Origin of the sequence: Streptomyces sp. NBC_00316, from assembly GCF_036158715.1 — a bacterium.
Classification (GTDB): Bacteria; Actinomycetota; Actinomycetes; order Streptomycetales; family Streptomycetaceae; genus Streptomyces.
The window spans coordinates 1,664,512-1,722,182 of the sequence record NZ_CP108023.1; the positions used below are offsets into that span (position 1 = coordinate 1,664,512).

Genomic DNA, 57,671 nt, shown 5'->3' on the forward strand with positions numbered 1-57,671 from the left:
TGCACGCCCTGGACTTCCCCGACGCGTCCTTCGACGTCGTCCACGCCCACCAGGTGCTCCAGCACGTAGGCGACCCGGTGCAGGCACTGCGCGAGATGCGGCGGGTCTGCCGCCCCGGCGGCATCGTCGCCGCCCGCGACAGCGACTATGCGGCGATGACCTGGTACCCCGAAGTGCCCGGCCTTGACGCGTGGCTGGAGCTGTACGGCCGGGTGGCCCGGGCCAACGGCGGCGAGCCGGACGCGGGCCGCCGGCTGCTCTCCTGGGCCCGGCAGGCCGGCTTCACCGACATCACTCCGTCGGCCGCCGCCTGGTGTTACGCCACCCCCGAGAACCGGGTCTGGTGGAGCGCCCTGTGGGCGGACCGCACGGTCGGCTCGGCGTACGCGAAGCTGGCCGTGGGCGGCGGCCATGCGACCGCCGGACAGCTGGCCGAGATCGCGGCGGCCTGGCACGGTTGGGGCGAGCAGGACGACGCATGGTTCATGGTCCCGCACGGCGAGGTGCTCTGCCGCGCCTGACGCGCACGGAGGCCGGGCCGGAATCGATCACAGGGAGCCGGCCCGCCAACTACCCTGATCTGTATGGAGATTCTGGGCACCACGCTGCGTATATGCGTCGACGACCTGGAGGCCGCGGTGGCCTTCTACGAGGATCTGACGGCCGGCCGGGCGCTGCGCTTCGAGCGCGGCGGTGTCTCGGTCGCCGCGATCAGCTGCTTCCTGCTGATGAGCGGGCCCGAGTCGGAGCTGGAGATCCTGCGCAGGGTGACGGCGACGATCGCGGTGAAGAATGTCGACGACGCACATGAGTCACTGACCCGGGTCGGTGCCCGGATCGTCGCGGGCCCGGTGCCGACCCCGGTCGGGCGGAACCTGATCGCCGTCCACCCGGACGGGTCGGTCTTCGAGTACGTCGACCGGAACCCGCCGGCCTGAGCCGGCGGGTTCCGGTCGAGGCGGCCGTCACCGCCGCCCCACGCCCACGTGCGCCGGCACCGCGTCCGCCGGTTCGCGCGTGGGCCGCCGGCCGTCCGGGGCGGCACCTCCACGATGTCGCGCAGGACCTGGCCGATCCGCTCGGGGTCGTGGGCGAGGGCGACGGGTCACCGCCGGTGCGGTTCGGCAACTGGCATGACCCTGCCGCTGCCGAACGCCCCGTTCCCCCACACGATCACATCTCGCTCAGCACCTGCCCGTACGCGGTCAACTCTGCGGCTTCATACGATAGTTGTACGCGTCCGGCAGCGGATCGTCGCTGACCGCGGTCCAGACCTCGTCCAGGATCTCCGCCCCTTCCCGCAGGTCCGCGACCTCGAAGCCCTCGTCGAATACGGCGCGCGCCGCCGCACGGTCGCCCTCGGCCAGCAGGAGACGGGCCTCCAGCAGGCGGAACCGGCCGCGCCGCCGGATCGCCGGCCGCAGCCCCGCCCAGACGGCGCGGGCCTTCTCGGGCCGCCCCGCGGTCAGCAGCGCCTCGATCGCCTCGCGGCCGAGGGCGGTGGTCGCGGCCGTCCACGCATCGCCGTCGTCACGGCGCTCCGCACAGAGGTCCTCGAACGCCTCGGCGTAGTGGTCGGCAGCCCTGTCACACTGGCCGCCCTCCTGGGCGGCGACGGCCAGGCAGCGCAGCAGCGGCCAGCGGGACGGGGCGAGGGCCAGACCTCGCTCCCAGCTGCGGACCGCCTGCGCACGGTCGCCCGCGTGCCACTGCGCGACGCCGAGGTGGTACTCGGTGAGGGGTGCGGCGGGGGCCGTCTCCAGCATGTCGCGCCAGTGGGCGGAGACCAGCGACGGTCCGGGCGGCACCACCCGGCGCGGCTCGGGGAAGGTGCCCTGGTCGAGCAGGTCCAGCCAGGGCGCCTGCTGCTCACCGAGCGTGGACTCGGCGAACGGCGTGCCCGGGAGCTCGTACTTGCCGCGCCGGACCTCGAGCGCGCCCCAGCCGGAGCCGGTGGCGAGGGACTCGCCGGGCTCCGTGTCGGCGTGCGGGCGCCAGGCCGCGTACGCGGCGTCGACGTCGGCGCGCGGCAGCGCCTCGGCGAGCCGCTGCTCCGTCTCGGCGCGGGCCGCGGCCCAGTCGTCGCCGTGCACGGCAGCGGGGTCGGCGCTCAGCGGTCCGTACGACTCCAGCCAGCTGAACTCGGCGCCGGGTTCGAGCGGGATGTGCTCCAGCTGGGTGCGGGCGAGTCCGGCCTGGATCTCCGCGTAGCCGACGGTGCCGGGTTCGGTGAGCCACTGCTGCCACCGGCGGCCGCCGGTCCCGCTGCCCCAGAGGAAGAGCTTGCGGCCGCGCAGCAGGTCGGTGGAGGTCTGGACGAGTCCGTGCCCGTCCTCGTCGAGGGAGGCGATCCAGCGGCGCGCGCCGTCGGGTACCTCGTAGAAATAGTCGGCGGGGAAGTCGCTGCGCAGCGGGTACGTGCGGTCGACGGAACCGGTCTCCGGCACCGGCACCCGGGTCAGGGTCCGCGCGTATCCGAAGTGCCAGGCCTCGTCGGCAGGGGCCAGGACCCTGGTCCGCGCGCCCTCGGGGACCGCGATGTTGGACCACCAGTAGACGGGTGCGGTGCGCTCGTGCGGATTCCGTATCCGTACCCCCACGTGGAGGAAGTCGGAGTCCTCCGGCAGCCACAGGTCCACCTGGAACGGCAGGTCACGCAGCCGCTCCCACTCCCAGAGGCGAACCATCTCACCGCCGTCGGGGGCAGGGACACGGGCAGCGTGCACCGGAGCGCAGGACAGTGTGGTGTGGCCGGTCGCGCCGATGTTCCACTCGATGCCGCCGGAGAACCATGCACCGTTGAGCGCGAAGTCGGCGGGCTGCAGGACGGGGTTGGTGTAGAGCAGCTCGCGGCCGGTCGGCTTGTGGTGGAGGGAGTGGATGCGGCCACCGAGACCGGGCAGCACGGTGGCCCGGATCCGGTCGTTCTCGATGACGATCGCGTCCAGCTCGGTGGGGGTGCGCTCGCGCCCGTACCCATCGAGAATGCGCACCGGCAGGACGGTGGCCAGCGGCTCGTAACCGATCTGCCGTGCCATGTCGCGCGGCAGGCCGGCCCGGTCGCGGTCGTCGACGACGTGCATCTCGTCGAGCGGCCGCAACGCCGGCAGTGGGTTCTCCGCCCCCAGCGGTGCGGCGGGCAGAGTCAGTACGGCACGTCGTACGGTCGTGGCCAAGGCAACCTCGCTCCCTCGCGCGGGCCGCCGCAGGTCCGGGCGCCCCCGATGACCATCGAACACGCTCAAAGCCACGCCGACCAGGGGCGAAGCCGTCACTCTTCGGCAAAAGCCGCCATGACCGGACCGGTGGGCGGCGCACCGGTCGTGCCGGGACGGGGACCCCGTAAATGCCGGGCACCGCGCCGCGTCGCCGTCGTAGCCTTGATCCTCGAAGACTCGAGCCAGGGAAGCGAAGAACACGATGAGCACCCAGCACACCTACCGAGTGATCGTGCGCGGCACCTGGGAAGGCCTCACCGACGAGGCCCGCGCCCGCCTGCTGGCCGAGGTGGAGCAGCACGGCCTGGCGGCGATGCAGTTCACCGAGGAGGGCTCGCTCACCTACGACGCGGTGCTCAAGCATTTCAGCTTCCGGTACGTGGTCGTCTCGGATGCCGGGGACGGCGAGGAGATGGCCTCCGCGATCGCCGAGGACAGGGCGGAGACGACGCTGAAGGAGTACGGATACGGCTATGGCCGGCTTCGCTCCACAGCGACGGACATGGACACCATGAAGATCAACTACAAGGGGCGGTGAACGTCGGGGGTGGCGTGACGGCGGGCCAATGGCTGCTACAGGAGCGCTGACCAGCGCGACCCAGGGACCGCTTGTCACCTGAAGTCTCGCCATTCCACAGGAGCACGAGTGTCGAGATCCGGAGTCAAGGCCCGACCGATTTACCGGCACCCACGAGTCGCCTCAAGGTATCGGCGGCAGCGCCTGATAGACCTCGGCGAGGGCCCCGTCGGACGACGCGTTCCGTCGTCGTCGACGGCCGTGTGGACGTCGTGCACGATCACGCGGGTGATGCCGTCGAACACGGTCGGACCGGTCGGCCGGGAGGGCAGTCCGGAGCAGTCGACTTCCTCCAGCGCGACGCGGAGTTCGGCAAGATCGCCCGGCTTCATCCTGCCGGACCGGTGCTCCCGCTTGGGGGGGTGACGACAAGGTATCCGCCGTCGCCGTAGACGACGAGGGAGTTGTGCCGTCCGTCGATGCCGCCGCTTTCGGTGAAGGTGACGAGGACGGTGTCCGGGTCCGGTGCGCTCGTGGAGGTACTCGGTGCGGGTTGCAGTGGGGTTCCCGTCACGCCTGCCCTCGGGCGTGTCCCCGTGCCCGGCGCAGCCCGTCACGCACAGGGTCACGATCACCAGCCCTGCCACGCCCGTCTTGCGCTTCATAACCGTCCCCCGACCGCCTCGGCGCGTGCGGTGTCGCACAGGGAGTATCCAGTGCCTGCGTCGAGCCGGAAGACAGTGCGGACACACACCGGCACCAGGCCGTCGTCCACCACACCCCGGCCCCTGGGTTCGCCGGGGGCTCTCCCGCCACATCCCGCTTCCTGCCCGGGCCGTCCAGGTCACTTCTCATGTCGGCACTACGATGGACGCAGCAAGGCGCCGGTACGGGCGAGGAATGAGGAGTACTCCTGAACAAGGTCACCATTCGGGACGTTGCCGAGTTCGCCCAGGTATCCCAAGCCACCGTTTCGAACTACTTCCACAAACCGCGCAAGCTCTCCGACACCACTCGGGAGCGGATTCGGCAAGCGGTAGAAGCGCTGGGGTTCGTGCCCAACGATGCGGCACGCATGCTCCGCACCGGAGTGAGCCCGGTGATCGGCTACCTCGCGTTCGAGCTGGCGAGCGCGACGACACCCGAAATTGCGGCTGCCATCGAGCGACGCGTGTCGGCTCACGACATGTATCTGCTGATGGCCAACGACATAGGTTCGCGGGACCGGGAGCGCGACTACCTACAGCTGTTCGAGCAGCAGCGCGTGGCCGGCATCATCGTCTCGCCCGTGGGTGACGTCGAGGCCGAGCTGGCTCGGCTGCGGCAGCGCGGTATCGCCAGCGTCCTCAGCGCCCGGCGCGCAAACTCCCCCACTCAGGCCGCGGTCTCGACGGACCATGTCGCGGGCAGCCGCCTGGCAGTCCAACACCTGATCGAGCTGGGCCGCCGAAAGATCGGATTCGTCGCGTCCTCACTGGACCTGCAGCAAGTAGCCGACCGACAGCGGGGAGCCATGTCGGTGATCGAGCTGGTGCCTGATGCCACCCTGGAAATCATCTCCGTGGCCGAGCGGACGGTGGAAGCTGGTATCGCCTGCGCCGACAGCCTCGCCCGTCGCGCCCCCGCCGACCGGCCTGACGCGCTCTTCTGTGCCAACGACCTGCTGGCCATCGGCATGATCCAGTCCTTCACCGCAGGCCGGCGCATCCGCGTACCGGACGACATCGCGGTGATGGGCTACGACGACATCGAGTTCGCCCAGTCGACCATCGTGCCGTTGAGCACTGTGCGGACACCTCATGCCCAGTTGGGCACGGCCGCGGCTGATCTCCTGTTCGACGAGATCGACCTTCTACGTGACCCTGAACGTGCGGACGAGGAGCGCAGAGCCCCCCACATCGAGTTTTCACCCGAGCTCGTGGTGCGTGCCTCCACCGTCGGGACCTGAACCTGCCGCAAGCCTATGGCGACTGATGGCCGAGGTAAATCGTTTCACCTTTTTCGCTTCAACCCCTTGACTGGACCGAGTTGCAACGTGTTTTCATGTGCAGAACGAAGGTAAAACGTATTACCACCCGCTGGGGCACCGTCGGGTGAAGGATGGAGTGCCTCATGGCGGAGATGAACGCGGCGCCGCCGCAGCTTGACCGCAGACACTGGATGCTGGCCGTAGCAGCCGGCATGGCGTCATTCCTCGACTCCGGCGCAATCATCTCGGTCGGTCTAGGACTGGCCTTGTGGAAGAAGAGCTTCGGTCTCGATGTCTGGACGGTCGGCGTACTGGGATCAACACTCACGCTGTTCATCGCCATCGGTGCACTGACCGGAGGGCGCGTCGCCGACCTCATCGGCCGTGGGCGGGTGTTCTCCCTGACCATCTTGCTGTACGCCGCAGCCGCCCTGGCAGTGTCGTTCGCCCCCAACGCGGGTGTCCTGGTCGCTGGCGTCATCGTGATCGGTGTTGCCGCCGGAGCCGACCTGCCCACCTCGATCGCCGTACTTTCAGAACGAGCCCCGGCCGGTGCTCAGGGAAGGCTCGTGGCATTCACCCACGTGATGTGGACGGCCGGCGTGGTCTTCACGACGTCCCTGGGCTTCGCCGTATCCACGCTCGACACGTTCGGCATCAGGCTGATTTTCGCAACACTCGCAGTGCTCGCCGTCGCCACCTTCGTCTTCCGCGCGTTCTACCCGCCATTTCGGCAGCTGGAGGCCGAAGCCGACACCCGGCACGCTGCCGAAGGGGTCGACCCTTCCCACGCGCTGCCGCTACGCACGCTGCTCCGCGACCGAAACTTTGCAGTCATGATCCTCCTGACCGCGCTCTTCTATCTCTTCTTCACCCTGGTCGCCAACACCTTCGGCTCCTTCAAGACCTACTTCCTTGTCACTGTCGGCGACACCACTCAGAGCTTCGCGACGGCCCTCTCCTTCGTCACCACCCTCATCGGCCTGGCAGGCACGATCGTCTTCACCCGGATCGCCGACACAAAGTGGCGCAGCCGCTTCTTCGTCGCCGGTGTCATGGTGTTCACGACATGCCAACTGCTCATCGCCATCACAGGCGGCGTCGTCCTGCCCGTGATGATCGTCGCGCTCGTCCTCTACAACATCGGCTTCCCCTTCGTCGGCGAGGCTCTCTACAAGATCTGGACCCAGGAGTCGTTCCCGGTCAATACCCGGGCAACGGTGCAAGGGGCCACCATGGCCGTCGCCCGCTTCATCGCATCAGCGTTCGCACTCGTCACCCCGGCGCTCATCGACTGGAGCCCTTCCGGCCTCTACTACCTGCTGACCTCCTTCGCGCTGGTCTCCGGTTTCATCGGAATGCTCATCATTCGCCGTGTCCAGAAGGACCCCGTCCGAGCAACTGCAGCACCACGCGACCTGTCCACCCTTGTTGCCGGAGACGCCCGATGACCGCCGAGGACCGCTTGGTGCACGTCCACGCCCCGCGCATCGGATGGACCGACGACCCCTTCGTCACAGACCCCTGCCCCCCACTGTCCTGGAAGACGGCCACCACGCGGCCCTCCTGGATGCAGGCTGGAGCCGACCTTGCCATCACCCGGGACGGCGTCACCGCCACGGTCCGCATCGACGGATCCGAATCCGTGCTCGTCACCTGGCCCTTCGCACCGCTGAAGCCGCGTGAGTCAGCCCGCATCCGTGTCAGGGTCCACGGCAAGGACGGATCGGCATCCCCCTGGAGCCCAGAGACAGAGGTCACGGCCGGCTTCCTTCCTCCCGATGACTGGCAGGCCCGCTTCATCGGTTCCGGATCCGACGCACCCCACCTGATGCGCGGCAACTTCGACGTCCACGGCACGGTGCGCCGCGCCCTGCTGCACTCCACCGCCTTCGGCGCCTATGACATCCACGTCAACGACGTCCCCGCCGACGACGCCGAGCTCAAGCCTGGCTGGACCAGCTATCAGTGGCGTGTGAACCTCGAAGTATCCGATGTAACCGCGCACATCCGCCCAGGCCGCAACACACTCGGAATCACCCTGGCGGGCGGCTGGTATACCGAACGGTTCGGCTTTCGTGACGCCGCCTGCCGCTTTTACGAGGGAGCGCCGGCCGCGGCTGCCCAGCTCACGCTCGAGTATGAAGACGGCACCGTGGAGACCGTCATCACCGATGAACGGTGGCGCTGGACACGGGCCCCCGTCGTGTCCGCGAGTCTCTATCAGGGCGAGATCTACGACGCCCGGCTGCAAACGCCGGGATGGTCCATCCCTTCGTTCGACGACTCGGACTGGGACCCCATCCGGATCGTCGCCGTACCCGTGGTCACGCCCACCATGCGCTCTCTGCCGCCGGTCCGCGTGACCGAACATCGCGCTGTCGAGCGCGTTCTCACCACACCCAGCGGTAGGACCGTCCTCGACTTCGGCCAGAACCTCGTCGGCCGCATCCGCATCCGGGTCGCGGGAGAACGGGGGCACACCATAACCCTGCGGCACGCCGAGGTCCTGGAGCACGGAGAACTCGGCACACGCCCACTCCGCAATGCTGCTGCGACCGACCGCTACACCCTCAGCGGAGACGGCGAGGAATACTGGGAGCCCAAGTGGACCTTCCACGGCTTCCGCTACGTCGAAGTCGACAACTGGCCAGGTCCGTTCAGACCGGAAGACGTGTCGGCCGCCGTGATTCACACCGACATGGCCAGGACCGGCGACTTCACCACCTCCCACGCCCTCCTGCAGCGATTCCACGAAAACGTCGTGTGGGGCATGCGCGGCAACTTCCTTTCCGTCCCCACGGACTGCCCGCAGCGCGATGAGCGCCTGGGGTGGACGGGAGACCTCCAGGTCTTCGCCCCGACCGCCGCGTTCCTGTACGACTGCGATGCATTCCTCCGCTCGTGGCTGGAGGACGTGATGCACGAACAGAGCGCCGGGGGTGGTGTTGTCCCCATGGTCGTGCCGGCCGTGATCCCGCAGGTGCCGGGACTGTCCGAACCGGTCGCCGCCTGGGGAGACGCCATCACGGTCGTGCCGTCGGTCATGTGGGAGCGCTTCGCCGACCAGGACATGCTTCGGCGATCCTTTGACGCAATGGCCGCATGGGTCGACGTCGTGCACGCACGAGCCGGTGAGTCTCTGCTGTGGGAGGAAGGGATTCAGTTCGGTGACTGGCTCGATCCGGACGCACCTCCAGAGCGTCCGGGCGAGGCCAAGACCGACGCGGGGATCGTGGCCACCGCCTACTTCTTCCGTTCTGCAGACCTGACTTCCAAGGTTGCGGCCCTCCTGGGGCGGGAAGCCGACGCACGCGAGTACGCGGACTTGGCCGAACGTATCGCCCGCGCCTTCCGCAGCGCGTACATCACGCCCGACGGGCGCATGATGTCCGATGCCCCCACCGCGTACGCACTGGCCATCGTCTTCGGCCTCGTACACAGTGACCGACGGCAGGCCATGGGGAACCGCCTGCGCGACTTGGTCCGGTCCGCCGGCTACCGCATCAGCACCGGCTTCGTCGGCACCCCGATCATCTGCGATGCGCTCACCGCAACCGGCCACGCGGCGGCCGTGTCACGCCTGTTGACCCAGACCGAGTGCCCTTCGTGGCTGTACCCGGTCACCATGGGCGCGACCACCGTGTGGGAACGCTGGGACTCCATGCTCGAGGACGGCTCGATCAACCCGGGCCAGATGACCTCGTTCAACCACTACGCGTTGGGCGCTGTGGCTGACTGGCTGCACCGTGGCGTCGCCGGGCTCGCGCCACTGGAACCGGGCTACCGCGTCATCCGGATCGCACCCACCCTGCTGGACGAGCTCGACGATGCATCGGCATGGCACGAGACACCGTACGGGCGCGCCCGTGCAGGCTGGCGACGCGAAGGCGCGAAGGTGTACTTCCATGCTGAGATACCGCCGAACACCCAGGCCATCGTTGAGCTCCCTTCCGGTACGCGTTACGAGGTGGGCAGCGGGGTTCACACCTGGGTAGAAGTCCATCCGCCAAATTCCCTGACGCGAAGCCCGTTGAGTCTCCGCAGCAGCCTGGCCACGATCATTGACGACCGACAGGCATACGAGGCGGTGCTGAACGCAATCCGCACCATTGATGAGTCGCGCGCTGAGACATTCCGCCGAACAACTCGTTGGAGGCCGGGCCGGGAGCTTCGGGAACCCTTGGACAAAGCTCCCGTCACCATCCTTGCGGCGGTGGAACAAGCGCTCGCCGGCCTGCCGAGCTGCGACCCCGTAGTCCAACAAGCGGCCCTCCCGGCTCCAGATCCTGCCCGGGCTGATCAATGATTGCTGTCCGAACTCGTCGACGAGCGCCGGCCTGAGTGGCGCTGGAACCGGCCACTGCAGGCGAGGGTCACTGGTGAGGAAGCCCGATGAGGGCCTTCCTCACCGGTCACGGGAACTATGTCGAGGCCGGCGGCGATGGCGGGCGGACATCACGGTCTCCTGGCAGCCGCGGTTGGCGCAGCGGCACATCTCCGTGTGACCGGGCAACGAAGTGTGCCCGATCTCGCCGGCGAAACCCGCCCCGAGTCGGTGTCGAGCGGACCGGGAACACCCGCCGCATCGCGGCGAGCTTGTCGATCCCGACGGACGCCCGTAGTCCGCCGAGCAGCCTCGCGGCATGGTCGATCGCCTCGGTGGCTCGCAGATCGACATCGGAGTCCACCCGGTCCTCGGCGATTGGGCTGCCCAGGGAGTCGCCGAGCGCGACGTTGATGCGGTTGTGACCGAAGTCGATCGCCGCCACGGGCGCGCGTCCCGGAGTACGACCAGGAGAATCGCCGCGGGTCGCCCACCTCCAGAGCCGGGCCCGCCGCCCTCGGCCTCGTCTCTGTGACACGTTCATCGGCGAGCAGACGCGACGCAGCGTGGTTGACGGTGCTCCGGGACAGTCCGCTGAGCTCGACGATCAGGGCACGAGTCGCGCGGCCGGCGGACTGGATGTACCGGAAGGCGTCCCCGCGTGTCCGGTCCCGGGGCGAAGAGCCTGCTGGCTACTGGGAGATGCACAGATCCAACGGGCTCCCCCCGATTGATCTCGGGGCGTGCCGGCCTGGGGTTCGGCTGGCCGGTGGTTCCGCAATCGCAGGTCGGCCCGTTACTCGTACCGGTACTTCAGCGAGTCCGCTTCCGCCTGCTCGATGTCGGCGATCGTCAGCTCCGGCATCCGCAGTTGGGCCAGCGTCACCTCGGCCGAGGCCGGCTGGGTGTCTGCCGACAGCCACTCCTCCGGCTTCCAGGCCCGGCTGCGCAGCAGCGACTTGGGGCAGTGCGGGTAGACCTCCTCGATCCCCAGCACCAGCGCACTGGCCGGCGGCTTGCCCACGGCGGTCAGCTGCGACAGCAGCTCCGGGCGGGTGGAGACGCAGGCCCGGCCGTTCACCCTGAGCGTCGTGGTGCGCCCCGGAATGACGAACAGCAGCCCGGCCCGTCCGGTGGCCACGACGTTCTGCAGGGTGTCCAGACGCTTGTTGCCGGTCGCGTCCGGTATCGCCACCGTCCGTGCGTCCAGGACGGCGACGAACCCGGCGGGACCGCCGCGCGGGGAGACGTCACAGTTGCCCTCGGTATCCGCGCTGGCGACCAGGACCAGCGATGAACAGCCGATCAACCGCCGTGTCTGCTCGGTGAGTTCCGTCATCTGCTTCCGCACGGCCGCGGCGCTTGGGAGTTCGTAGACCCGGCGCAACGCCTCCTGGTCGGGCACGGCGTCGAGGCGGAGCGAGTCGAAGGCACTGTCGGCAAGGGGTGTCGTCATGCCTCCGACCCTAATGGGCCGACCTGCGATTGATCTTGGTCGGTGAGTGTGGGGACACGGAGACGGCCTCGCGAGTTGTCTGATATGTGAAGATCAAACAGGCCTGCGCGGCCATGTCCCATCCTGCCTTCTGCGGGCTGTCGCGCCGGCATCTGGGTGAGTTGGTCGCGGAACTCGCCCCGCGCTGGGTGGCGCGCTGTGAGTCCGGGCGGCATGGGCGAGGTGAGGGCGACCGTTGGCGGGAGGCGGGGGCCGGGCCGCTCTGTTGTGCCGGCGGATTCGTCGAGTTGGCCTCGATGTGCAGCGGGAGCCCGTCGCATCCGGAATCCCATCTGGCCTATGAGAACGCTCGTCGGAGGGGGCTTTGCTTCCTGCCCCGGCCGGACGTCCGAGCGCCCCCGGCCTGAGGGGAAGCAGACCAGGGGCGGCGGCGTGGTCGGGGCGGGTGACGGCGTCGGGGCCGCCGTCACCCGGCGGGGTCAGTGACCCGTGTGCTGCTCGTCCTGGCCGTCGTTGTGACCGGACTTGTGCTGGTTACCGGACGCGCTCGCCACCTTGCCCAGGGTTGTGGTGACCGCGGGCTCCAGGTTCTTGAACTGGGAGGTGTACGGGCCGACCTTGATGCCCTTCACCCCGTTGAGACCTGCGAGCTCCTGGAACGACGAGCTCTGCGACGCGGTGGTGAGGACACGGATCGCGCTGCGCTGCAGGTCACCCAGTCGGAGCGGGTAACCCTGAGCGGGGTAGTCGCCCTTCAGCGCCACGGTGTAGGCGACCACCGGGCTGCTGTCGTCGCCCTCAGTGGCGTGTTGGACACCCGTGATGCTGATGCCGGCCTTCTGGGCTGCGCTCAGCGCCGTGCTGCTCGGGTCCAGCAGAGCGGTCACCGCGCGGTACGCGTCGTCGACGGAGGTGAACGTGGCGTTCGGCGTGAACACCTGGTTGTTTATTGCGTCCGTGACGGTCTCACCGGACTGCGGCACCTGGGACAGGTCCGTCTTCTGGTCGACGGTCGTCGTCACGACCGTGCCGCCGTTGGCCGAGGGGGTGAGGCCGCCGAACTGCCAGGTGTAGCTGACCTGCCCGTTGGAGCGGGTCCTCTTGTTGTAGGTGGGCAGGCCCGAGATGTCGATGGCCGGCGCCACCTGCTTGATGGCGTTGATGATCTCGGCCGGGTTGCCGCCGGGCTCGATCAGGTCGTTGCCGGCGTACATCGAGGTCAGTGCGCCGTGGCTGCCGCCCCAGTCCGACATGACCGTGCCCTTGTAGCCCCACTCGCCGCGCAGCACGTCGGTGAGCAGGTCGTAGTTGCTGGCGGTCCAGGTGCCGTTGAGCTTGTTGTACGAGCTCATGACGGACATCGGCTGCGCGGCCTTGACCGCGATTTCGAAGCCCTTGAGCTCGATCTCGCGCAGTGCGCGCTCGCCGACCACCGAGTTGCTGGTGGTCCGGTTGGTCTCCTGGGAGTTCTCGGCGAAGTGCTTGATGGTGACGCCGACGCCGGGGAGGCTCTGGACGCCCTCGGTGGTGGCCGCGGCGGTCAGGCCGGCGATCAGCGGGTCCTCGGAGTAGTACTCGAAGTTGCGGCCGTTGAGCGGGTCGCGGTGGATGTTCATGCCCGGGGCGAGCCAGAGCTGGACACCGTACTCCTGCATCTCCTCACCGACGGCCTCACCGACCTGAGAGACCAGGCCGCGGTCCCAGCTCTGGGCGAGCAGGGTGCCGATGGGCCAGGCGGTGCCCCACTGGTACGTGGGGTCGGTTGTGCCGATCTTCTGCGTGAGGCGCAGCCCGGCGGGCCCGTCCGACAGCGCCATGCCTGGGACACCGAGCTTCTCGTAGTTCGGCGTGGTGTAACCGGCGGCGCCCTTGGCCGTGAGCGTGGTGCCCGCGGTGCTGGACCCTTCGACGATGTCGGCGAGCTGGGAGACGTTCAGGCCGGCGACGAACTGTTCGATGGTCGCCTTGCCCTTGGCGACGTCGTACAGGGTGGCCGACGTGTTCGTCGACACGTTCTTGACCTTCTCACCGGTCTTCGGGCGGTAGGCCGCGCCGGTGCCTTCCCAGTTCTTCTGCTTCGGGTCGAGGTACACCGTGGTCGAGGAGATCTTGTCGCCGTCGAGCGCGTAGTACGGGGAGGACGAATCGACGGCGGTGTCCTGCTGATAGGGCGAGGCCTTCTGCTCGGTACGGAACGAGCGGGGGTCGAGGCTGATCCGGCGGGCCCGCGCGATCTCGGTCTGCTCGCCCGGGTAGGTGTAGAAGTCCTTCGGGGAGCTGGTGAGCTCTGTGTCGGGCGCCTGGTCGTTGAGCTCGGTGTGGTCCTGCTCGGTGACGACGGTCTTCGAGAGGTTCAGACGGGCCGCGACGTGGGTGTTCCGGGACGAGTTGCCGACCCGCACGACGTAGTCGCCCGCGTCCATCACGTAGGCCGCACGGGACTCGTCGTAAGAAGCGAGTGAGGCGGTGTCGAAGCTGATCGTCACCATCTGGGACTGGCCCGGGGCGAGGTTGTCGGTCTTCGCGTAGCCGGTCAGCTGCTGGTACGCCTTGTCCAGCCCGGTCTGCGGGGCCGACACGTAGACCTGGACGACTTCCTTGCCACTGTAGCTGTGCCCGGTGTTGGTCACCTTCGCGGTCACCTTCACGGTGTGGGCGTCGGCGTTGACCTGCTGCGCCTTGATGTCGAAGGAGGTGTACGACTGGCCGTAGCCGAAGGGGTAGTTGACCACGCCCGCCGGGTCGGCGGGGTCGATCTTCTTGTAGAGCGAGTCGAAGTAGCGGTACCCGACGTAGATGCCCTCGGTGTACTGCTCCAGCAGGGGGTCGCCGTCATTCCTGGCGAACGTCGAGGAGGCCGGGTAGTGCGAGTAGGCGGACGCCCAGGTGTCGGTCAGCTTGCCCGACGGGGTGACGGTGCCGTTCAGCACCTCGACCAGGGCGTTGCCGCTCTCCTGGCCGGCCTGGCTCATCAGCAGCAGCGCGTCGAGCGCCTGGCCGCCGGGGGCGTCCTTGACCTCGTCGTTGATCTGCGGGAAGAACGACGTGTCCACGACGCCGCCCGTGTTCAGGACCACGACGACACGCTTGTACGTCTGACCCAGCAGCTTCAGGTTGGCACGCTCGGTCGAGGTGAGCTGGTAGTCACCCGGGCCGGAGGAGCGGTCCGCGCCTTCACCGGAGTTCCTCGCCACGACAAAGACCGCGGTGTCGGTGGGGGCTACGGGCGCGACGCTGGCAGCCGTCAGCGACTGCTCGACAGAGGCGTAGTCGACGCTCGAGCCGAACGTACTGCCGGTGGTGCTCGGGTACTTGGTGTCGTAGGCCTGCGTCATCGCGGACCAGTAGGCATCGCTCGTCGTGACGTTGTAGCCGGCATCCGTGAGCCCCTGACGGGCGGAGATCGTGTACCGGTTGTTGACGTTGCCGGAGCCCGTGCCGCCCTTGACCGTCTTGTAGGCACCGACGCCGAAGAGCGCCACGTTCCCCTTGCGAGAGATCGGAAGCGCATGATCGTGATTCTCGAGAAGGACCATGCCCTGGGTGGCGGCCTCCCGTGACAGCGCCGCGTTCTTCAGCTCCAGCGTGGCCGGGTTGGGGTCGGAGGTCGCCGCGGTCGCCGCGGGCACTCCGGTGAGGACGACCGTCGCGACGACTGCGGTGGCCGCAGCGAGGGCGATGGCCCGGCCTCGGCGTGCACTGCCGGATATTCCTGTGGGGTACATGTCAGTATGTCCTCTCGCAACCGCATTGTCCAGATAGGCAGTTCATGCCGACGGGCAAACCTCCTGCCCAGAGGTCCACCGAAGGATCGTCCGCTCGATGCGAACGGAGCTGACCTTAGGAGGGACCTTTTCCATGGTCAATGGTTAAAACACACGGGATCTGACGAAGTTTTAGGTCAATCATTGGCTAATTGATTGATCAACTCTCCTTGCGTTCCGACAAAGAGAAGTCGGCTACGCTGCTGCCATAAGGACAGGTCAGAAGCATTTTCCCAGCTGCTTCATGCCCGGAACCAGTTCCGGAGAGCCCATACAGACGGAACCTGCTGACTCGTCAAAGGCGTCCGTGAACCTTGAACGCGTTTATAGGTTGGAGTCAGTCCGTCCTCTGTGTGCTGCCGTGCAGGGCCACCTTGCACGCACTCCCCCGAGGGTTGGCCGACTGCACCCGCACTGCGCTCGCCGCATGGCCTGCGGTGAGACCTTCACACGCTGGTCGCCCTGAGCCGGGCCACGCCCCACAGGCCGGCCCTCACCACCGGCTCGTACTGGGCACCTCGCAGGAGCCCTGCAGTAACAGGACGATCGACGCGCTCAGGAACCACTGCCACGCCCACGGGCTCGGCGCAGGTCTTGGGGGCAGGCACCGCCGATATCGGCGGCACGCAGTGCACGGCGCAGGCCGTCGATCTGCCCCAACTGAGCCTCTCCGCCGTTCGCGTCGCAGAGGGTCACTGAGCCTGCACGCGGATGCCACATGCTCGCGAGCTCAGGGCGCTTCCCGACCACTCACCCGAGCTTGTCCGGTCGGGGCGCCGATGCGCCCCAGGCGGGGCTCTCCGCTCCACGAGCGACGAGCCCCACCCGACGCCACCACTCGGCGTGGTGATCGGCGATCAAGAAGAAGCGTGCACGTCACGCACGGTGAACCGGTAGGTCCCCGAGGGAACCCTGTATACGGCCCGGTCACCGTCGATGCGCTGGAATGCCGCACCCTTGGGCGTCTCGTGTGCCTTGCCGCCGCCCTTCGGCACCCGGACCTCGGCCTCGGTGTTCGGCGGTACCTCGACCTTGAGGTGGAACGTGTCGTTCTCGAGGGACCACTCCGATGAGACCTCGCCGTACGGAGTCTGGTAACTCCCTTCGACGTGGGTGAGGTCGCCTACGACACGCGGGTCGATCACCAGGTCGCGGTAACCGACGGAGCCGCGTGCCTGCCGGATGCCGGCCAGGCCGCTGTGGAACCACTCCTCTATCTGCAACAGGATCATGTGGTTCTTCGAGTTGCCCATGTCCCACTGCTCGGGGAGGGTCGTCAGGCCCTTCGGGTTCGCCGTGGTCGGGGCCATGAAGAACCCGTAGCTCGGCCGCGTGTCCTCCTGAAGCACCTTCCACAGCACGTCGTCGCGGCCGCCGTCCGTCAACGCCCGGACAGTCGGGGCGAATCCGATCGTGCCTCCGCTGAAGTGCGGGCCGCCGCCGAACGGCTGGAATCCGTTGATCAGCTCGACCAGAGCATCGAGGACCCGCTGCCGCTCGCCCTCGGGGACCAGTCCCTCGTCGAGCGCCAGCGCCTGGGCGGCCTGCGTCGCACCGGTGGTACCCAGGTTTCCCTGACTTGTGTAGCGGCCCAGTGTCGAGTTGTAGAAGGCGTCGTTGAATGCATCCTTGATGTTGGAAGCAAGGTTGCGGTACTCGCTCGCGTCCGCGGTCCGCCCGAGCCTGGCGGCCATCTTCGACATCCGGTCGGCGGCCTGGTGGTAACCCCAGGTGCCGGTGATGCGGCCCGAGGTGGTTTCGGCCGCGATCCAGTCCGCCAACGCGGCGTCGACGATGTACGCGTCGGCTCCCGTACCCGCCTTCTGCGTCCTGATGTACTCCATGAACGCCTGCATCTGGGGGTAGTACCGCGCCATCGTCTGTGTGTCGCCGTACGTCTCGTAGAGGTACCACGGCACCAGGATGATCCCGTCACCCCAGTTGATCTCGTCGCCGAACCGGCCGGTGTAGCCCCAGTCGTACACGGGCGCCTTCAGCGCGACGTTGCCGATGTTGTCACCGGCCTTGGACTGGCCCTCCGCCAGGTGGCGCTCCATCGTCCGCAGATAGGCGCCGAAGCCGAAGTTGCGGTGCAGCGAAGCAAAGGGCTGAAGGTAGTCCGCGGGGTAGGCCAGCTTCTCGCGTCCCGGGCAGTCCGTGAACGTCGACATCATGTTGCTCATGATCGAGTACTGGGCCATGCGGTGGATGCGGTTGATCCGGTCGTCGGAGGTCTGGATGCGGCCGGCCACGGGCGTGTCCGCGTGGATCTGCAGTCCCGTGATCGTCTTGGTGGTGGGTGTGTAGCCCTCTGGCAGACCGGTCACCTGGACCCACTGCATGCCGAAGTAGTGGAACTGGGGACGCCAGGTCTCGCCGTCCCGGTTGCCGTGCGTGGTGTAGCCGGCGAACACGTCGGTTCCACGGCTGCCACCGCCGCCCATGATGGACGCCTGGTCGACGGTGCCGTCGGAGGCCAGCGACTCCGCCGGCAGCATCTTGATCGTCGTGCCGCCCGGCACGGTCCCGTCAACAGCGAGCTCCGGCCAGCCGGCGAAGTTCTGGCCGAAGTCGAAGACCCACACGCCCGGCTTGGGCTGCGTCACGCTGACCGGGCGGATCCGGTCGGCGATCTTCACCGGCTCCGCCGCACGCCAAACGAGTTCCGTCGTCAGGTTCGGGGGCGGAGCGATCCCCGCGCTGATCCATCCCACGAGGGAGCCGTCGCGGCGCTTCGCCGATGCTCCGAGGTCGGCTCCGGGTACGTTCCATCCGGGCTGCTCGCGGCGCGAGTCGTAATCCGATCCGGAGTACCAGTTGCTCGTCGTCGTAGGACCGAAGGCCGCCTTCCACGAACGGTCACTGACGATGGTCTCTACCGAACCGTCGGCCTTGGTGATCTCAAGGCGGGCGATCATCCGCGGTGTCACGGCAGCGCCGGCGCTCGGATCGGTGCTCGCGAGTGAGTTCCCTGAGCCGGTGACCGCGGCGCCGGTCGCGTGCGCCGCCTTCAGGGCCGGCTCGAAGCTGATGCCCGTTCCTTCCGCCCCTGCGGTGCCGATCGCGGTGATCTTGCGCAGCTCGAGGCGCTCGCCCCCATCGCCCGTATCAATGTTGATCGTGCCGCCGACGTGGTAGCCGGCCACGCTGCTCACCCTGACCGCAGTGTCCTGGGCGGCTGCCGGCGCGGCCAGTGTCCCGCTGCCCTTGAACTGGCTCTGCCACCAGCTGTAGGGAGCTGTGCGGCCGGTCGTGGGGTTGGTGACGGAGCGCGTGACCAGGGCGTTCCCGTGTCCCAGTTCGACACCCAGGGAGTTGGCGCCGGGGCGGACGAGGCGCGTCACATCGTAGGCGCGGTATTCCAGGGAGAGCTGGTAGTTGGAGTTGCCGGGTGCGAGCACCTCGTCGGTCACGGCAATGCCGTTGAGCTTGGCGTCGAAGGTGCCGGCCCCCGAGATGTACAGCCTTGCCTTGGTGACCTTCGCCCCGTGTCCCTTGCCGGCCTTGAAGGCGCGGACGAAGATCGGCAGCGGGTCGCCGACGCTCCGCCCGGGATACTCGATCCATTCGGCTTTGCCCCAGTCGCTGCGCTTCAGCAGCCCCATCTCCCACGAGGCGGACCGGCTCCACTCCGTCACCTCACCGTGTGTGCTCCAGGCTCTGACCTGCCACACAATCGGCTGACGGGACTGGAGCGCCTGTCCGCCCCAGGGGATGTCGACCTGGGCGTCCGAGCGGACCTTGCCTGAGTCCCAGAGGTATCGACCATGGGCGAGTTCCTGATCGCTGTGCGCGGCGCGGATCTGGTACGCGGCCTGTGTCCATCCGGCCAGGGCGCTCGTCACCCGCCAGCTCAACCTCGGAGCCACGTCGTCGACGCCGAGCGGCTCGTCGCTTCGCCCGTTGATCTCGAGGTGGCTGACCGTCGCTCTGCGGGAGCGGCCGGCTTCGGCCGGTGCGGCGGCATCGGCCTGTCCGGCGGCCCCGATGGGCAGCGCCAGCCCTGCCGCTCCGGCTACGAAAGTCCCGATGACGTGTCTGCGGCTCAGTGCGCCGCGCGGCTCTGTGGACATGTCGAACTCCTTGAGTGATGTGGTTTTGCCTTGCGTGGGACCGCACTTTTGCGGACCCCTGGTCTCTGCCACGCGAGCTGAACAGAGGCCATGTGCATGCGGGTCAGCCTCGATTGACGGTGCCGTCGTACCTGCCGCCGACAAGGGTGGGTCGGGCACAGCAGCTCCCGGTGTGGCCCTGGCCGGCGCTGTACGCGTTTCGGTTGCACACGGTGCGGCCGTTGACCCTGCCGGCGGTCTCCCCCAGCGACGAGGAGGGTGATGGTGCCACTCGTCGCGCCGTGCGTCTCGGTATGCAGCGTGAACGAGGTGGCGTCCGGAACCGACTGCCACTTCCACCGCGATGTCGCGGTGGAACGACCTCCTCTCTTCAAGCGGTGAAACGTTTCAAGCCTGTCCCTCGATATCCCATGAGCGTGCTTGTTGGGATCTTCTGACCGGGTCTGGTCGGGGCCATCGCCCTGACGTTGACCTGTATCAGGGACCGGCTCTGCAGTAGGCGCCCCCGGGCGTGCGCACCGTGGAGCGGAGTGGACCTCCCGCTACCGGAACGCCTATGTCGCGGTGCTCAGCGCAGAGTGAGACTGGACTGACGTACGACCAGTTCCGGCTGGAGGATGACGTGTTCGTGCCGGTGGTCGTGTGAGCCCTCGCCTGTTTCCCGGAGCAGCAGCTCGGTGGCTTTGGCTCCGATGGTGAGGGCAGGCTGGCGCACCGACGTGAGGGGTACCGTGGCCGCCGCGGCGAACTCGATGTCGTCGTAGCCGACGATGGCCATGTCGTCGGGGACACGGACGCCGGCCGTGTACAGGGACTGCAATACGCCGAGAGCCAATAGGTCGTTGGCGCAGAAGATGCCAGTGGGACGCTGCGCCAGGCCGAGGAGCCGGGCCCCCGCGTCGCGTCCTGCCGCGACGTCGAGACTTGCGGCCGGAATCTCCTGCAGCGCCTCGGGAGGGAGGCCGGCCTCGGTCAGCGCAGCCAGGGCACCTGCGCGCCGGTCCTGGACCTGCGTCAGGTGCCCCGGTCCGCTGACGTAGGCGAGGGTGCGGTGACCCGCCGCGGTCAGGTGGCGGATTGCCAGGGCGCCGCCGACGACGTCGTCGACGGAGACCGAGCACCCGTCGTCGTCCCCCGCCACGCGGTCCACGAGGACGAAGGGAATGCCGTGGCGACGGAATTCCCGAAGGTTGCGTCCGCCGGGGTCGGCGGGGGTGACCAGGACTCCGCGGACGCGCTGTTCGACGAAGAGGGCGAGGTAGTCGGCTTCGTCCTGGGGGTTCTGGCCACTGTTGCAGACCATGACGCCCAGCCCGGCGGCCCGGGCGGCGCGTTCGGCCCCGCGGGCGATGTCGACGAAGAACGGGTTACCCATGTCCAGGACGAGCAGCGCCATCATCCGGCTGTGGCCGGCACGTAGTTGACGGGCGTGTTCGCTGCGCACGTAACCCAGGCCCGAGATCACCCTCTGCACCTTTTGCCGGGTTTCCACCGAGACGCGCTCCGGCTGGTTGATGACGTTGGAGACGGTGCCCACGGAGACGCCCGCCTCGCGTGCCACGTCCTTGATGCTCACCGTCCGTGCTGTACTCGTCATCTGTCGCACCTGGTCTCTCCTGTCGGGACTCCTCCTCCGAGCGAGGTAACGCCTGCGGCCTTTATCCTACGCAGTCGGCCTACCTGGTCAGGCGAGATGGTAGACCTCCGTGAGCGGGCTCATGGCGGCGTCTGGTGCCCGCCCGTCGAGTTCCTCGAAGAACTCCGCCATCTCGGCCTGCCAGCGGGCGTTCACCTCGGTGGCTTCCATGGCTGCGCGGGCCCGGTCGAAGTCCGGCGTCTCCAGATAGCCGACGAGCAGCCCGTCCTCGCGCAGGAACAGCGAATAGTTGTGCCATCCCGCTTCGGTGAGTGCGGCCTGCATCTCGGCCCATATGTGCTGGTGGCGCTCGCGGTACTCCTCGATCCGCTCGGCCCGGACCTTCAACAGGAAGCAGACGCGCTGCATGGTGTCGCCTCTCTCGGATGGGGTGGGGCCGCCACACCGGCGGCGGCCCCGCGGCTCAAGCGACGCTCAGAACTTGAACTGATCGATGTTGGCCTTGTCGAAGACGGTCGGCTTGCCGAGCGAGACGACCCCGTCCTTGCCGATCGTGAACGAGCCCAGGTCGCCGGCCTTGAAGGTCTCCCCCTCGGCGCCGGTGATCTGGCCGGACTCCAGGGCGACGGCCGTGTGGGCGGCGAGTGCGCCGAGCTTGGCCGGGTCCCACAGCTCGAAGCCCTCGACGGTGCCGTCCTTGACGTAGGCGCGCATGTCGTTCGGGGTGCCCAGGCCGGTCAGCTTGACCTTGCCCTTGTACTTGGAGCCGGACAGGTACTGGGCGGCCGCCTTGATGCCGACGGTGGTCGGCGAGATGATCCCCTTCAGGTTGGGGTGTTCCTGGAGCAGACCCTGGGTCTGCTGGAAGGACTTCTGGGCGTCGTCGTCGCCGTAGGCGGTCTTGACGAGCTTGATGTCCTTGTACTCGGGCTTCTTCAGCTCGTCCTTCATGAAGTCGATCCAGGTGTTCTGGTTGGTGGCCGTCTGGGCCGCCGAGAGGATCGCGATCTCGCCCTTGCCGCCGATCTGCTTCGCCAGCAGCTGAACCTGGGTGCGGCCGAGGTCCTCTGCGCTGGCCTGGGAGACGAAGGCCTGGCGGCAGTCGGCCTGGGTGTCGGAGTCGTAGGTGACGACGCTGACGCCGTTCTTCATGGCCTGCTTCAGAGCCGTGCACAGGGCGCCCGGGTCCTGGGCGGAGACGGCGATGGCGTCGACCTGCTGCTGGGTGAGCGTGTTGACGTAGGAGACCTGCCCGGAGGTGTCGGTGCCACTGCTGGTGCCGACCTCCTTGTACGTGGAGCCGAGCTCCTCCACGGCCTTCTTGCCGCCTGTGTCCGAGGTCGTGAAGTAGGGGTTGTTGACCTGCTTGGGCAGGAAGGCGACCGTGAGCCCCTTCTTCGTGGCCTTGTTCGGGTCGGCCTTGCCGGTGGCGGCCGGGCCGGCCTCCTTGCTCGCGGAGTCCTTGGTGGTGCCCGAGCAGGCGGTGACGCCGAGGGCGAGGACGGCGGTGACGGCGAGGGCCGCTGTCAGTCGGCCGTTTCTGACGGTGGTGCCGTACATATGGGTTTCCTTTCGCTGCCGCGAGCGGCAGGGACTGCCGGGCGGACGCCCGAACGGTGACGAAGAGGGTGCGGGGTGGTGTGCAGCCCCGTGGTGATGCTGGGGAGCGTGGGGTGCGAGAGGGGTCAGGGGGTTGCGGCCGATGGTGAGGGGGCCGCGGTCGCGGTTCTCCTGCGAGCCCGGGCCTGGGCGACCTGGCGGCCGACGCGGGGGGCGAGGACGGAGATCACCAGCAGGACGCCGGTGACCACGATCTGGGACTGGGCGGAGACGTTGACCAGGCTCATGACGTTCTGCAGGGTGCCGAGCAGCAGCACGCCGGCGACGGCGCCGCCCAGGGTCCCCTTGCCGCCGTCGAAGTCGATGCCGCCGAGCAGTACCGCGGCGATGACGGAGAGTTCGAGGCCGGTGGCGTTGTCGTAGCGGGCGCTGGCGTAGTGGAGGGCCCAGAAGACGCCGGTGAGCGCGGAGATCACACCGGTGGTCACGAACATGGAGAGCTTGAGCCGCTTGACGCGGATGCCCGCGAACCGGGCTGCGTCCTCGCTGGCGCCGGTGGCGAACAGGGAGCGGCCGGTCGGTGTGGCGTGCAGGACCACGACGGCCGCGGCAAGCAGCACCGTGAAGGGGATGGCGGCGTACGGGATGAAGGTGTCACCGATCCGGCCGGCGCCGAAGTCGAGGTACTGGGTGGGGAAGTCGGTGACCGAGTCGGAGCCGAGGACGATCTGCGCGATGCCGCGGTAGGCCGCCATGGTGCCGATGGTGACGGCGAGCGAGGGCAGGCCGAGGCGAGTGACGAGCAATCCGTTGATCAGACCGCAGACCACGCCGAGCAGCAGGCACAGCGGGATGATCGTCTCGATCGTCATGCCGGCGTTCCACAGCGCACCCATCACGGCTCCGGACAGGCCTGCCGTGGAGCCGACGGACAGGTCGACCTCGCCGGAGACCACGAGCATGGTCATGGGCAGAGCGATCAGGGCGATCGGCAGGGTGTTGCCGATCAGGAACGACAGATTCAGCGCGTTGCCGAAGTTGTCGACGAAGGAGAACGAGCAGATCAGGAGCGTGAGCAGGAGGGCACCGACCGCGGTGTCCCAGCGGACCGCTCCCCCGAGGCGGGCGAGGGCCGGGGTCCGAGTGGCGAGGGACGGGGTCTTGGTGGTGTCAGGCATGTCGGGCGCTCCTCATCTGTGCGGCCTTCTTGCGCAGCCCTGCGGCCACCCGCAGGGCCAGGATCCGGTCGGCGGCGATGGCGAGCAGCAGCAGGAAGCCGTTGATCGCGGTGACCCAGACGGAGCTGACGCCGATGGCCGGGAGCACGCTGTTGATGGAGGTGAGCAGGAGGGCGCCGAGGGCGGCGCCGTAGACGGTGCCGGAGCCGCCGGTGAAGGCGACACCGCCGACGACGACGGCGCTGACCACGGTGAGTTCGAATCCGTTGCCGGTGGCGGAGTCCACGTTGCCGAAGCGGGCGAGGTAGAGAGCGCCGGCGAGGCCGGCGAGGGCGCCGCAGAGGACATACGCCGTCATGATCCGTGCCCGGACCGGGACGCCTGCGAGCCGGGCGGCCTCGGGGCTGGAGCCGAGCGCGTAGAGGTCGCGTCCGCTGTGGTAGCTGCGCAGGTAGTAGGCGACCGCGGCCAGTACGGCGAGGGCGAGCAGGGCAAGGTAGGGCAGTACCGAGATCCCGTCGTGCCCGAAGTCGACGAAGCTCTTGGGCAGGGCGTCAGCGGTGATCTGCCGGGAGCCGACCCAGATGGAGTCGATGCCGCGGACGATGTAGAGCGTGCCCAGGGTGACGACGAGCGCGGGTACCTTGCCCAGGCTCACCAGGGCTCCGTTGAGGACGCCGAAGACCGCGCCGAGGGCGGTCGCGAGCAGGACCGCGACGAGCGGGTTGCCGCCGTCCTGGAGGTAGACGCCGGCGGCGAAGGCGGAGATACCGAGGACGGAGCCGACCGAAAGGTCCACGTTGCGGGTGATCACCACCACCGCCTGGCCGACCGCGACGAGGACCAGGATGGTCGCGTTCAGCATCAGGTCCTTGATGCCCTGCTCGGACAGGAACTCGGTGTTCGACAGCTGAGTCGCGCCGAGCATCAGAGCAAGAACGAGGACCACGGCCAGTTCGCGGGCCTTGAACACCTTGTCGACGAGCCGTCGCGAGGCGACGGACTCGGGTGCGGGCTCGTGCCGCACCGGGTCTGCAGTCATGGTCATGCCGCGTTCCTTCCTCGGTCGGCACGGCCGGTCGCCGCCGCCATCACGGTCTCCTCGGTCGCCTCGGACCGGGGGATCTCGGCGGTCAGCCGTCCTTCGTGCATCACCAGGACCCGGTCGGCCATGCCGAGGATCTCCGGGAGGTCGGAGGAGATCATCAGTACCGCCACGCCCTGCGCGGCCAGTGAGGACAGGAGGCGGTGCACCTCGGCCTTGGTGCCGACGTCGATTCCACGGGTCGGCTCGTCCACGATCAGCACCTGCGGGGCGGTGGCCAGCCACTTGGCAAGGACGACCTTCTGCTGGTTGCCGCCGGAGAGCGTGCCGACGACGTCGGCGAGGCGGGCGTACTTGACCTGAAGTTTGACCGCCCAGTCCACCGCCCGGTTGCGCTCGGCGCCGCGGTTCATCAGCCCGGCACGGGTGGTCGTGGCGAAGCCGGTGAGGCCGATGTTCCGCTCGATGGACATGTCCATCACCAGGCCCTGGGCACGGCGGTCCTCGGGTACGAGGGCGAGGCCCGCGGCCATCGCCACACTCGGTGCCCCCGGGCGCAGTTTCCGGCCGAGGACCTCGACCTCGCCGCCGTCGAACCGGTCGACACCGAACACCGCGCGGGCCACCTCGCTGCGACCCGCTCCGACCAGCCCCGCGAGGCCGACGATCTCACCGCGGCGGACCTCGAAGGAGACGTCCGTGAAGACGCCCTCCCTGGTCAGCCGGCGCACACTGAGGGCCACTTCGCCGATCTCGGTTTCCTGCTTGGGGTACAGCTCGTCCAGGTCGCGGCCGACCATGCGGCGCACGAGGTCGTCCTCGCTCAGGCCGTCGAGGGGCTCGCTGGAGATCAAGGAACCGTCGCGCAGAGTGGTGACGCGCTGACAGAGCGCAAAGATCTCCTCCAGGCGATGCGAGATGAACAGCACCGCCGCGCCCTGCTCGCGCAGCGTCTTGACAACGCCGAACAAGCGGGCGACCTCGCTGCCGGTGAGCGCAGCCGTCGGCTCGTCCATGATCAGGACGCGGGCGTCGAAGGAGAGCGCCTTGGCGATCTCGACCAACTGCTGGTCGGCGATGGAAAGCCCGCGCGCCGGCTGGTCGGGGTCGAGGTCGACACCGAGGCGACCGAAGAGATCGGCCGCGGCCCGCCTGACCGCTCGGTGGTCCACCCGGCCAAGGGAGCGGCGGGGCTGGCGACCCACGAAGATGTTCTCCGCCACGGACAGATCAGGGAAGAGGGTCGGCTCCTGGTAGATCACGGCGACACCGGCGTCGCGGGCGCCTGCCGGGCCATGGAAGTCGACAGGCTCGCCGTCGAGCAGGACTGCGCCCGCATCGGGGCGGTACACACCTGCGAGAGTCTTGATCAGGGTCGACTTGCCTGCACCGTTCTCGCCGGCCAGGGCGTGGGCCTCACCGGCGTACAGACGCAGCGACACGCCGCGCAGGGCCCGGACGGCGCCGAAGGACTTACTCACCCCCTCCAGCGCGAGCACCGGAGTCGTCTCCGGTTCGGGGTGCGTCATGGGTGTTCTCCCGTGCTTGTGCCGAGCAGAGCGCTCGACATGAAATGTTTCAGTGGGGTTGCCGGGGAAGCTAGCCCTGCCCCGCCGGAAGCGTCAAGAGGTCTTCTCGACCGGACACCCCGAAATTGCGGTGAGCTTGCGGGAAACGCCGGGGATCAGCCCTGAACTGCGGTGGTGAGGGCTTCGGGTGCAGGTCGCGCCTACCCGATGACACGATCCGGTAACGCGCCGGTCGGCTGTCTGGAAACCTTGACGGCCGTCTTGCATGCAGCTAACTTCTGCGATGAATCGATTCATTGAATGGTTTTTCGGCGGCGGTCCTCCTCGGGCCGCCCACGCATCCCCCGAGGTGGACATGCCTGACATCGCTGCGGTGAAGGCCGCACTCGCCAACCAGCGGATCGAGACACCGTCCTGGGGCTACGGCAACTCCGGCACTCGGTTCAAGGTGTTCGCGCAGGCGGGTGTGCCACGGACCCCGTACGAGAAGCTCGACGACGCGGCCAAGGTCCAGGAATTCACCGGGGTTGCACCGAAGGTGTCACTGCACATCCCGTGGGATCGGGTCGACGACTACGCGGCCTTGGCGACGTACGCGAAGGAGCGCTCCCTGGAGCTGGGGGCGGTCAACTCCAACACGTTCCAGGACGACGACTACAAGCTGGGCAGCGTGTGTCATCCGGACGCGAAGGTCCGCCGCAAGGCCGTGGACCATCTGCTGGAGTGCGTCGACATCATGGACGCGACCGGTTCCACGGATCTGAAGCTCTGGTTCGCGGACGGCACCAACTATCCCGGTCAGGACGACATCGTCGCCCGCCAGGACCGGCTGGCCGAGGCGCTGGCCGAGGTGTACGAACGCCTCGGTGAGGGGCAGCGCATGCTGCTCGAGTACAAGTTCTTCGAGCCCGCCTTCTACGCGACGGACGTGCCGGACTGGGGCACGTCGTACGCGCACTGCCTCAAGCTGGGACCGAAGGCGCAGGTGGTCGTGGACACCGGACATCACGCGCCGGGTACCAACATCGAGTTCATCGTCGCGCTGCTGCTGCGTGAGGGGAAGCTCGGCGGTTTCGACTTCAACTCACGCTTCTACGCGGACGACGACCTGATGGTCGGCTCCGCAGACCCCTTCCAGCTGTTCCGGATCATGCACGAGGTCGCCAAGAACGGCGGCCTGAAGCCGGAGACGAACGTGGCGTTCATGCTGGACCAGTGCCACAACATCGAGGCGAAGATCCCGGCCGTCATCCGCTCGGTGATGAACGTCCAGGAGTCCACCGCCAAGGCCCTGCTCGTCGACCTCGACGCGCTGACCGCAGCCCAGCGGGCCGGTGACGTGCTGGCCGCCAACGAGACGCTGATGGACGCCTACAACACCGACGTACGCCCCCTCCTGCGCGAGCTCCGCGAGGAGCAGGGTCTCGCCCCCGACCCGGTCGCCGCCTACCGGAACTCCGGCTGGCAGGAGCGGATCGTCGCCGACCGCGTCGGCGGCGAGCAGGCCGGCTGGGGCGCCTAGGAGCTCTCCGGCAGCCTGGCAGTCCTAGCGGCCCGGCCCGCCCGTACCTCCACCGCCCCACGAAGTACCGCACCTCACACATCCCGAAGGAATCCGGTCATGTCCTCCGCCACGCACACCACGGCCTCCGCGCTGATCACACGTTCCCGCCGGCTCGGCTCCGACCCGCGCAACACCAACTACGCGGGTGGCAACACCTCCGCGAAGGGCACCGGGACCGACCCGGCCACCGGCGGCGATGTCGAGCTTCTGTGGGTCAAGGGGTCGGGCGGCGACCTCGGCACGCTCACCGAGTCCGGCCTCGCGGCGCTCCGGCTGGACCGGCTGCGCTCACTCAAGGACGTCTATCCGGGGGTGGAGCGCGAGGACGAGATGGTCGCCGCCTTCGACTACTGCCTGCACGGCAGGGGCGGAGCGGCCCCCTCCATCGACACCGCGATGCATGGTCTGGTGGACGCCGCGCACGTGGACCATCTGCACCCGGACTCGGGCATCGCGCTGGCCTGCGCCGCCGACGGGGAGAAGCTGACCGTCGACTGCTTCGGCGACAAGGTGGTCTGGGTGCCCTGGCGCCGTCCCGGCTTCCAGCTCGGCCTGGACATCGCCGCGATCAAGGCGGCCAACCCGCAGGCAGTCGGCTGCATCCTCGGCGGCCACGGCATCACCGCCTGGGGCGACACCTCCGAGGAGTGCGAGGCCAACTCGCTGTTCATCATCCGCTCCGCCGAGGAGTACCTCGCGGACAAGGGCAAGGCCGAGCCCTTCGGTCCGGTGCTCGCGGGGTACGAGCCACTGGGCGAGGCCGAGCGCCGGCAGCGAGCGGCCGCCCTGGCCCCTGTGATCCGCGGTCTGGCCTCCCAGGACCGCCCGCAGGTCGGGCACTTCGACGACGCCGAGACCGTACTGGACTTCATCTCCCGGGCCGAGCACCCGCGGCTCGCGGCACTCGGCACGTCCTGCCCCGACCACTTCCTGCGTACCAAGGTGCGCCCGCTGGTCCTGGACCTGCCCGCCGCCGCTCCGCTGGACGGGGCGATCGCGCGGCTCAAGGAATTGCACCAGGAGTACCGCGCCGAGTACCGCGCCTACTACGAGCGGCACGCCACCGCCGACTCCCCCGCCCTGCGCGGCGCGGACCCGGCGATCGTGCTCGTCCCGGGCGTGGGCATGTTCTCCTTCGGCAAGGACAAGCAGACCGCGCGGGTAGCGGGGGAGTTCTACCTCAACGCCATCAACGTCATGCGCGGCGCCGAGGCCGTCTCCGCCTACGCGCCCATCGAGGAGTCGGAGAAGTTCCGCATCGAGTACTGGGCGCTCGAGGAGGCCAAGCTCCGGCGGATGCCCGAGCCGAAGCCCCTCGCCACCCGCATCGCGCTCGTCACGGGCGCGGGAAGCGGCATCGGCAAGGCCATCGCGCACCGCCTGGTCGCCGAGGGCGCCTGTGTCGTCGTCGCCGACCTCAACGCCGAGACCGCCGTCTCCGTCGCCGAGGAGCTGGGAGGCCCCGACAAGGCGGTGGCCGTCACGGTGAACGTCACCTCGGAGGACGAGATCACCGAGGCGTTCAAGACCGCCGCCCTCGCCTTCGGCGGGGTGGACCTGGTCGTCAACAACGCCGGGATCTCCATCTCCAAGCCGCTCCTGGAAACCACGGCCAAGGACTGGGACCTCCAGCACGACATCATGGCCCGAGGGTCCTTCCTCGTCTCGCGCGAGGCCGCCCGGGTCATGATCGAGCAGGGACTCGGCGGCGACATCGTCTATATCGCCTCCAAGAACGCGGTCTTCGCCGGCCCGAACAACATCGCCTACTCCGCCACCAAGGCCGACCAGGCCCATCAGGTCCGGCTGCTGGCCGCCGAGCTGGGCGAGCACGGGATCCGCGTGAACGGCGTCAACCCCGATGGTGTCGTCCGTGGCTCGGGCATCTTCGCCGCGGGCTGGGGCGCCCAGCGTGCCGCGACGTACGGCATCGAGGAGGAGAAGCTCGGCGAGTTCTACGCTCAGCGCACCCTCCTCAAGCGTGAAGTCCTGCCGGAGCACGTGGCGGCCGCGGTGTTCGCCCTCACCGGCGGCGACCTCACCCACACGACGGGCCTGCACATCCCCGTGGACGCGGGCGTCGCCGCCGCGTTCCTGCGCTGACACGCGCCCCACCGACCGCACCTGGGCCCGCTGCATCGGCGCGGCGGCCCCAGGTGCACCCCGGCCGGCCCGCGGCGGAGTGCCGTGAGGGCGTCCGTCCCGCGCTCTTGCACGGGGTCTTCGCCGAGGGTCCACCTCCCTTCCTTCCTACTCGTTCTCCGACCAGCCGCTCGTCGCGGAGGTACCCCACGTGACCACCACACCGCCGTCCTCGGCCTTTCGCTCCGCGTTCGCCGCGGTCGACCTCGGCGCCACCAGCGGACGCGTGATTCTCGGCCGGGTCGGCCCGGACAACCTCGACCTCACCGAGGTCCACCGTTTCCCCAACACCCCCGTGCGCCTGCCCGACGGACTGCGCTGGGACGTCCTGGCCCTCTTCCAGGGCGTCCTCGACGGGCTGCGGGAGGCCGCCCGTTCCGGTGGAGTCAGCTCCGTCGGCGTGGACACCTGGGCCGTGGACTACGGGCTTCTCGATGCGGACGGCGCGCTGCTCGGCTCTCCCCATCACTACCGAGACGGCCGAACCGACGGCGTCGCCGAGCGCGTATGGGCCACGGTCGGCCCCGAGGAGCTGTACCGGATCACGGGCCTGCAGCACTTGCCGTTCAACACCGTCTTCCAGCTCGCCTCCGCCGCCACGAGCGCCCAACTGGGCGCCGCCCGCACCCTGCTCCTCCTCCCCGACCTGCTCATCCACTGGCTGACCGGATCCATCGGTGCCGAGGAGACCAACGCCTCCACCACCGGTCTCTTCGACGCCCGCACCGGCAGCTGGTCCAAGGAGATCCTCGGCCGGCTCGCAATCGACACCGGTCTGCTGCCGCCGCTGCGTGCCCCGGGCGACCCGGCCGGGACCCTTCTCCCCCATGTCGCCGCCTACGCCGGTCTGGACTCCCGCACCCCTGTGACCACCGTCGCCTCGCACGACACCGCGTCCGCCGTCGTCGCCGTCCCGGCCACCGAGCCGCACTTCGCCTACATCTCGTGCGGTACCTGGTCGTTGGCCGGCCTCGAACTGGACGCGCCGGTCCTGACGGAGGCATCCCGGGCCGCCAACTTCACCAACGAGCGCGGCATCGACGGCACCATCCGCTACCTGCGCAACATCATGGGCATGTGGCTGTTCGAGGAATGCCGACGCACCTGGGACAAGCAAGGGCTGCCCACGCACATCCCCACGCTGCTCGCGGACGCCGCCCGCGCCACGCCGTTCGCTGCGGTGGTCGACCCGGACGCCCCCGAGTTCCTGGCCCCCGGTGACATGCCCGACCGTATTCAGGAGTACTGCCGCCGCACCGGCCAGCCGGTCCCCGACAGCCAGGGCGCCGTGGTCCGCTGCATCCTGGAGAGCCTGGCCCTGGCCCACCGGCGCACCCTGCGTCAGGCCGCCGAACTCGCCGGCCGCGACATCACCCGTATCCATCTCGTCGGAGGAGGTTCGCGCAACGACCTGCTCTGCCAGCTCACCGCCGACGCCGCCGGACTGCCCGTCATCGCCGGCCCGACCGAGGCCACCGCGCTCGGCAACATCCTCGTCCAGGCCAGAGCCGCCGGACTGGTGGGAGATCTGCCGGCGATGCGCAGCCTTATCGCCTCCACCCAGCACCTGCGCCATTACCGTCCCCGTGGTGACACGGCAGCCTGGGACGCGGCAGCCGCCCGGCTCGGCCTCGACCCTCGCCTCGGCCACCTCGACCCCGCTCCAAGGAACTCGTGATGCGCGTCGCCCTCTTCGCCACCTGCGTCAACGACGCTGTCTACCCGTCGACGGCGATCGCCACCGTCAAGGTCCTCGAACGCCTCGGCGTGCAGGTGGGCTTCCCAGCGGCTCAGACCTGCTGCGGGCAGCCTCAGTTCAACACCGGCTACCGCCGCGAGACCGAACCGCTGGTGCGCCGGACGGCCCGCGCCTTCGAGGGTTACGACTACGTGGTCACCCCGTCCGGGTCGTGTGTTGCCATGGTGCGCGACAACTACCCACGGATCGGGGCCAGGGCGGCGGCCGAGGGACGCGGCGAGGCCCTGGCGGACGCAGCCTCGTCGCTGGTGCCCAGGACGTACGAGTTCACCGAGTTCCTGGTCGACGTCCTGGGTGTGATCGATGTCGGGGCGTACTTCCCGCACCGCGTCACGTACCACCCGTCCTGCCATGGGTTGCGGATGCTGGGCCTGGGCGACCGGCCGCGGCGGCTTCTCGAGTCAGTGAAGGGCCTGGAGCTGGTCGAGCTCCCCGGAGCGGAGGAATGCTGCGGATTCGGCGGCACCTTCGCGGTGAAGAACCCGGACGTGTCGGCGGTCATGGGCGCCGACAAGGTGCGCAACGCCGTCTCCACCGGCGCCGAGGTGCTGTGCGGCGCCGACAACTCCTGCCTGATGCACATCGGCGGCATGCTGCGCCGCCAGGACGCCCCGCAGCGCGCGCTGCACCTCGCGGAGATTCTCGCGAGCACGGAAGAGGAGCCACTGGCATGAGCGGAACCTTCGTCGGAATGCCTGCGTTTCCCAAGGCGGCGCACGACGCCGTACGCGACTCCACCCTGCGCGGCAATCTGCGGCACGCCACACGCACGATCCGTGACAAGCGCGCGGTGGCGGTGGCCGAACTCGCGGACTGGGAGCAGCTGCGCGAGGCCGGAAAGCAGATCAAGGACCACACGCTGCGTCATCTCGAGCGGTACCTCGTGCAGCTGGAGGAGTCGGTAACGGCGGCCGGCGGAACCGTGCACTGGGCGGCTGACGCGGCCGAGGCCAACCGGATCGTCGCCGAACTGGTCAAGGCGACCGGGGAGACGGAGGTCGTGAAGGTCAAGTCGATGGCCACCCAGGAGATCGGCCTCAACGAGGCGCTGGAGGCGGAGGGCATCGCGGCCTACGAGACGGATCTCGCCGAACTCATCGTGCAGCTGGGCAAGGATCGTCCTTCGCACATCCTGGTCCCGGCCATCCACCGCAATCGCGGTGAGATCCGTGAGATCTTTGCGCGCGAGATGAGCGAGTGGGGTCGCCCGGCACCCGAGGGGCTGACCGACTCCCCGGCCGAGCTGGCCGAGGCCGCCAGGCTCCACCTCCGCGAAAAGTTCCTGCGCGCGAAGGTCGGCATCTCCGGCGCGAACTTCATGGTCGCCGAGACCGGAACCCTCGTGGTCGTGGAGTCGGAGGGGAACGGCCGCATGTGCCTGACGCTGCCCGAGACCCTGATCTCGGTCGTCGGCATTGAGAAGATCGTGCCGACCTGGCAGGACCTGGAGGTCTTCGTCCAGACGCTCCCCCGCTCCTCGACGGCCGAGCGCATGAACCCGTACACGTCCATGTGGACGGGCACCACCGACGCCGACGGCCCGAAGGCCTTCCACCTCGTCCTGCTCGACAACGGCCGCACCGACACGCTCGCCGACGAGGTCGGGCGCCAGGCCCTGCGCTGTATCCGCTGCTCGGCGTGTCTCAACGTCTGCCCGGTGTACGAGCGGGCCGGCGGCCACGCGTACGGCTCTGTCTACCCGGGCCCGATCGGAGCGATCCTCACTCCCCAACTCCGAGGCACGCAAAGCGAGGTCGACGCCTCACTCCCTTACGCCTCGTCGCTGTGCGGCGCATGCTACGAGGTGTGCCCGGTAGCCATCGACATCCCCGAGGTCCTCGTCCACCTGCGGGAGAAGGTCGCGGACCAGGGTGGCCCGGGGCACCGTCTTGAGAAGGCCGCGATCAAGGCCGCGGGCTGGATCCTGGATCACCCGGCCGCTCTCACCGCGGGCGAACGCCTCGCCTCCGGGACGCGCAGGCTGCACCCCAAGCGGCTCCCGGGCCCTGGCGTCCGGCAGTGGACCGACAGCCGCGACCTGCCGGACATGCCCGCCGAACCGTTCCGCGACTGGTGGAAGAAGAACCGCTCATGACCCCACAGTCCTCCTCCCGCGACCGCATCCTCGCCCGGGTGCGCGGTGCGCTCACCGATGTGTCCAACGCAGCCGAGACCACCGGGATCGCCCGCGACTACCTCACCAGCCACACCCCCGACGACCCGGCCGCGGTCCTCGATCTCCTTCACGAGAACCTCGCCGACTACCGGGCCGTCGTCCACCGCACCACCGAGGACGAACTCCAGGCCCTGATCGGCCGGCTGCTCGCGGAACACGGCGCGAAGAGCGTTGCCGTCCCTCCGGGCCTGCCCGCCTTCTGGCTGGCCTCATCGGACGCCAAGCAACTCCCGGACCATGCTGCAGGGGGCTCGCTGACACCGCACGAACTCGACGCGATCGACGCCGTGGTCACGGGCTGCGCCCTCGCCGTCGCCGAGACCGGCACCATCATCCTCGACGCCGGCCCCGGGCAGGGCCGGCGCGCCCTCACCCTCGTCCCCGACCTGCATGTCTGCGTCGTACACGCCGCCGACCAGATCGTCGCCTCCGTGCCGCAGGCCCTGCCACGCCTCGACCCCGACCGCCCGCTGACGTGGATCTCCGGCCCGTCCGCTACCAGCGACATCGAACTCGACCGGGTCGAGGGCGTACACGGCCCGCGAACCCTGGAAGTGATCCTGGTGGTCGGCTGACGCCCTCGTCGGCATCGACCGCTCTACGAGGAGGAGGGCCGGAACTGTTGTGACGGTCCTGCTCCTCATAGCTCGGCGAGCGAGCGCGGGGGGCCTGCTGTCGAACTGCGAGGCCGGGGATGAGGTCTGCATGACTGCCGCATCGTCACGTCTTCCCAAGGCCGGGATCTCATACCGTTTGGGTGCCACTTCTACCTGATCCATGTGTCTCGGCCCGCACCCTTGTCAGCTCACGGTCGACCGGCACGTGAAGGACCACCGGCCCGGGGTCCGGCATGACTCATCGCCATTCACGGATTGCACGCCGGCGGCCGAAAGGCGCGATGGGCTCAGGCCGAGCGAGGCGATCCACATAGCCCTGGGCTGCGAGCACCGCCGCACCGGTAGGAATTGCTGTGGTCGTGAGGCGGCCAGGGAGGATTTCGAGGCCGTGGTAGGTCATGGGGGAGGTTCGGCGTTCGATGGTGTCACGGAGACCGTCGACGACGGGCTCAGCGGCCGGCCCGAGGGCGCTGTCCACCACCAGCAGGTCGGGGTTGAGCATGGTGACGAATCCGGCGAGTGGTTCGGCCATGCTGCGGCCGAGGTCGGTCAGCCACCGGCGCACGGTCATGTCACCGTCTGCGGCCAGGGCGATGACCTCGTCGAGAGGGACGGTGCGTCCGAACGCGGTGGCGAAGTCGTCGGCGAGGCTCGGTCCGTCACGGCGTGCCGTGGTGTAGCAGCCGCGGTTGCCGCACACACACAGATCGCCGTCCTCACGGAGGCTGACGTGGGCGAGTTCTCCGGCGATGCCGCCCGCGCCCCGAAACAATCGTCCGCCGATGATGATGCCCGCGCCGAATCCAGGAACAACGCTGAGGTACACCGCGGTATGGGCACCGTGCGCGGCACCATGGCCTGCTTCGCCGAGTGCGGCCAGGTTGATGTCGTTCTCGATCACGACGGGTATGCCCAGTGCCTCGGTCAGGGCGGCCGATGGGTCAGTGAGCAGCCAATACGGTCGTTGGGCTCTTGGCCGCGCGAACGGCTTTTCGCCGGAGGAGTACGTGGGGATCTGGGGGGCTCCGGCGCCTCGACGGAACGGCATGGCGACTGAGACGACCATCGCGCTGGGCCTGTCGGCGGCGGAGGACGCTGTCTCGGCGATGGCGGCGAGGCCGGCGGCTATGGCCTCGAAGGACTGGGTCAGATCGAGTTGGATGTCGGTGCTGTTGAGCACGCGCCCGTCGAAGCCCATGAGGGTGACCGACTGGCGGTGGCGGCCGAACTCCACAGCAACGACGGTCTTGGTGGCCAATTCGATACGCACCGTCGGTGAGGGTCGGCCGGCACGGCGAGTGACGGCCGAGTCTTCGGTTTCGGTGATTTCGGTGAGAAGCCCGCGGGCGATGAGCGAGGCGACCGTGGCGGTGACGGTGGTGCGCGGCAGTCCGGTGAGTTCGGCCAGCTCGCGCCGGTTTGCACCGTCGACGTCGCGTAGCGCGGCAACGATGTGTCGTTCGCGGGGATGCAGCACAGCAGGCGTGGAGCGGGTTTCCATCATCCGAAGCGTAGCGGGGACGACGTTGGGCCCTCTCCTGGCCCGGTACCGTCCGCGGCATCCATGGCCCGCACCCGCGTACTGCAGACCGCCTCGGGCGTTCGTCAGCCCGTCCGACTCATCGCACATGCCCGGTCACCGCCCCTCCGCTGTCGAGGGAACGCGGACGGCCGGGGCGAGAGCTCAGCCTCGCCCCGGCCTGTCACCTCACGGTCGGTTCGCCGTTTGCGGCGGCACCCGTCAGCGCAGCGTGTACGCCGTGGGCAGGGTCTGCCTTACGGCGTTGCCCTCACTGTCGGTCGCACTGATCCGCAACCCGACACCCTTGGCGGCCTGGTCCCGTCGAGGGTTCTTGATCTTCACAGTGAAGGTGCCCTTCCCGGCGTCCTTGGTGGACGCCGGGCGCCAGGTCCTGCCCCCGTCGAAGCTGGTCTCCGCCTTCAGGGAGGTCACCTTGGGCACGGCGGTGAGGCGCTCCTGGTAGTAGCCGACGACGGTGATCTCGTGGGTTTCCCCGGCCTCGGCGGTGTTGTCCAGGGCGAGATCGAAGTCGTAGCGCAGGAAGATCAGCGGCTCCGGCCGGCACGCCGCCTTGTTGCTGCCGACCACGTCACCCATGCACGGGCTCAGCTCCGGGGCGTCACCCTTGGCCGGCTTGGCGGAGGTGTACTCCCACACCGTCTTGACGTCGTTGGTCTTCGCCTCGAACGTGTACCGGGCCGACTTCGCCGGAAGGTCGTAGGAGACGAGGTCACCGCTCCTGCAGCCGGAGATCGCCAGCATCACCGCGGCTGCGAGCACCATGAGGGCCCCTCTGCGGCGCCGTACCGAGGGCACACCGGTGTTCATCGCGTCGGTCTCCTTAGCTGTTTCGAGTGCCATCACAGAGCGTCCGGGTTCTCTTCGGGGAGGTGCTCCGTGCGACGCTCGATCTCGTCACCGGACGCGTTCAGCAGTGTGAAGTCGCAGGTGGAGTCGAGGTTCGGCGTGGTGGGCGAGGGAGCCGCTGCGCAGGTCGGGATTTCGAGGAACTTGTGCTGGACGAAGTCATCGTCGACGATGCCGATCAGCGCTTGGCGGCCGCCGCCGCTGCCCGTCAGGTAGATGCTGGGGTAGAAGGTGTCGCCCTGCCGGCAGCCCGAGCACGGTCCGGCCCCGACCGAGAAGCCGGACTCGGTCCGCACCTGCGGCACGGCCCCCGGTACGGCCGGCCCCGCGTTCCAGTGGATCTCGTTCCTACCGGTGAGGACCATGTCGTTCAACTCAGAGCGGTTGTGCGCCAGGAAGGAGTCCGCTCCAAGGTCGGCCCAGGAGGCCCTGAAGCCACTGATGGCATTGTCCTGCCGCTTGACGAAGACGGCCATGGTCTGCCGCGTGGACGGGTGCGGAAGGGATACCAGTGACGTGGCCGTGATGCCCTGAATCTGCTGCCTCCAGCTCAGCTGGTGGACGACTCCGGGCCGTGCAGCATGGAAGGAGAGGTCGACCCGGTCGAGATCGTCCTTGTCGACCTGGTAGGCGTTCGGCCGGATCTGCCCGTCGTCGTGGTACCTGGCGGCGTACGCCCTCGGCACGACGCTGCCCCCGAGGCTGATCTTGACATGCGACCGGTCGTCCTTGATCCGCCTGATCAGGCCTTCGGCCTCGGCGTAGGGCACGGTCACGATCGGCAGCGCGGCGTACGGCAGGATCGCCGGACAGCTCTGCGGCCCGTCCACACACTGGTCGAACGCCGCGGGGCTTCCCATCGAGGTGAGGCCCGGTGCCGCGACGAGCACGCCGACAGCACCAGCGGCGGCAGCGGCTGCCACCCGCTCGTCCCGGAGCTTCGGGTAGTCGCAGGCGCCCTGACAGATGTCGGTCGGCGTCAGGAGTACGAGCTTGCCCCGGGCATCGACGTCCGCGAGTTCGGCGGTGGATCCGGTACCCGCGTGGACCACCGGCAGGTCGCCCTTGACGGGCAGTCGGGGAACCGGGATCGCGGCTTGACGAGTACTCGGGTCCCCGTTGTCGCGCAGCCACCCCTGCGTCTCGTTCAGCACCGCGTCCGGGGTCACATAGCGGGCGGACAAGCTGGAGGGGGCGCCGCCGCCGGTGGCGCGCATGGTGACGACGGGAGTCGTCCGCGAGCTGTAGAAGTCGTGGGTGAAGGTGCCCATGCTCACCTTGCCGGTGGGCAGCACCCACCAGTTCGGTTCGGTGGCCTTGTAGTCGGCCGCGAGACTCGTGAGCTCCGCCCACGTTCCGGTGGCCGAGACACGGTTGATGACGTCGGTCGCGTTGTAGGTTTCGGTGGACTCCGGGTACTGCACGCGCAGGGGCTTGGCCTTGCGCAGGTCCAGCGTGACCGTGGTCGCCTTGGTGAGGCTCACCTCCGGTGCGATCGGGTTGGCTTGCTGCCACTCGCCGGCCGCGTCCCGCCAGCTGACCGGCATGTCAACCGCGTAGGTGCCGCGGAAGAACTGCCTGGTCACGGTGTCCGCGCCGGTCTCGTTGACCGGGCCCGTGTGCAGGTGGACCTGGTCGTCGACCGGCAGGAAGGTGGCGACGCCGTAACGGACTTCGGTGGCACCCGCCGGGGGAATCACGTTCAGCGTCAGTGGGAACTTCTGGGCTTCGACGAAGGTGTGAACAGTCGAGCTCAGCCGTATCGCGCCCGAGTCGTCACGGGCGCTCAGCAGCCCGTTGTAGCCGCCGTGGGCCCCGTCGGTGCCCAGCACCCTGCTGTCGAGCGTCACCGACACCTCGGCGGACCCGTTGGCGGGGACCATCACCGTGTCCGTGCTGAGGGTGAACAGGCCTGCCGCGGCCGGCTTGCCGTCGGCGAAGGAGACCGGCATCGTCAGATGCAACGTGGTCGCCTTGTCGCTGCGGTTGGTGTACGTGATCTTCTTCGTCACCGCCGACTGCGGGTACGCCAGGCGGCCGAAGTTCAAGGTCCCCTTCGGGACGATCTGCGGATTGGTCGCGGTCGCCAGGTCCACCAGGCCGGTGCCCTGGGCGTACATGTCGTGCCCCAGGTCGCCGGCGGTGTCCATCAGCAGTGCCTTGATCTGCTGACCGGTCAGCTCGGGGTGCTGCTGGGCGACGATGGCCGCGGCGCCGGCCACGTGGGGTGTGGCCATCGAGGTCCCGTTGGCCGATGTGTAGTACTCGTCCACCACGGTGCCCATGGCCGTGCCGGCGGCGCGTGCCGCGACAATGCCGACGCCCGGAGCCGCGATGTCCGGCTTGGCGGCGCCGTCACCGATCCGCGGTCCGCGGTTGGAGAAGCTGGCCATGTCGCCGTTCTTGTCGACGGCCGCCACGGTCAGGGCGTCGTCGGCGGAGCCTGGAGACACAACCTTCTGGGAGACGAAGCCGGAGTTGCCGGCCGCGACCACGAACAGGGTCCCGGTGGTGCGGCTGAGCTCGTTGAGCGCCTGGCTCATCGGGTCGGTGCCGTCGGTGGGCTCACCGCCGAGGCTCATGTTGACGACCTTGGCCCCCGAGTGGGCGGCCCAGTCCATGGCCGCGATGATCCCGTCGTCGGGGCACTGCCCGTTGTCGTCGCAGACCTTGCCGACCAGCAGCTTGGCGCCGGGTGCGACGCCCTTGCGCAGCCCCTTGGACGCGGCGCCGCTGCCGAGGACCGTGGCCGCCACGTGGGTGCCGTGTCCGTGCCCATCCTTGGCGCCTGTGGGACTGCCGGTGAAGTCGACCTGTTCGGCGATGCTTCCGGACACGTCCGGGTGGGTGGCGTCGATACCGGTGTCCAGCACCGCCACGCTCACGCCGGTACCGTCGTAGCCGCGCTCCCAGGCGACAGGCGCGCCGATCTGCGGTACCGACTGCTCGAGGTCGACGTGGGCCAGGCCGTTGAGCCAGACCTTCTTGACCCCGGCCAGGGAACCGGCGGACCGGGCGGCGGCGGACGTGGAGCCCGTCTTGCCCCGTACCTCCTGCCACCACCGTCCACCGTCGGCGATGTTCATCGAGCGGCCGTTGATGCTCGGGAGCGCCCTGCCGCCGGACGCCCCGGCGACCTTCCGCGTCTTGTCGGCCCCGGCCGTGCCGGTATAGGTGACGAGCACCGGCACCGTGTCGCCCTTGCCCGCCGCGACGAGCGTCGCCAGCTGGCTCAGGTCGAAGAGCCCCCAGTCGAGCAGTCCCTTGCCGACCAGCGCGAGGGCGTCGTCCGGCACGACGTACACCTTGCCCTGGCGGGTGATGGTGTGGAACACGACCGGGGGTCCATCGGGCCGAGTCGCCTGCTCGACGTCGCGGACGACCGGCTTGCCGTCGTCGTCGACGCCGAGGTGCACCTTGTCGCCGGTGATCAGCGTCACCGGGACGGACCCGCCGGACGCGGAGACGATCCGCGCCAGGTCGTCGTCGGCGATCACCGTCGGGCTCTTCGTCTGTACGACACCGGAAAGCGGCGTCTGCCGGGTCGGCTCGGCAGCGTGTGTCGCCGTGGTCGACGCGACCATCCCGAAGACGGTCAGACCAACGGTCACCGCGCCCAAGCGTCTACCGAGACGCTTCCTTGCGCTTCGCCTCATCTATGGGTCTCCTGTGAGTGAATGACATGGAATATCGGGGAAGTTCGACGTGGAGGCGTGCAGAACGTCGGCGATCGGATTCCCGGTACGCACGAGGACCCCTTGCCCTCTCCAGCGGACTGGGTCGGGTAACGCCTCGTGCCACTGGCGATCACGGTCTGGCCGTGGGCCTCCGCGCTAGAGCGGTTCGTACTCGCCGACAACGGCGGTATCACCCGCGTCCTCGGTGGTCGGGGCATATGCCGGGTCGGCCGGCGGTCCTGCCGGTACCGGTTCGTCCTTCGCACGGCGTGCCGAAACGGCCGGGCCATCTGCCGGTTCGGGCGTCAGCGGTTCTGCGGGCAACATGGGCACGAGTGTGCAATCGAGCCGGGTCCCGGCTCGATTGGTCAGATGCGGGATTTATTCGCGCGCTCGGGCAGGCGCTTTTCTTCGTCCGCGCCTGACGGCGGTGGAATTTACTCGTCTGCCGCCGGCGATTGCCCCTGCTCGCCGGTGAGGCCCAACTCCACGACTCTGATCGCGAGCGCGGTCCGTGACGTCACACGCAGTTTGCGCATGGCCGACTTCAACTGGCTGGCCACGGTCTGCGTCGACACCACCAGCACGCCGGCGATCTCCCGGTTCGTCCGGCCACCGACCAGCAGGCGGGCCACCGCCAGTTCGCGCGGGGAGAGCCGGTCGCCGTAGCTGGGCCGGCCCCGGCCTCGTGCCACCTGGGTGTCCCACCCTCGCCCGTTCAGGAACCGCGCCACCCGGTCGGCGTCATTGTGGGCGCCGAGGTCCGACAACGCCCGCAGGACGTCGGAGAGTACGGGCAGACCGGCCTCGTGCCGGCCGTCGGCGAGCAGGCAGTGGGCCTGGTGCTCCCGGGCGAGCAGGGCGTCGTACGGGCGCGGCAGTGCCAGCCATGCGTCGGCCGCCCGGGCGAACAGCGCCGCTGCGTCGGCGAGCCGGCCGTCGGCTTCGGCAAGGATGGCGCGGCACAGCACCAGGGACGCCTGCGGCGCCTGAGCGTCCTTGTCGCCCAGGGCGTGTTCGAAGGCGGTCACCAGGTCGGCGGCGCGGCCGAGCTGACCTGCGGCCACCAGAGCCGCGACCCGGACCGGGGTGACCTCGACGGCCCGGGGCCAGATTCCCCTGCCGACGGTGATCTCGCTCGGCCCGTCGGTGAGGCGGAGCGCCTCGTCGATGTCGCCGTCGCGCAGGCACAGTTGGGCCAGCGCGGCCGCGGCCTCGATGCGTTGCTGGTCGTCACGCCCTGCGAAGCGCAGTCGCTCCCGTGCTTCTTCCCGGTCTCCGGCGGCGGCCTGCAGCAGGCCCGCCACGAGGGCTGCCTCGCAACGGTCCTTCAACCGCACTCTGTCGTCATCGTTGACCAGCTGCGCCGCCCGATCGGCAAGTCCCGCCCAGGCACCGGTGAACCAGTCGAGGTGGGCCTGGGACGAGGCGATGCTGCCGAAATAGTCCAGGAGCTCGTAGCGCTCGGCGAGTGCCAGGGCCTTGGCCAGTCGTTCCCTGGCCTCGTCGTACCGTCCCCACCGCATCGCCTCCTCGCCGACATTCGTGTTGCCTGCTGTGACGATGGACGCCGCCCGTGGATCGGGGGGCTCGTCCGGGATCTGCCATGCCGCGGTCCACCCGGCCTCCTCCCCCAGCATGAGCAGCGCGAAGGCGCGTTCCACGGACAGGAGCAGTCGATGATGGGGCGCGATCGACAGTGCCACCGCGGGTGCCTCGTGCAGCCACCGCAGATGCTCCGAGACCGGCCGTGCGTTCCCGAGGGGCAGGGCGAGGAGGATGCGTGCGCGCGCCGCCTCCGGCGAGTCCGGGGCGAGGTGGGGCACGGCCCTCAATATCTCGAGCCGGCCCGCCTCGATTTCTCCCGCCACCATGAGCACCCGGCCGATCTGGAAGCGGACCAGTGCCTCCTGCTCCGGCGTCAGTACCTGGTTCCTCGGTGCCGACTGCAACGAATCGATGATCTTCGAGTAAGGGTCGGAGCCGGGTAGCGCCTGGAACTGAATCTTCATCACCAGCCGTACCAGCCGCTCCGCCGGCAGGGCGACGCTGGTGACCAGGCTGTGCAGCAACAGTGCCGAGGTGGCCACGTCACCGGACTGCGCGGAGAGGTCGGCCGCCTGCTCGGTGTACCGGCACGACGCCTCGACGTCGCCGGCCAGCCGGAAGTGCCTCGCCAACTGCGCCACCGGCGGCAGTGGCCGGCCCTCCAGCGCCCGGCCGGCACGCAGATGCATGGCGCGCCGTTCCTGAGCCGGGATGGCCTCGTACACGGCGTGACAGGCGAGGGAATGGCGGAACGACCACTGCCCGGGCCCGGCCTCATGCAGCAGGCCGCAGCCCAGCGCGTCGGCCGCCTGCGCGGTGAACCGGTCTTCGGACAGACCCGTCACCGCTTTGAGGGTCATGTAGTCGGCCGGGCCGGAGATCACCGACACCGCGTACAGGACGGTCCGGGTATCGGGCGGGAGCCGCCCGACGCGTTCCAGCATGGCGTCGCGGATCGTGGGCGGCACCTCGATGCGGTCCAGGCGGCGGCGTGCCCACCCGCCGTCCTGGCGAATCAGGTCGGCCCGGTCGTGCATCAACCGCACCGACTCCTCCACCGCCAGCGGTATGCCTTCCGTTCGTTCATGCAGGAAGGCCGCGAACTCGGCCGATACATGGTCGTCGGCCAGCATCGAGGAGACGAACGCGGCGGTCTCGCCGATCCCCAGCGGCTTCAGTGTCAGCCTGACCAGGTGCGCGTCGGCGGGCAGCCGGGAGGTGAGCCGCAGCAGCAGTGAATCGGGCGGCACCTCCTCCCGCCGGTACGTCACCACCACGCTCACCGGCTGGGGTCGGCGTGAGACCAGGAACAGCAGGAACTCCAGGGTCGCCTCGTCCGCCCAGTGCACGTCCTCAAGTACCAGCACCGCCACGTCGAGTCGGCTGAACACCTCGACGAAGGCGCGGAACAGCCGGTGCCGGGCCGCGGTCGCGTCCTCCAGCGGTTCCGGCGCTGGAGGCAGGTCGGCCGCCCACTCGGGGAACAATGGCCGCAGCGCACCGCCCAGGCCGCTGAGCGGCAGCCCGGACACACTGCCGACGCCGTCGCGCACAGCATCCACGACCGCGCCGAGCGTGTACGGCACGCGCAGCTCCGGGCACGCCCCGACCACCACGCGACACCCGCGCTCGGCCTGGGACTCCAGGAACTCGCGCAGCAGCCGGGACTTGCCGATGCCCGCCTCACCGTCGATCAGGACCACGGCAGGCAGTTGCCCGAGCGCTCCACCGAGCGCGGCGACCTCGTGATCCCGCCCGACGAACCGCGGCACGGAAAGCGCTGGAAGTTGACTGGCATCGGTATTGGCCCGTCCGATCAACGCGCTCCCCCTCGGTCGATCACCGCTACGCCAGTGCTGACCTTAGCCGCACCGGCACATGGGGCGGCGTCGCCGTGACCGTCCATCAGGCCGTGGCCGCCGCCCTGCCCGGATCCATCGTCGGCCTTGCCCGTCACCGTGCGGTTCGGCGCGTCCTCGGGGGCGGGGCACCGTGTCGAGGACCGCCGGACGGACCGTGATCAGAGGTGTGTCAGCGACCCGCACCCGGTTCGAGACACAGTCTCAGTGGGTGGGCGGCGGGGCGAATTGTTCCTCGTCGGCCTGGGGTTGAGGGATCTTCCCGACGCACATCCGCGGAGCAGCCGCGTCCGCGAGCGCGGGTCCGCTGTATCGTGACGGCCGGCGAGAGCTTCCGCGTCCGCCACACCTCGCCCCTGACCGGCACGTCGCCGCGGGCGGTACCGGTGCGCCGATACCGCCCGCGGCGTCACGGCGGCATCGCGCAGCCCCGTCGCAGCATTAACCCGTGGTCAGCGCTTGCTCAAGGCCGCCTCGCCATCGCAGACCGAACCGCCGTACCGACGAAGAGGCCCGTCGCCGCCTTGCCGCCACGCTCGCCGTCGCGAGCGCGCTCACCGCGACCCTGCTCACCGTGGTGGTCCAGCCGGCCGCCCCGCCCGCCCCCGACCGGACAGCCACCGGCGGAACCACGGACGTGGCTCAGCCCTCCCGGGAATGAGGGACGCTGCATGCGGCCGCAACCACGCCCGTCCGACGCGTGGTCGGCGTGCCCGCCGGCGCCACCCACACCGTCGGTGTGCCCTGTGCCGACGGAACAGGGCAGCGACGGCCCCCACCGGACGAATCGTGCTCGCGCCCCTCGGCGGCGGTCAGGCCTGGAGGTGGGCCAGGACCGCGCGGTGGGCCTCGGCCACGGCATGGCGGGAGTCGTCGGTGTGGTCGGCCGCGTCGAAGCCGTGGCGACCGGAGGGGACGTCGACGGTCTCGATCCGGGCGCCGACGTCCTCGGCGGCGGCCAGGAAATCCGCCACGGTGGCCGCGATTTCGGCCAGTTCCAGGCCGGCCCGGCTGAGAACGATCGGCAGCTCCCCGGCCGCCCGGACGGCGGTGACGGGGCGGAACCGCGCGTCCACGGGGCTCCAGCCGGGGAGCGGCGCGAGGACCGGATAGCTCGCGGCGACACAGCGCAGCCACGGCGGCGGCGCGGCGAGCCAGTCGGCGGCAAGCAGCCCACCGGCGGAGAAGAACCACAGGGCGATGCGGTCGGCGTCCACCCGCGGGTCCGCCCGGACGAGCTCGACGGTCGTGGCGATGTCCTCGGCGGCTCGCGCGTAGTCGGTGAGGGCGTGCAGGCCGTGGTCGACGGTCACACCGACGACGCCGCTGCTCGCCGCGTACCGGGCGTGGCCGGTGTAGAGCGGCCAGTCCCGCGGAGTGGGTCGCACCTCGGCGGGGACGGGGCCGCCGTGGACGAACACGACGGCGGGCCGCGGCCCGTCCGCGTCCGGCAGGAAGAGGTCGACCGCGCCTGTGCGCTCGTGCGGCCGTTCGGGGACGTCCAGCACGAAGGGCTTCAGATACAGGGGCTGTTCGTCGTGGCTCGCGGTGATGCGGTGCCCCTCGCCTGCGGCCGCCTGCAACAGGACGGCGGTCAGTTCGGCGGGGGCTGAGAGCATGGGCCAGTGCCCGGTGGCGAGTTCGAAGAACGTGACCGCGGGATCGGCGAACGTCCTGAACTGCGGCAGCCCGGTCCGCACCAAGGCCTCGACCGTGGCGATGGTCATCCCGCCCGGGGAATCCGTCCCGGACTCCCCCGGCACGGTGCAGAAGATGCCGGTGCTGGGCAGTCCGGCGAGCGCCCCCGTCAGTCGCAGCGGCTGTACGAGGGTGCCGGACGGATGCGGTGCGGCGTCGCGGGACAGCCGGGCCAGCGCCTCCTCCGAGAGGCCGGCCGTGCTGCCCCAGCGCTGCCACTCGTCCGGGCGGGGTACGGGAATGCTCCAGTCGTGCTCGGCCGGCCCGTCCGGGCGCAGCAGCCGCTCACGGACCTCCTGGTCCGGGACGAGAGCAAGGGCTGGGTCACCGTCCTGCGGCAGACCGGCGTCGAGATGGACGATCCGGCCGATCTGCTTCGGTCGTCGGTCGGCGGCGGCCAGTACCGGGTGGATGGCGTAGTCGTGGGCGACCATCACCAGCTCCGGCACGTCGAGGTGGTCGATCAGCTGCACCACGTCCTCGATGTGCTTCTCCAAGTCGGTTGCCGGTTCGGCCGGATGGTGACGCTCCCCCAGACCGGTGAGGGTCAGCGGATGCACTTCCGCCCCCGATTCACGAAGCCGCTGGGCCGTCTCCCGCCAGATCCAGCCCCCGGTGAAAGGGCCGGAGACCAGTACGAACACCGTCATGATCGCCTCCTTGCTCGGATCGGTCCGCGCGGTCTGCCGTATGGGTCGTCCGCGCTCACGGGTACGGTAGGAACTCCCCCTGAGGGAGGTTCAAGTGGTGTTTTCCGACGGCGCGTTGAGCATCGGCGAGCTGGCCGAGCGGGCGGGCGTCACCGTGAAGACCGTCCGCTTCTACTCCGACCGGGGCCTGCTCCCCGAGGCTTCCCGCAGTTCCGGCGGCCACCGGCGTTACGGGCCCGAGGCGCTGGAGAGGCTGCGGCTGATCCGCTCGCTGCGCACCCTCGATCTGCCGGTGCCGGAGGTGGGCCGGGTGCTCGACCACCCTGAAGGGATGCCGGACGCACTGGAGAGCGCCATCGACGGTCAGTTGCGCAGGCTCGGCTCGCAACTGACCGCCTTGAGATGGCGGGAGGCCGCCCTGCAGCTCGTCCGCGAGTGCCCGGCCGGGAAGCGGGCCGAGCGCCTGCGACTGGTCGGCGCGGTGTCCACCCCACCCAGTACGGCGCCCATGGCCCGCTTCTGGCGGGGCGCGCTGCCCTTCCGGCTGTCACCCCGACTGGTCTCCTCGATCCTCGAGTACGCGGTTCCGCAGCCGCCGGCGGATCCGACGCCCGCCCAGGTGCTGAGCTTCGCCCGGCTGCACGCCATCGCCACCGCGCCCTGCCCGGCCGGCGATCCACGCCGTCCGGCGGGCAACCGTACCGACGTGGTCCACCGCCCCGACGTGCTGTACGACGGCCTCTTCGACGCGTACGTCCTGGCCGCCCCCGATCTGAAGGCGAACCGGACGCCGGCCCGGGGGCAGGCGCTCGACCGCTTCGTCGCGGCCCACGCCGAATCGCGCGGCCTGCGGGACGGCCCCGGGTTCCGCCGCAGGCTCAGCGGGCTGCTGACGCGGGCCGCCGATCCGCTGGTCGACCGGTACTGGGAGCTGACCGGCGAGCTGTCCGGCTCATCCGACCCCACCCTCGGGGCCGCCCATGCGTGGCTGCGATCCGCACTCGACACCGACGTCGCCGCAGCGACCGCCGTAGAACCAGGTGACCCCATGTCACGGTGATGTCACGGATTCGAACATGACCGGAAAAGTCACCATGGGCGAACAATCATGTACCCAAGGTCACCATCCAGTGTCTTGGGAGCAGCTGTGTCAGATGTTGCACTGGCCGGAATCCTGGGGGCCATCGCCCTGGCGGTATTCCTCCTCCACTGGGTGCATCAGAGATATCGAGAGACCACCACCCAGCTGAGCGTCCCCTCCGGTGACCGAGCCCAGTCCGTCTGGCAGGGGCATCGCGCGGCCACCATCACGGTGACCGCCGCCACCGTCGCCGTCGCCGGCGCGCTCGTCCTGACGTCGGGCGGAGGCACACCCCGAACCGCCACCGCCGCGCCGCCCACCACTGCCTCGGGCTCCGTCCCGGACGCCGGGCAGGACGGGAAGGGGCACGATCGCGACGCGGAGCACAGCCCCGCCGAGGACGGGGACGACGCGGCCGTCACCCATGACGACAGCGACACGCGCACGTTCTCCGGCCCCGGATCGGTGGCCCCCACCGAGGGCGAGCCCACACCCGGGACCAGCAGCACGCCCGCCTCCGGCGACGGCGGCCCGGCCGAGCCCACCGAAGGCACCACGGCCACGGGCAGCACAACTGCGCCCGGCCCGCCCGAGACCACCGCACCCGGCCCGAGCGCGTCCCCGACCACGACGCCGCCGCCTCCCACACCGAAGCCGACAGCGCCGCAGAAGCCGGAGCAGTGTGACGGACTCATCGACCTCCATCTCCCGCTGCTTCCGGACGTCTGCCTCATGTGAAACAAGAGGGCGGAGCGCGCAGTGCGACCTGCTGTTCGAGGGAAGCCACCGGCCCGCAGGTGCGAAAGGCTCGTCGATAGGCGGCGGCCTGGTGGGCGTCACTGCGGGCATAGCCATCGGAATGCGGCGATGGTGACGACCGACGTGGCCAGGACCATCGCGGTGGCGTCGCCGTCCTCACCCCTGCCGAGGGCGTTGCCGGCGCGGACGATGCCGCGCGTGCGGGCCGGGGAAGCGGTGACCCCGTACGCCCGGTCGGGCGAATGTCCTTCCCATTGGTGGACTTCGGCGTGCTGTTCTCCGCCTCGCAGGGGTTTCCTGACGGGGAGCAATGGAGATCCACATGAGGCACACCATCGGCAGCGCGCACACCGCACCATGCGGTGGTCTGCGCGCCGTGGTGCTCATCGTCCTGCTGGCCTTCGTGCACTCGATGTTCACACCCGGCCCGATCCACATGCCGGCAACTGACGCAGACGACTGCCGCCGCGGCATCGCCGCATCCACGGCTCATTCACCCGGCGTGGACGAAAACTGTCCGGTGACGTGCGCCGGGGCCGCCTCAGGTGAGGGTGGTGAACTCCCGGACGGCGGCGCCGCGTCCGGTTGCGCCGCCGCGGCCTACACACCGCGGTCCCACTCGGCGGCAGCACACCCGGCGAAGGCCGTCGTCGGCGCCCCGACCGGCGACACACCCGCGGGCCGGGGAAACGCCCCCGCCTTCGCCGGCTCCTCGCTCGTTTCTGACGCACGGCCGTCGCAGGCCGGCGTCCTGCGCTGCTGACGGACCCCGACCGCCCCGCCCGCGCGGCTCTCCGACCGGGGGCTGACGGGTGACGGGCGGTCCGCTGCCACCGCTCATTCCGGACCAGCACCGCAAGGGATCCGCCATGCCCATCGACGTCTATGCCGCTGTCGGCGCACTGGTACAGGCCGAAGCCACTCGCTCCGGACGCGCGCAGACACGCACACCCGTGAGCGTCGTGTCCTCCTCGGCCGACCGATCCGTCGCAGAGGAGGAACCTCCCGTACAGGATGCGCTCACCGGCCCTCGGGTTGCGGAGCATCGTCGGCCGGCGCGCCCCGTCTCGGGCGCCCTGCGTCGGCTCGCCGCCATGTTCCGCTGACGCCCTCGTGCGTGGCCGCACCGGACATCGGGTTTCTTCGGCATCCGAGAGCCGGCGAGGCACCGTGGCAGACCTGTCCGCCGGGAGACGACCGGACCCCCGTCGTCCGGCGGCACCTGCCGACCCGGCTCGACGACCGGCGCAGCCACCCCGCGGGTCCCCCGGCGCCTGACATCCGGGCGGCTGTGCCTGCACGTCCGGTACTGCACCGTCAGCACCGGCGAAGGCCCGGCCGACCGCGCCGGAAGCAGCGGCTTCCGGCCCCCGTGAACCGCCCGGATGACGGCAACCCGCCGCACCGTCCGGTCGCGACAACGCGACGTTCCTTCCCCTCCGACGAAAGAACGCCATGCCCGCCATCTCCACACCGCTCAAGCGCGCTCTGCGTACCGATCTGACTGCTTCCCTCGTCGTGTTTCTCGTCGCCCTGCCGTTGTGCGTGGGCGTTGCCGTCGCCTCAGGCGTCCCGGCCGAACTCGGCCTGCTCACCGGCATCGTGGGCGGACTCCTCACCGGCCTGCTGCCCGGCAGCAGCCTCCAGGTCAGCGGGCCGGCCGCCGGCCTGACCGTCCTCGTCCACACCGCCGTGACGGAATTCGGTCTGCCCGTCCTCGGCGTACTGGTCCTCGCCGCCGGACTGCTCCAGCTCCTCATGGGTTTGCTGAAGTGGGGACGCTGGTTCCGCGCGATCTCGCCCGCCGTCATCCACGGCATGCTGGCGGGCATCGGGCTGGTACTGATCGTCGGGCAGCTCTACGCCCTGACCGACGCGAAAGCCCCCGGCACGAGCGCGGCGAATCTCGCCGGGCTGCCCGGCATGGCCGCCCGGTCACTGGGATCACCCACAGCCGTGACCGCCCTGGGCATCGGGGCGGGAACCATCGCCGTCGTGGTGCTCTGGAAACGACTGCCGGCCAAGGCACAGCTCGTCCCCGGGCCGCTCGCGGCGGTGGGGATGGCTGCCGCCGCTGCAGCGGCTTTCGACCTGCCGGTCGCCCGGGTCCAGGTGCAGGGTCTGCTCGACTCGGTCCAGCCCCCGGGCGCCGACGCCTTCGGTCGCCTGGCCGAGTTCGGGGTTCTCAGCACGATCGTGGCGTTCACCCTCATCGCCTCCGCCGAAAGCCTGTTCAGCGCGGCAGCCGTGGACCGCCTGCACGACGGGCCCCGCACCCACTATGACAAGGAGCTCATGGCCCAGGGAGCCGGAAACACCGTCTGCGGGCTGCTCGGGGCACTCCCGATGACCGCGGTGATCGTACGCAGTGCGGCCAACGTCCAGGCGGGGGCGCGCACCAAGGCATCCCGCGTGCTGCACGGTGCATGGCTGCTGCTGTTCGCCGCGCTCCTGCCCGCGACTCTCGGCGTCATCCCCAGTGCCTCACTCGCGGGCATCCTCGTGTACGCGGGCTGGAAACTGCTGCCCGTGGGCGAACTGGGCCCGCTGTGGCGCGAGCACCGCGGTGAGGCCGTCGTGCTGGCCGTCACCGCCGGAGGGATCGTGCTGACCAATATGTTCGAGGGTGTGCTGATCGGGCTGCTGCTCGCGATCGTCAAGACGGCCTGGGCCACCTCTCACGTGCACATCGACAGCATCGACCGTGCGGCAGGCCCGATCCGGGTCCGGCTCCAGGGCAACGCCACCTTCCTGCGGCTGCCCCGGATTCTGGACGCGCTCGCGAATGTCCCGAAGGAACGTACTGTCGAGCTGGATCTGGCCGGGCTTCGGCACCTGGATCACGCCTGCATGACGACACTCCAGGCCTGGGCCGAGCAGCACAACACCCGAGCCCGGCAGGCCGTCGGGGCCTCTTCGTCGGCCTGACGCCGGCGAAGGGGACGACCGCGATGCAGCACCGCCGTCCGGGCCTCACATGTTCCCCAGCCGTGTACAGAGCCGGTCTCGACTCTCCGTCCGGGCGGCGGCGCAGCTCCGGCAAGGACTGCGATGCCGTACGGCACCCCGGATGCGCACGGACATCCGGGGCGCCGTGCGCATCCGTGTCTGCAGCTCTCACCCGGGCACCACTTGCGCCACCCACAGGGCCACGGTCACCCTGTCCACGGCGACCGGCGAGTGGCCGGGATCCGATACGGGGAGGGCGGTCATGGGCGGCGGCGGAGGGCTGGTCTGGCGGGACGGCGAGCAGCCGCTCGACGCGTGGATCGAGTGGGTGCACAGGTGTCTCGTCGGTGACGGCGGATTCCGGGTCGTCGGGGATGTGCAGTGGCCCGACCGGCCCTACGGCAGGGAGCTGCACGCCGGACTCGATGCCACCGGACTCGCGCACGTGTTCCGCGATGCCGGGGTGGCAGCACTGTACGTCTCCACGACGCGCGGCCCCGAGCTGTCGTCGCCGACCGTGGAGATCATGCCCGTTCCCGTGGGCGCGCCGGGCCCGCCGCTGCTGCGGGCGCAGGCCGAGCCGGGCGGCAGCGTCCAGCTGGGAGCACCCGTACGAAGCTGCGCGGAACTCGACGCATGGCTCACCCAGTTGTCACCCCTGCTCCCCGAGCCGGTCCCTGCGCGCGGCGGATCGGAAGCGCCCTTCGCGCGGCCGCTCGCCGGCGGGCTGCTCGGCCGGCCCGACGGCATCTGGGTGTGTCTGGACACCCTGGAGTCGCGGCTGGGCCGGCTCGGGGACCCCACCTCGGTGGTCTCCCTGCTCTCGACCGCCGGGCGGCTCGCGGGCGACACCGCGCTGATCCGCGATCCGCGGGTCGTGGATGAGACAGCCGTCGGCAATGTGCACGAACTCGCCGGGTTTCTCGCCGCGTTGGAGCGGGCCTGGAGTCCGGGAGGCGTGCCGGACGGATCGCCGTTCACCGGGCTCGGGATATGGGCCGGGTCCGGAGTGGTGGGCTCGGGCAGTCGGGTGCGGGTGGTGCGGATCGCGTACGGCAGTGCGCGGCTGAGCATCGCACGCAGGCGCACGCCCGAACTCCAGGCCGAGGGCGCGGCGACCGAACTCGCCATCTGGGCACGTCCCTTGCTTGATCCCGCCGTGCACGCCACCGCGTACGCGGGTCGGCGGCGGGCTCTCATCAAGTGGCTGGAGCGGCTGGAGCGGGCCGTGTTCGGCGCTCCGGCCCGATGGAGCGTCTCGGGTGGGCGGGACGAGGAGGTGCCCGCCGGGCCGCTCGACGCGTCCGGGCTCGGACAGTGGCTGCACGACCGCTTCCCGCAGCAGAGGGTGTCGGCGGGGCTCGTGACCGCCGACGCGCTCCAGCTGGACGATCTGCTCACCGCCACCGGGCGTCTGACGGTGACCGCGCACAGAGCCTGACGGGCTCGGGGGAAGCGGGCCGGGCCCGCACCGTCGTGACGGTGCGGGCCCGGCCGCGAGTGCGGATGGTCGGCCCTGGTCCACCGGGCGCGCGCTACGGTGCGCCGCACCAAGTAGTACGGCAACCGCCGGGGCCCTGAGCGACCGCGAGGTCCACGAGACGAGCGCGACCATCGCCTACACCGCCTCGAGCAGCGCGGCACGCGCAGCCACGGCGACCTCGGAACCACGGCCAGCGTGGCCTTCACCTTCCGTTCCGCCGCGGTGGACCAGAAGACCGCACTGCCGGTGATGGTGGTGCGCTACCCGGCCGACCTGGGCCGGGACGACGCCGCCCGGCCCGGCAGCACGCTCCGCCTGCCCGTCCGCATCCAGCGGCAGGCCGGCTCGCCGGACATTCCGGTCGACACGCTGACCGTCGAGGCGTCGTACGACGACGGCGCGACCTGGCAGCCGACCGGAGTCCGGCACGACCACGCAGGCCACTGGTCGGCCCTCGTCCACCACCCCCGCCGGGCCGGCTATGTGTCCCTGCGCGCCACGGCCACCGACGCGAGAGGCAACCAGGTCGAGCAGACCGTCATCCACGCCTACCAGCTGCGCAGGAACTGAGCTCCCCCGTATGACGAGGGCCCGTCACCCCATGGCGGGCCCTTCGGCGGGCGCGGTGCCGCGGCGTACGACCTGCGCACCGGGCGAAGGGCGCCGGCCGGTGAGCGTCCGCCCCGGCGTGACACCGCATCAGGCACCCGCACCGGTCCCTCCCGTCCGGCGCGGGAGGCACCGGCCTTCGGGAAGTCGCTCGCGCAGGCCCGCGCCGCCACGCGGTGACGGCTGCCGTCGCCGACGGCAGCACGGCGCCCCGGCCCAACGGGCGCGGTCCTGTGCGGTGGCGCACGATGGGAAAAAGACGCCAGAGGTACACCTCGTCGTCGCCATAAAGGAGTGTGCCTCCCAGCTTGCCGTGTGCGGAGCCGGGGCCGGTACCGAGCCGGTCGATGGCAATCGGGCGATGAATGACCCAAAACGGCATGCATAGCCAGAAAGTGTTAGAAATATCGCCATGGTCGACCCTTCCGACCGGTCCCGCAGTGGATCGGCGCGGTCACCGCGCGGCAGGCGTCCGCGAAGCGTGGCCGGGCAGGTATTTCTGCTACAGGCGGTGGTCATCGTCCTGCTCGTGGCGGGCGCGGTTCTGGCCCTGGTCCTCCAGTCGCTGCACGACAGCGAGGAGGAGGCCGAACGTCGTTCGGTGGCCGCGGCGGAGGCATTCGCACACTCTCCGGGGATTGTTAAGGCACTGGAAGCTCCCGATCCCTCCAAGGTGCTGCAACCGCTGACCGAGGCGGCGCGGAAGCTGGCAGGCGTCGACTTCATCGTGGTGATGGACACCCACGGGACTCGCTACACCCACCCCATTCCGGGTCTGATCGGCAAGAAATTCGTCGGCAACATCCAGCCCTCGCTGGAAGGCAAGATCCACGTCGAGAGCGTCCAGGGCCCTCTCGGCCGTGAAGTACAGGCCGTGGTGCCCGTCGACGCACCCGACAACTCGATCGTGGGCCTGGTGGCTGCCGGCCTCAAGATCGAGAGCGTCGCCAACGCGCTCAACCGTCAGATGACGGTCATCCTTGTCAGCGGGGGAGTCGCGCTCGCCCTGGCCACGGGCGGGACCGCTCTGGTGGCCAGACGGCTGCGCAGGCTGACCCACGGGCTCGATCCCGCCCAGATGACCCGGATGTACGAACACCATGACGCGGTGCTGCACTCCGTGCGCGAGGGGGTGCTCATCGTCGGGAACGACGGCCGGCTGCTGCTGGCGAACGACGAGGCCGAACGGCTTCTCGATCTGCCGCCCGACGCCCAGGGGCGACCCGTCGGGGAACTGGAGAACCTCGACCCGGCCACCGCGGAACTGCTTGCCTCCGGCCGCGTGGCCACGGACGAGGTCTACCCGGCCGGGGAGCACATGCTGGTGGTCAACCAGCAGCTCACGGACTACGACGGAGTCGCCCTGGGAACGGTGGCGACCATGCGCGACTCCACGCAGCTCCTCGCGCTGTCGGGCAAGGTGGAATCGGCGAACGCGCGCCTCAGGCTGCTGTACGACGCGGGTGTGAACATCGGCACCACCCTGGACGTGACGCGCACGAGCGAGGAACTGGCCGACATGGCCGTCCCACGGTTCGCGGACTTCGTCACGGTGGACCTCGCCGAGCCCGTCCTGCACGGGGAGGAGCCGACCGGTGCGGCGGACGAGATGTGCCGCACCGCCGTCAGCGGTATGCGCGACGACCACCCCCTCTACCCGCTCGGCGCGCACATCTCCTTCCTGCCCTCCACGCCTCAGGCACGGGGATTCGCCACCGGCCGGTCGGTGGTGGTGCCCGATCTGTCCTGCGCACCCGAGTGGCGCGCCCAGGACCCGGAACGGACGGACGCCGTCGTCGCGTACGGAATCCACTCGCTGCTCACCACACCGCTGCAGGCGCGGGGCGTGCTGCTGGGCCTGGCCAATTTCTGGCGCCGGCGGGAGTCCGGAGTGTTCGACGAGGACGACAGGTCACTCGCCGAGGAGCTGGTCGCCCGGGCGGCCGTCAGCATCGACAACGCGCGCCGCTACACGCGCGAACATGCCCTGGCCGTGATGCTGCAGCGCAGCCTGCTGCCCCGCGCCCTGCCCGAACAGAACGCCCTGGACGTCGCCCACCGCTATCTGCCCGCACAGTCCGGAGTCAGTGGTGACTGGTTCGACGTGATCCCGCTGTCGGGCAGTCGCGTCGCGCTGGTCGTCGGTGACGTGGTCGGCCATGGACTGCACGCCGCCGCCACCATGGGCCGGCTGCGCACCGCGGTGCACAACTTCTCCACGCTCGATCTGCCGCCCGATGAGATCCTCGTCCACCTCGACGACCTCGTCGACCGCATCGACAAGGAAGAGGGCAGCGCCACCGACGACGCGGGGGTCGTGGGCGCCACCTGCCTGTACGCGATCTACGACCCCGTATCCCGCCACTGCACCATGGCCCGCGCCGGGCATCATCTGCCCGCGCTGGTCCACACCGACGGCAGCGTGGAGTTCCCCGACCTCCCTGCCGGGCCGCCGTTGGGCCTGGGCGGCATGCCGTTCAAGACCGCAGAACTGGATCTGGCCGTGGGTACCCAGCTGGTCCTCTACACCGACGGGCTGATCGAGGACCGCACCCGGGACATCGACGTGGGGATGGAGCTGCTCCGCCGGGCCCTGGCCCATCCCGGCCGTTCGCCCGAAGAACACTGCCGGGCCGTGCTCGACGCGCTGCTTCCCACCCAGGCCAAGGACGACGTCGCGCTGCTCATCGCCCGCACCCGCGCGCTCGCCGCCGACCAGATCGCCGAATGGGACGTTCCGTTCGATCCCGCCGCCGTGCGCGAGCTGCGCGCCGCCGTCGCCGAGAAACTCGACGACTGGGACCTGTCGGATCTGGCGTTCACCACGGAGCTGGTACTCAGCGAACTGATCACCAACGCCATCCGGCACGCCTCGGCGCCGGTCCGGGTGCGGCTGCTGCGTGACCGCACCCTGATCTGCGAGGTGTCCGACGGCAGCAGCACCTCACCCCATCTTCGGTACGCGGCCACGATGGACGAGGGTGGCCGCGGGCTGTTCCTCGTCTCCCGGATCGCCGAGCACTGGGGCACGCGGTACACCCCGGAGGGCAAGGTCATCTGGGCACAGCAGGCGCTGCCTCCCCACGCCCGGGGCGCGAAGGGCGCGGACCCGTCGCCGGCCCCGTCGTCCTGACCGCACCCGGCCTGACGGCACCGGTCCTGCGCGCCGACGACCGCCGTCGGCGCAGTCCACCGCCGGGTCGGGGCAGGGCCCTGTCGAAGGGACGGCCGTCACGGGATATCTTGATGTCAAGCAATGTTGCAGACGTGGAGCGGAGCACCCGGTGACTGACTCGACCATCATTTACACGCACACCGACGAGGCTCCTGCCCTCGCCACGTATTCGTTCCTGCCGGTGATCGAGGCGTACGCCTCGACGGCCGGGGTCACCGTGGAGAACCGCGACATCTCCCTGTCGGGCCGGATCATCGCCACCTTCCCCGAGCGCCTCGACGAGAACCAGCGCATCGACGACGCACTCGCCGAGCTCGGCGCCCTGGCCAAGACGCCCGGCGCGAACATCATCAAGCTGCCGAACGTCTCGGCGTCGATCCCCCAGCTGAAGGCGGCCATCGCCGAGCTGCAGCAGCAGGGCTACGCGCTGCCGGACTACCCGGACGACCCGCAGACGGACGAGGACAAGGACGTCCGCGCGCGCTACGACAAGATCAAGGGCAGCGCGGTCAACCCGGTCCTGCGCGAGGGCAACTCCGACCGTCGCGCCCCCGCCTCGGTCAAGAACTACGCCAAGACGCACCCGCACCGCATGGGCGCCTGGACGGCCGACTCGAAGACGAACGTCGCGACGATGGGCGTCAACGACTTCCGCTCCACCGAGAAGACCGTCGTGATCACCGAGCCGGGCACCCTGCGCATCGAGCTCGAGGGCGAGGACGGCACCACGTCCGTCCTGCGTGAGTCCGTACCGGTCCTCGCGGGCGAGGTCGTGGACGCGTCTGTCATGCGCGCCGCCGCGCTGCGCGAGTTCCTGACCGCGCAGATCGCCCGGGCCAAGGCCGAGGGCGTGCTGTTCTCCGTGCACCTGAAGGCCACGATGATGAAGGTCTCCGACCCGATCATCTTCGGCCACGTGGTCCGCGCCTTCTTCCCGAAGACCTTCGCCGCGTACGGCGAGACGCTGGCCGCGGCCGGTCTGTCTCCGAACGACGGCCTCGCGGGCATCCTCAAGGGTCTGGACGCGCTGCCCGACGGCGCCGCGATCAAGGCGTCCTTCGAGGCCGAGCTGGCCGACGGCCCGGCCCTCGCCATGGTCGACTCCGACAAGGGCATCACCAACCTGCACGTGCCGAGCGACGTCATCGTCGACGCCTCCATGCCGGCCATGATCCGCACCTCCGGCCACATGTGGGGCCCGGACGGCAAGGAGGCGGACACCCTCGCCGTTCTCCCGGACAGCAGCTACTCCGGCGTGTACCAGGTCGTCATCGACGACTGCCGTGCGCACGGCGCCTACGAC

Annotated in this window: 40 protein-coding genes (2 of these 40 only partly in view); 21 read left to right on the top strand and 19 right to left on the bottom strand. The window is 69.6% G+C overall.

All coding sequences use genetic code 11. The features are described 5' to 3' along the window. On the top strand, window positions 1-521 hold the 3' portion of the coding sequence (locus tag OG878_RS07385) for a class I SAM-dependent methyltransferase (RefSeq protein WP_328886024.1). Its footprint begins 289 nt before the window's first position; the window shows 521 of its 810 coding nt (coding positions 290-810); the start codon falls outside the window, past its left edge; its stop codon occupies window positions 519-521. A gap of 63 nt (window positions 522-584) precedes the next feature. Beyond that, window positions 585-938, top strand: a complete 354-nt coding sequence (locus OG878_RS07390; RefSeq protein WP_328886025.1) for a VOC family protein — start codon at window positions 585-587, stop codon at window positions 936-938. Between the two features lie 267 nt (window positions 939-1,205). On the opposite strand, the gene OG878_RS07395 is transcribed toward OG878_RS07390, so the two are convergent. Further along, a complete protein-coding gene (locus tag OG878_RS07395; RefSeq protein ID WP_328886026.1) occupies window positions 1,206-3,176 on the bottom strand; it encodes a DUF5107 domain-containing protein in 1,971 nt (656 codons plus the stop codon). Between the two features lie 244 nt (window positions 3,177-3,420). On the opposite strand from OG878_RS07395, the gene OG878_RS07400 reads away from it, so the two are divergent. Next, on the top strand, window positions 3,421-3,756 hold the full coding sequence (locus OG878_RS07400; RefSeq protein ID WP_328886027.1) for a DUF6204 family protein: 336 nt from the start codon (window positions 3,421-3,423) through the stop codon (window positions 3,754-3,756). A gap of 367 nt (window positions 3,757-4,123) precedes the next feature. Here the strand turns inward: OG878_RS07400 and OG878_RS07405 are convergent, their stop codons facing one another. Continuing rightward, on the bottom strand, window positions 4,124-4,309 hold the full coding sequence (locus OG878_RS07405) for a hypothetical protein (protein WP_328886028.1): 186 nt from the start codon (window positions 4,307-4,309) through the stop codon (window positions 4,124-4,126). Window positions 4,310-4,663: 354 nt separating this feature from the next. On the opposite strand from OG878_RS07405, the gene OG878_RS07410 reads away from it, so the two are divergent. The 3 genes from OG878_RS07410 to OG878_RS07420 all read left to right on the top strand — a co-directional run bounded on the left by OG878_RS07410 (window position 4,664) and on the right by OG878_RS07420 (window position 10,013). Continuing rightward, window positions 4,664-5,683 carry a LacI family DNA-binding transcriptional regulator gene (locus OG878_RS07410; RefSeq protein WP_328891163.1) on the top strand — a complete coding sequence of 340 codons (1,020 nt, stop codon included), beginning with the start codon at window positions 4,664-4,666 and terminating at the stop codon, window positions 5,681-5,683. Window positions 5,684-5,847: 164 nt separating this feature from the next. Then, window positions 5,848-7,155 carry an MFS transporter gene (locus OG878_RS07415; protein WP_328886029.1) on the top strand — a complete coding sequence of 436 codons (1,308 nt, stop codon included), beginning with the start codon at window positions 5,848-5,850 and terminating at the stop codon, window positions 7,153-7,155. Further along, the gene (locus OG878_RS07420) at window positions 7,152-10,013 is read left to right on the top strand and encodes a family 78 glycoside hydrolase catalytic domain (RefSeq protein WP_443049069.1); all 2,862 of its coding nucleotides are present in this window, start codon (window positions 7,152-7,154) and stop codon (window positions 10,011-10,013) included. Before OG878_RS07415 ends, OG878_RS07420 begins: the two co-directional genes overlap by 4 nt. A 99-nt stretch (window positions 10,014-10,112) precedes the next feature. Here the strand turns inward: OG878_RS07420 and OG878_RS07425 are convergent, their stop codons facing one another. The 10 genes from OG878_RS07425 to OG878_RS07470 form a co-directional block, all read right to left on the bottom strand. After that, on the bottom strand, window positions 10,113-10,385 hold the full coding sequence (locus OG878_RS07425; RefSeq protein WP_443049070.1) for an ROK family protein: 273 nt from the start codon (window positions 10,383-10,385) through the stop codon (window positions 10,113-10,115). Window positions 10,386-10,827: 442 nt separating this feature from the next. Beyond that, window positions 10,828-11,487: an MSMEG_1061 family FMN-dependent PPOX-type flavoprotein gene (locus tag OG878_RS07430; protein ID WP_328886032.1), complete on the bottom strand. Its 660-nt coding sequence runs from the start codon at window positions 11,485-11,487 to the stop codon at window positions 10,828-10,830. 479 nt (window positions 11,488-11,966) lie between these two features. Next, the gene (locus tag OG878_RS07435; protein WP_328886033.1) at window positions 11,967-15,212 is read right to left on the bottom strand and encodes a glycoside hydrolase family 3 protein; all 3,246 of its coding nucleotides are present in this window, start codon (window positions 15,210-15,212) and stop codon (window positions 11,967-11,969) included. Between the two features lie 896 nt (window positions 15,213-16,108). Further along, a complete protein-coding gene (locus OG878_RS07440) occupies window positions 16,109-19,324 on the bottom strand; it encodes a family 78 glycoside hydrolase catalytic domain (protein WP_328886034.1) in 3,216 nt (1,071 codons plus the stop codon). A 568-nt stretch (window positions 19,325-19,892) separates the two neighbouring features. Further along, window positions 19,893-20,921 (bottom strand): LacI family DNA-binding transcriptional regulator, encoded by a 1,029-nt coding sequence (locus OG878_RS07445; RefSeq protein ID WP_328886035.1) that lies wholly within the window; start codon window positions 20,919-20,921, stop codon window positions 19,893-19,895. Window positions 20,922-21,008: 87 nt separating this feature from the next. Then, complete coding sequence (locus OG878_RS07450; protein ID WP_328886036.1) at window positions 21,009-21,329, bottom strand: L-rhamnose mutarotase; 321 nt, start codon at window positions 21,327-21,329, stop codon at window positions 21,009-21,011. 66 nt (window positions 21,330-21,395) lie between these two features. Further along, window positions 21,396-22,481 carry a rhamnose ABC transporter substrate-binding protein gene (rhaS, locus tag OG878_RS07455; RefSeq protein ID WP_328886037.1) on the bottom strand — a complete coding sequence of 362 codons (1,086 nt, stop codon included), beginning with the start codon at window positions 22,479-22,481 and terminating at the stop codon, window positions 21,396-21,398. A 125-nt stretch (window positions 22,482-22,606) separates the two neighbouring features. Then, the gene (locus OG878_RS07460) at window positions 22,607-23,659 is read right to left on the bottom strand and encodes an ABC transporter permease (protein ID WP_328886038.1); all 1,053 of its coding nucleotides are present in this window, start codon (window positions 23,657-23,659) and stop codon (window positions 22,607-22,609) included. Then, window positions 23,652-24,707 (bottom strand): ABC transporter permease, encoded by a 1,056-nt coding sequence (locus OG878_RS07465; RefSeq protein ID WP_328886039.1) that lies wholly within the window; start codon window positions 24,705-24,707, stop codon window positions 23,652-23,654. The genes OG878_RS07460 and OG878_RS07465 overlap by 8 nt, the downstream gene beginning before the upstream one ends. Next, a complete protein-coding gene (locus tag OG878_RS07470; protein ID WP_328886040.1) occupies window positions 24,704-26,233 on the bottom strand; it encodes a sugar ABC transporter ATP-binding protein in 1,530 nt (509 codons plus the stop codon). The genes OG878_RS07465 and OG878_RS07470 overlap by 4 nt, the downstream gene beginning before the upstream one ends. Before the next feature lie 355 nt (window positions 26,234-26,588). On the opposite strand from OG878_RS07470, the gene rhaI reads away from it, so the two are divergent. From rhaI to OG878_RS07500, 6 genes are all read left to right on the top strand, one after another. Next, a complete protein-coding gene (rhaI, locus tag OG878_RS07475; protein WP_328886041.1) occupies window positions 26,589-27,755 on the top strand; it encodes an L-rhamnose isomerase in 1,167 nt (388 codons plus the stop codon). A gap of 99 nt (window positions 27,756-27,854) precedes the next feature. Continuing rightward, window positions 27,855-29,900 carry a bifunctional aldolase/short-chain dehydrogenase gene (locus tag OG878_RS07480; RefSeq protein WP_328886042.1) on the top strand — a complete coding sequence of 682 codons (2,046 nt, stop codon included), beginning with the start codon at window positions 27,855-27,857 and terminating at the stop codon, window positions 29,898-29,900. A 190-nt stretch (window positions 29,901-30,090) separates the two neighbouring features. After that, a complete protein-coding gene (locus tag OG878_RS07485; protein WP_328886043.1) occupies window positions 30,091-31,617 on the top strand; it encodes a rhamnulokinase in 1,527 nt (508 codons plus the stop codon). Then, window positions 31,617-32,372, top strand: coding sequence for a (Fe-S)-binding protein (locus OG878_RS07490; protein ID WP_328886044.1), 756 nt, complete (start codon window positions 31,617-31,619; stop codon window positions 32,370-32,372). Before OG878_RS07485 ends, OG878_RS07490 begins: the two co-directional genes overlap by 1 nt. Next, entirely contained in the window at window positions 32,369-33,793 is a 1,425-nt protein-coding gene (locus OG878_RS07495; RefSeq protein WP_328886045.1) for a LutB/LldF family L-lactate oxidation iron-sulfur protein, read from the top strand. The genes OG878_RS07490 and OG878_RS07495 overlap by 4 nt, the downstream gene beginning before the upstream one ends. Beyond that, on the top strand, window positions 33,790-34,449 hold the full coding sequence (locus OG878_RS07500) for a LutC/YkgG family protein (RefSeq protein WP_328886046.1): 660 nt from the start codon (window positions 33,790-33,792) through the stop codon (window positions 34,447-34,449). The genes OG878_RS07495 and OG878_RS07500 overlap by 4 nt, the downstream gene beginning before the upstream one ends. 280 nt (window positions 34,450-34,729) lie before the next feature. Here the strand turns inward: OG878_RS07500 and OG878_RS07505 are convergent, their stop codons facing one another. From OG878_RS07505 to OG878_RS07525, 5 genes are all read right to left on the bottom strand, one after another. Beyond that, entirely contained in the window at window positions 34,730-35,992 is a 1,263-nt protein-coding gene (locus tag OG878_RS07505) for an ROK family transcriptional regulator (protein WP_328886047.1), read from the bottom strand. A gap of 240 nt (window positions 35,993-36,232) precedes the next feature. Continuing rightward, complete coding sequence (locus OG878_RS07510) at window positions 36,233-36,841, bottom strand: hypothetical protein (RefSeq protein ID WP_328886048.1); 609 nt, start codon at window positions 36,839-36,841, stop codon at window positions 36,233-36,235. A gap of 32 nt (window positions 36,842-36,873) precedes the next feature. Beyond that, window positions 36,874-40,491 carry a S8 family peptidase gene (locus tag OG878_RS07515; RefSeq protein ID WP_328886049.1) on the bottom strand — a complete coding sequence of 1,206 codons (3,618 nt, stop codon included), beginning with the start codon at window positions 40,489-40,491 and terminating at the stop codon, window positions 36,874-36,876. A 222-nt stretch (window positions 40,492-40,713) separates the two neighbouring features. Continuing rightward, the gene (locus OG878_RS07520; protein WP_328886050.1) at window positions 40,714-40,884 is read right to left on the bottom strand and encodes a hypothetical protein; all 171 of its coding nucleotides are present in this window, start codon (window positions 40,882-40,884) and stop codon (window positions 40,714-40,716) included. A gap of 110 nt (window positions 40,885-40,994) precedes the next feature. Continuing rightward, window positions 40,995-43,877, bottom strand: a complete 2,883-nt coding sequence (locus tag OG878_RS07525; protein ID WP_328886051.1) for an ATP-binding protein — start codon at window positions 43,875-43,877, stop codon at window positions 40,995-40,997. A gap of 535 nt (window positions 43,878-44,412) precedes the next feature. Here OG878_RS07525 and OG878_RS07530 point away from each other — a divergent pair. Next, window positions 44,413-44,625: a hypothetical protein gene (locus tag OG878_RS07530; RefSeq protein WP_328886052.1), complete on the top strand. Its 213-nt coding sequence runs from the start codon at window positions 44,413-44,415 to the stop codon at window positions 44,623-44,625. Between the two features lie 151 nt (window positions 44,626-44,776). Here OG878_RS07530 and OG878_RS07535 read toward each other — a convergent pair whose 3' ends face one another. Then, complete coding sequence (locus OG878_RS07535; protein ID WP_328886053.1) at window positions 44,777-46,312, bottom strand: alpha/beta fold hydrolase; 1,536 nt, start codon at window positions 46,310-46,312, stop codon at window positions 44,777-44,779. Between the two features lie 94 nt (window positions 46,313-46,406). Here OG878_RS07535 and OG878_RS07540 point away from each other — a divergent pair, with 94 nt between their 5' ends. Continuing rightward, window positions 46,407-47,372, top strand: coding sequence for a helix-turn-helix domain-containing protein (locus tag OG878_RS07540; RefSeq protein ID WP_443049071.1), 966 nt, complete (start codon window positions 46,407-46,409; stop codon window positions 47,370-47,372). Window positions 47,373-47,459: 87 nt separating this feature from the next. Further along, window positions 47,460-48,131 carry a hypothetical protein gene (locus tag OG878_RS07545; protein WP_328886054.1) on the top strand — a complete coding sequence of 224 codons (672 nt, stop codon included), beginning with the start codon at window positions 47,460-47,462 and terminating at the stop codon, window positions 48,129-48,131. A 98-nt stretch (window positions 48,132-48,229) separates the two neighbouring features. On the opposite strand, the gene OG878_RS07550 is transcribed toward OG878_RS07545, so the two are convergent. Then, a complete protein-coding gene (locus OG878_RS07550) occupies window positions 48,230-48,463 on the bottom strand; it encodes a hypothetical protein (RefSeq protein ID WP_328886055.1) in 234 nt (77 codons plus the stop codon). Between the two features lie 11 nt (window positions 48,464-48,474). Between OG878_RS07550 and OG878_RS07555 the strand changes: the two genes are divergently transcribed. The 6 genes from OG878_RS07555 to OG878_RS07580 all read left to right on the top strand — a co-directional run. Continuing rightward, window positions 48,475-48,915: a hypothetical protein gene (locus OG878_RS07555; RefSeq protein WP_328886056.1), complete on the top strand. Its 441-nt coding sequence runs from the start codon at window positions 48,475-48,477 to the stop codon at window positions 48,913-48,915. A 692-nt stretch (window positions 48,916-49,607) separates the two neighbouring features. Beyond that, complete coding sequence (locus OG878_RS07560) at window positions 49,608-51,080, top strand: SulP family inorganic anion transporter (RefSeq protein ID WP_328886057.1); 1,473 nt, start codon at window positions 49,608-49,610, stop codon at window positions 51,078-51,080. A gap of 283 nt (window positions 51,081-51,363) precedes the next feature. Continuing rightward, complete coding sequence (locus OG878_RS07565; RefSeq protein ID WP_328886058.1) at window positions 51,364-52,542, top strand: hypothetical protein; 1,179 nt, start codon at window positions 51,364-51,366, stop codon at window positions 52,540-52,542. Between the two features lie 237 nt (window positions 52,543-52,779). Continuing rightward, the gene (locus tag OG878_RS07570) at window positions 52,780-53,154 is read left to right on the top strand and encodes a hypothetical protein (RefSeq protein WP_328886059.1); all 375 of its coding nucleotides are present in this window, start codon (window positions 52,780-52,782) and stop codon (window positions 53,152-53,154) included. Window positions 53,155-53,605: 451 nt separating this feature from the next. Beyond that, complete coding sequence (locus tag OG878_RS07575; RefSeq protein ID WP_328886060.1) at window positions 53,606-56,326, top strand: SpoIIE family protein phosphatase; 2,721 nt, start codon at window positions 53,606-53,608, stop codon at window positions 56,324-56,326. Window positions 56,327-56,477: 151 nt separating this feature from the next. Next, on the top strand, window positions 56,478-57,671 hold the 5' portion of the coding sequence (locus OG878_RS07580; RefSeq protein WP_328886061.1) for an NADP-dependent isocitrate dehydrogenase. Its footprint extends 1,026 nt past the window's final position; the window shows 1,194 of its 2,220 coding nt (coding positions 1-1,194); its start codon is at window positions 56,478-56,480; the stop codon falls past the right edge of the window.

Excerpts from the sequence above, each read along its gene's own strand:
- OG878_RS07535 (WP_328886053.1), bottom strand. The coding sequence starts at position 46,312 with ATGACGGTGTTCGTACTGGTCTCCGGCCCTTTCACCGGGGGCTGGATC.
- OG878_RS07465 (WP_328886039.1), bottom strand. The coding sequence starts at position 24,707 with ATGACCATGACTGCAGACCCGGTGCGGCACGAGCCCGCACCCGAGTCC.
- OG878_RS07430 (WP_328886032.1), bottom strand. The coding sequence starts at position 11,487 with ATGACGACACCCCTTGCCGACAGTGCCTTCGACTCGCTCCGCCTCGAC.
- OG878_RS07480 (WP_328886042.1), top strand. The coding sequence starts at position 27,855 with ATGTCCTCCGCCACGCACACCACGGCCTCCGCGCTGATCACACGTTCC.
- OG878_RS07470 (WP_328886040.1), bottom strand. The coding sequence starts at position 26,233 with ATGACGCACCCCGAACCGGAGACGACTCCGGTGCTCGCGCTGGAGGGG.
- OG878_RS07420 (WP_443049069.1), top strand. The coding sequence starts at position 7,152 with ATGACCGCCGAGGACCGCTTGGTGCACGTCCACGCCCCGCGCATCGGA.
- OG878_RS07390 (WP_328886025.1), top strand. The coding sequence starts at position 585 with ATGGAGATTCTGGGCACCACGCTGCGTATATGCGTCGACGACCTGGAG.
- OG878_RS07400 (WP_328886027.1), top strand. The coding sequence starts at position 3,421 with ATGAGCACCCAGCACACCTACCGAGTGATCGTGCGCGGCACCTGGGAA.
- OG878_RS07450 (WP_328886036.1), bottom strand. The coding sequence starts at position 21,329 with ATGCAGCGCGTCTGCTTCCTGTTGAAGGTCCGGGCCGAGCGGATCGAG.
- rhaS (WP_328886037.1), bottom strand. The coding sequence starts at position 22,481 with ATGTACGGCACCACCGTCAGAAACGGCCGACTGACAGCGGCCCTCGCC.
- OG878_RS07425 (WP_443049070.1), bottom strand. The coding sequence starts at position 10,385 with ATGTCGATCTGCGAGCCACCGAGGCGATCGACCATGCCGCGAGGCTGC.
- OG878_RS07565 (WP_328886058.1), top strand. The coding sequence starts at position 51,364 with ATGGGCGGCGGCGGAGGGCTGGTCTGGCGGGACGGCGAGCAGCCGCTC.
- OG878_RS07495 (WP_328886045.1), top strand. The coding sequence starts at position 32,369 with ATGAGCGGAACCTTCGTCGGAATGCCTGCGTTTCCCAAGGCGGCGCAC.
- rhaI (WP_328886041.1), top strand. The coding sequence starts at position 26,589 with ATGCCTGACATCGCTGCGGTGAAGGCCGCACTCGCCAACCAGCGGATC.
- OG878_RS07445 (WP_328886035.1), bottom strand. The coding sequence starts at position 20,921 with ATGACGAGTACAGCACGGACGGTGAGCATCAAGGACGTGGCACGCGAG.
- OG878_RS07510 (WP_328886048.1), bottom strand. The coding sequence starts at position 36,841 with ATGAACACCGGTGTGCCCTCGGTACGGCGCCGCAGAGGGGCCCTCATG.
- OG878_RS07560 (WP_328886057.1), top strand. The coding sequence starts at position 49,608 with ATGCCCGCCATCTCCACACCGCTCAAGCGCGCTCTGCGTACCGATCTG.
- OG878_RS07435 (WP_328886033.1), bottom strand. The coding sequence starts at position 15,212 with ATGTACCCCACAGGAATATCCGGCAGTGCACGCCGAGGCCGGGCCATC.
- OG878_RS07415 (WP_328886029.1), top strand. The coding sequence starts at position 5,848 with ATGGCGGAGATGAACGCGGCGCCGCCGCAGCTTGACCGCAGACACTGG.
- OG878_RS07520 (WP_328886050.1), bottom strand. The coding sequence starts at position 40,884 with ATGTTGCCCGCAGAACCGCTGACGCCCGAACCGGCAGATGGCCCGGCC.
- OG878_RS07490 (WP_328886044.1), top strand. The coding sequence starts at position 31,617 with ATGCGCGTCGCCCTCTTCGCCACCTGCGTCAACGACGCTGTCTACCCG.
- OG878_RS07555 (WP_328886056.1), top strand. The coding sequence starts at position 48,475 with ATGAGGCACACCATCGGCAGCGCGCACACCGCACCATGCGGTGGTCTG.
- OG878_RS07505 (WP_328886047.1), bottom strand. The coding sequence starts at position 35,992 with ATGGAAACCCGCTCCACGCCTGCTGTGCTGCATCCCCGCGAACGACAC.
- OG878_RS07500 (WP_328886046.1), top strand. The coding sequence starts at position 33,790 with ATGACCCCACAGTCCTCCTCCCGCGACCGCATCCTCGCCCGGGTGCGC.
- OG878_RS07440 (WP_328886034.1), bottom strand. The coding sequence starts at position 19,324 with ATGTCCACAGAGCCGCGCGGCGCACTGAGCCGCAGACACGTCATCGGG.
- OG878_RS07575 (WP_328886060.1), top strand. The coding sequence starts at position 53,606 with ATGGTCGACCCTTCCGACCGGTCCCGCAGTGGATCGGCGCGGTCACCG.
- OG878_RS07460 (WP_328886038.1), bottom strand. The coding sequence starts at position 23,659 with ATGCCTGACACCACCAAGACCCCGTCCCTCGCCACTCGGACCCCGGCC.